A 57,671-nucleotide genomic window follows, 5' to 3' on the forward strand; every position below is an offset into this window, starting at 1 on the left:
GAGGTATGCTATCGTTTCAATCGTAGGTTTTGGAATAAGGAAGTGTTCCATCGCTTATTATTTGCTTGCGCTACAACGACCACTATAACGAGGGATGAGCTGATGTCAAAAAAGCGGGTCAGCTAAGTCAATAGGCAAATAACTTTATTTAAAATGAATATCAGTAAAGACTGAATAAACAACCGATTTTATTTCTTTTCTGATTTTATGAATATAAATTATATCAATATAAAAATGATTAAATGGACAAAGATACTATTGCTGCCATATCCACTCCAGTAGGAAGTGGTGGAATTGGGATTATTAAAATATCAGGAGATAAAGCTAAACATATCACTTCGTTGATCTTCCGGAAATCGAAAAAGAATGAAGTTAATTATTTTAAAGAATCCCATAAACTATACCATGGGCATATAATTGATCCTGATAGCAACCAAATCCTTGATGAAGTTCTTGTATCAGTTATGCTTGCTCCTCATTCGTATACTGGCGAGGATGTCATAGAAATAAATGTACACTCAGGAACATTTATTCTTAAAACAATTCTGAATATAATCATTAGAAAAGACGCCAGACTTGCTGAGCCAGGAGAGTTCACAAAAAGGGCTTTCTTAAACGGAAGAATAGATCTTACACAAGCAGAAGCTATCATTGATATAATTAATTCTAACAGCTTAAAAGCTCTTGAAATTGCGAATGCTCAAGTGGATGGTGTTCTGAGGAATGAAATTGAATCAATGTTAACTGTTTTAAATGACATTATAGTTAAAATAGAGGCAGTTATTGATTTCCCGGATGAAACGGAAAACATAAACATAGATGAGTATATATCTGTTTTAGAAAATAGTATAATTATTAAATTAAATAAATTAATATCAGATTATAATGAAGGGCATGTTATAAGAGAAGGTTTGAAAGTTGTTATTGCCGGAAGACCAAATGTAGGTAAATCAAGTCTTATGAACGTTCTTTTAAAAAAAGAACGTTCTATTGTCACATCAATACCCGGAACAACTAGGGATATAATTGATGAAACAATCATTATTTCAGGTATCCCTGCTGTTATTTTCGATACAGCCGGCTTTCATAATACTGTTGATCCTGTAGAAGAAATTGGAATACAAAAAGCACTCGAAATAATAAATAATTCAGATATCATATTGTTTATGTTGGATGTAATTAATCCTTTTACTGAAGATGATAGGACCTTATTAGAAATTGTTAAGGATAAAGAGCTAATTGTTGTTTTAAATAAAATTGATTTGTTAAATGAAAACAGCTTGATTGAAATTAATAAGGAACTAAAATGCTTTCCAATAGTTAGGGTTTCATCATTATGCAATACGGGGATAGATGTTCTTAAAGAAACTATTAAAGAAATTACTACCAAAAGCGTACATTCTGATTGTTCTTGTATTGTGCCGAATTTAAGACAAAAAACTGCTATTGAGAATTGTTTGAAAAACATGAAATCATTTTTGAATGGTATAAAAGCAGGCCTGCCTTATGAATTTATATCTTTAGATATTCATGAAGCCATTACCGAATTAAGTCAGATTGTTGGAATTAAAATCAAGCTTAACATTCTCGATCAGATATTCAATAAGTTTTGTATAGGCAAATAATGTTTCACATGAAACAAATCTGCATGGTATGAATATTATTCATGCTTGAGTTTTTAATTTTATTAAGATCAAAAACAAATTGATGCTTTAACTATGAATCTTTAAATTTAATAAAATTAATTACAGACTAATAAAGTATAAATTACCATTTTGCGAAAAATAAAATAATAATAATTTGGGGTGAAGCGTGGTTTTAGATTTTACAGAGTTTTTTAAAAGTTATGAATCAATAGTTGCAACTGCAGACGATCTGTTCGATAAAGTCAAAAACAATTACCCTGATTGCGTAAAGTGTAAAATGCTATGTTCAGATTGCTGTTATGCTCTATTTGATTTAACATTAATTGAGGCATTATATATTAATCATAAAATCAAAATCGGTTTTGATATCAATGAAAGAATGAGGCTTGCAGAAAAAGCAAACTCTGCAGATAGAGAAGTGTTTAAATTAAAGAAAAAAGCCTATGATAATTTTAAATCAGGAATGAAGGAAGATGAAATTCTATACGATCTTGCAACAAAAAAAATAAGATGTCCACTTTTGAATGAAAAAGGCTGTTGTGATATCTACGAATTCAGGCCAATAACATGCAGATTATACGGAATTCCTTTTTCGATAGGTGGGATTGCTCATACTTGCGGAAAAACAGGTTTTAAAGAAGGGGATAAATATCCGACTGTCAATATGGAAGCAATCTATAATAAATTATATGTGATATCTGACAATCTTGCTAAACATATCAATTCAAAATATATAAAATTATCAGAATTGCTCATGCCTGTGTCTATGTCAATTCTTACAGATTTTAATGATGATTTTCTCGGTATTGCAGACACAGGTAAATACTCCAAAGAAGAATAGGTGATAAAATGTCTGAATTAGATGAAAACGAAGAATTCAGAAAAAAAGCAATATTTGAAAGCATGTCTAAAAAAAGACAAAATCATATTATTAAAAAAGGATATAAAAAATGGGACCCTTTTGAATTGCCAAAGGATCCTATTGATATTCGAAAAGATAAAACAAAAAGAACAACTCAAACACTAGTGAGAGAATTTTTGCAAAACAATTGTTCTGATCAATACAGTAATGAATACGGTAGAGGTGTTCTCGATATTTGTCTTGGCATAATTAATAATAACGAACGGTATATTGGAATGTATGATTTTGCTGTCTGGTATAATAAGCTTTTAGATAATGAAGGGCATGAGCTATAGAATAATAAAATCCATGCCTTTTCGTATTTAATTTGAAATCCTGTGTTTAAGTAACCAGCAGTGCGATGAATCATAAGTATGAAGCATGGAAGATTCTTATAAACCGTATGCTATGCGTTTGAGGAGCTTCATCTTTTGATTTATCCCCTCAGATATAGTGGGCGTATTTATACAAATAAAATAGTATAAAAATAAAGCAACGCTTTCTGTAGAATTTGAAGCCAAGTCCAATAGATAGATGAGTTTTAGATCCAATCACTGGCTGATCCACGAACTCTATCTTTTCCGGCTGAGACTTTGCTACGCTCAGTTTATATAGTATCAAATTGGTCTTTGAGCAGCAGTGCCATATAGATGGGTTAGTTAGGTTCAGTAAGTTTATAGATGAAATTCTCCCTGTTTTTGGTTTTCATATTCTTCATGAGAATAAAACGTTTTTTGTAGTGCAGCATGCTGTCCGGTTCTGCACCCTCCCAGGTATGGATAAAAATTATATGGCACCATCGCAGTCCAGAGCAACAATCCTGGCACAGTTCTATGACTCAAGGCTTTTGTATAAGACATTTAGAACAATATTATCAAAGTAATTATAGTTCCAGATGCCTATTAATATGCTTTGCGCATTCACCCCCTCTTTTTTGAGAAAATTTAAGATCTGACATTTTTATAAGGACGAAATCTATGTGTTTTGAAATTGGCTCGAGTACTTTAAGAATCTGTATTAATTTATCTTAAGTGAGAATCATGAATTTCAAAGAATCTTTATCTGAGAACACAAAAAGACAGACACACATAAAAAAAAATCTTCAATTGCGTTCAGAGATAATCCAACTGATCCGTCTTTTCTTTAGCGAACAAAATTATCTTGAAGTGGAAACTCCATGCAGGATTTCGGCACCCGCCCCCGAAGCTTATATAGAAGCAATTGAATCGGAAAACTATTTTCTTCAGACTTCGCCCGAATTATATATGAAAAGGCTTATTTCTTCAGGTTATCCCAAAATCTTTCAGATATGCAGATGTTTCAGGCAAAATGAAAGAGGGGCTAAGCATATCCCTGAGTTTACAATGCTGGAGTGGTATTGTATAAACTCGGATTATTTTTATATGATGAATGAATGCGAAGCTCTTATTAAGTATGTTGCCTGTAAACTGGGATTCGAAAATTCTATAATTTATCAAGGGGAAAGTATCAGCATTGACAAACCGTGGAATAGAATAACCGTATCCGAAGCTTTTGATAAATATGCTTGTGTATCCATGGAAAAAGTAGTTGCTGCCGGTCTGTTTGATGAAACAATAGCTGAAATAGAGCCCAAATTAGGAACAGATGTTCCGACATTTATTTATGACTACCCTGCTTCCTGCGGTGCACTTGCCAAATTAAAATCTTCAGACAACCTGCTTGCCGAAAGATTCGAACTTTATATTAGCGGTATTGAACTGTGCAATGCCTTTACAGAGCTTACAGATCCCGAAGAACAAAGAAAACGATTTGAGAAAGAACTCGAACACCGTAAAAAGGCAGGTCTTAAGAAATACCCTATGCCTGAAAAATTTCTTGAATCCCTTTCATATATGCCCAAAACATCGGGAAATGCTTTGGGTCTGGACAGACTTGTAATGCTCTTTGCGGATACCGAAATCATTGATGACGTAGTTGCTTTTACACCTGAAGAACTTTAGAGTTTAAACAGCATTATAGTATCCATACTTGAGGCTTCTTTGCTAAATTAATTTAAGAGCATATATAATAAATAAACACAATTTTTGCAATAATTATATACTGTTGTCTTTCAGTATATCATGCCGTTTCTCAGAACATATAGAAGAAGGATTTTTTGCCGGTATGAACAATATCTATAAAATAAAAGGAGTTGCTTCCGTTTATTCACAATTATTGAAAAAAGAAGCAGACAAACAGCTACCATAATCAGGATGATAATTCTGACAAATCATCAAAACGCAGAAAGATAGGGAATATTTTTCCTCTTTTTCCATTTCCATATGGAACATAATTGCCTTTTATATTCAGGCTGTTTTGTAAAATGTTTGTTCTGAATTTATAACATACTGAATTTATATTATATAAAAATATTTTTAAAAGTTGGTACGCCGTTTGCTCTGTGTATTGCCAAATTACTAAATAAAGGTTTTTCAAAATGATGCAAAATGTAATGTTAGCCGGATCAATACTAAAATTTCTCAACGGTATATGCACAGGTTCAACAGATCAGCCGGTGGTGAATGGATCAAGTGATTTTAAAACAATAATAAATAAATCCATGAAAAATTCCCTTAAAACTGATTTGTCCGGAAATGCGGCTCAGACAAAAATATTTAATCATATTAAAAATGACAAGCAGGTTTATCTGGAAGCGCTGAGAAAGGGACTTTTGGCAAAGGGAAAGTCTTTGGATAAAATATATTTAAAAGATTCGGATATTCATACCATAAGCCTTTTTCTGAACCAGTGTGGTTATAATAAAATAGAAGCAAACCAATGCATTGATAAACTTCTGGGAAATAATCCGGATGGAAAGATAAAACTTTCCGATTTTTTTGCTGAGATCGAGACACATCTGTCTTCCTCCGCCTCTGTAACTTCCGGAAAAAAATCCTACCGTTCCGTTGATCTGGAACCTTCGGTGATTCCACAAATTGATTCAGCCTTAAAAGATTTAGGATTAAATCTTAAGGATGCCGATAATATTTTAAATGCCTCACGGTCACCTTCGGGTGGTCTGGATTTAAATAAGCTTATTGTACATTTAAAAACAATGGAAAACAGAATCAATAAAGGAAGTGATAATACAGAGGAAAAAGTTTCAGCCGAAAAGTTTATTGAAAAACATCAGGAACTGGGACTTCAAATTACTCCTGATAAGGAAACGGGCCAAATTTCAATAAATGGATTTATTGCCGCGCTTGAACAGTTCAGAGACGGTGTATCGGGAAAAACTCAGGGAAAAGACAGTCAGGATCAAAAAGATCATAACAGGCATAATAGAGTTGATGCTGACACCGCAGACAGCAAAGACAATAGCCGTTTTAAGGGGAATATTGCTAAAGTTGATAACAGTGCTGATAAATTGCCGTCGGATGTACAAGCGTCCATAGACGGGATCATAGAAAGGGCGGTAGCGCCCGATGAAAAATTCAAGCTTAATCTTAACGATCCTTCTCTTTCACAGATTCAAGCGGAAGCTTTGAAAACCAGGGAAAAAACAAACGACACCACCCATATTTTTCAAGGGAACAATGTGGCGGAATCAGTAAAAAAGGCGGGAAATCGGACAACAAATTACAACAATGAAAATGCCCGGAATAATGATTCAGCAAAACAGGAAAATTTGAACAGGATTTCCGATCAACTGTCTTCATATAACAAGGATTCCAATCCCGAAAAGGAGAGTACAGATTTAAAGCTGAAATCTACTGATATTCTTCAGGAGCAAAACCCTTCGGTTAAGTTTGAAACTCTGTCATCGATTCTGCAAAGCCGCTCGGACAACAGCTTTATGCCGGCATACACCGTAGAGCAACTGGGAAAACAGATTTCAAGGTCTGTTGCAAGGGGAGACAGAATTATCAATCTGCACTTAACTCCGCCTGAGCTTGGTTCAGTTAAATTGTCAATGGAGATTAAAGACAGCATCTTACACCTTAAAATTGTAGCGGAAAGTTCTTCCGCAAAAGAAGTTTTGCTTAACAATTCACACGATCTGAAAACTGTGCTTGCGGATCAGGGCATAAAGCTTGAAAGGCTGGATATTCGGGTAGAATCAAATTCAGGTAATGCTTTAACAGATTTAAACAAGGGGTTCAATCAGGAGCACAGACAGTATCAGGAAACCGGCGGCGGCCTGTTTTCAGATGGCGATATGAAAGAAGATATTTCTTCCGGTGTTTTAAGCAGAGCTGCCAAAGACTATTTAGTGGATTTAACGGCATAAAGCAGAAAAGCATATAAAGGATAATGAGTAACACACAATGAAATTTTAATTTAACATCGCTATTCGATATTCTATCAAACATAATAAACTCTAAATACATGAAAAAGAGGTATGCATGATAATAGACTCAACAGGAACATATTATAATCAATTAAGTGGCGCTGGAAGTGATTCGTCGGCATCTGTGAAAGCGAAAAAGGACATGGGCAAAGATGAGTTTTTAAATTTACTGGTCACCCAGCTAAAGTATCAGGATCCTTTAAACCCTATGGAAGGCCAGGAGTTTTCAGCTCAGCTTGCACAATTCAGCAGTCTTGAACAGTTAACCAATATGAACACAACGCTTACGGGAATCAAGGACTCTGTTGGTGAAAAAAAGCAAGATAACTTACTTGATTATATTGGTAAAAACATTAAAACAAGCGATGACGAAACCGGAGAAGTTACCGGTGTTACCTATCAGAACGGTATTGGATATCTTATGGTAGGGGAAAACAAAATATTACCCGATAATGTAGTGGAAATCACTCTGCAAAACAAATAATATTTATATAAAGGGGGAAAACACATATGTCAATATCAAGCGGACTTTTTTCCGGTATAAGCGGGCTTAACGCCCTTGGAAACGCAATGACGGTAATCGGTGATAATATCGCCAACGTGAACACAGTAGGTTTTAAAGAAAGCAGGGTAACTTTCCAGGATGTTTTAAGCCAGACAGTTGCAACAACAGCCGGTTCTGCCCAGGTTGGTCGTGGAACCTCTCTTGCGGATATTTCAAGCAGTTTTTCCCAGGGGTCTTTTGAATCAACCGATTCAAGCACTGATCTTGCCATAGGTGGTGCAGGATTTTTTATGGTCAGAGATCCGGGCACTTCCAACAATGATTATTATACGAGAGCAGGTGAATTCCGGTTCGATAAAGACGGCAATTTTGTAAATCCTTCCGATTATATTGTACAGGGCTGGAAGCTGGATGAGGCAACCGGGCAGGATCAGGGAACAATAACCGATATTACTTTATCTTCATTCACATCATCTCCATCGGAAACCAGCAGTTTGTCAATGATTATGAATCTTGATTCAAGCTCAACCAATAACTCTATAGGGGCTAATACGGCTCTTTCAGCGCTATGGAACGGATCGGATGCTTCCGGCGAATACATTGCGGATACCGACTATTCATACCAGACAACCCTAAAGGTGTATGATTCTCTTGGCAGCACTCATGATGTGTCAATCTATTTTGATAAAGGTGAAACAGCCGCCGATCCGGTATGGGAATATATTGTTACGGTAAATCCGAGTGAAGATTTAAGAACTATTACTGATGCGACCCAGCAAGGACTTCTTGCCCGGGGAACCATAGAATTCAATGGAACATCCGGAGATATTTCAGGAGGTGTTAACAGTATTACCTGTTCGTTAAGCGATGGAGCCGGAGGCTGGACAGCGCTGGCTAATACCGATGCAACTGCAAACGGAGGATATTTTACATTCGCACCCGAATTCATAGCCGGTTCTCCAATGAATGTTAAGCTTGACTTCGGAACCCGTTTCAATGGAAGTGAATGGGCAAACGATGCATTATCCACAACACAGTATGCATCTGCATCAACCACAGTCTTTCAGTCTGCAGACGGTTATGGAGCAGGTGATCTTCAGGCGATAAGCGTCGCCACAGACGGAGTAATCACCGGTCAGTATTCAAATGGTCAGGTGCTTCCTCTTTATCGGGTTGCGCTGGCAAAATTTCAGAATGAGCAGGGATTGTATAAGGTCGGAGGTAATCTTTTCAGCCAGACTCGTTTGAGCGGAGAACCTATTACCGGAAAACCCGGCGGTAACGGCCTTGGAAGCCTTTCCCCCAACTCCCTTGAGCAATCCAATGTTGATCTTGCAACTGAATTTGTCAGAATGATCACCACACAGCGAGGGTACCAGGCAAATTCCAAAATCATTACAACTATTGACCAAATGCTGTCCGAACTCATCAATTTAAAACGATAGAACCATTCCAAAACAGGGCGGTTGCCAATATCTTGACGTCCGCCCTGTTCTTTGACGAAAAACCTTCCAAACACAATCCAGCCTGCCGCTAACTCATATGTAACAATCTGTAATATCATGGTTATTATAAGCTGCCAAACGCATCACAAACCTTGTGTGTATTGGCATAAAGGTTGCTATAGATTAAAACCGGGAAGCAAAATCAGAACTTCATCTTTGTTCCTCATTTCAGGTCGAGGCAATCTGCACAGGGCCTGTTGATGGACTTTTTTGTGTCCATCAATTTTATATAACAGTTGTGAGATATTATGGATATAGCTACAGTTTTGGGTATTTTTTCAGCGTTCGGACTTGTCTTTGTTGCCATTTTCATGGGCGGTGGAATTAAACTTTTTATAGATTTGCCGTCATTGATGATTGTTGCCGGAGGCACACTGGGCGCAACAATGATTAACTACCCTCTGAGCGAGATTCTTGGTGTTTTCAGGGTTGTAAAAAACGCATTCTTTACCAGCAATATACAAAACGAATGGCTGATACGGATATTTGTAGGTTTTGCCAACAGAGTCAGACGGGAAGGATTGCTTTCACTGGATGGAGAGCTTTCAGGGATAAAGGACGAATTTTTGAAAAAAGGGATTCAGCTTTCAATAGACGGTCTCGAGCCGCAGGAGATAAAAAATATTCTGGAAACAGAGATCGATTTTATAAGAAGCCGCCACAGTCTTGGTGCTGAAATCTTTGTAACTATGGGAACATATGCACCTGCACTGGGTATGATCGGCACTTTGATCGGATTGATTCAGATGCTTCAGTCTATGGATGATCCGGGCAAAATTGGGCCATCAATGTCGGTTGCTTTGGTTACTACTTTCTACGGTTCTATCATGGCAAATATTATATGCCTTCCCATCGCCGGGAAATTAAGAACAAGAAGCAAAGAGGAAATATTGTCGAAAGAAATGATGATTCAAGGTGTTATTTCACTTTCAAATGGTGATAACCCAAGAATTCTGGAAGAAAGACTAAAAGTGTTTGTGCCCGGCGGCCGCAGGTAGTGTTTAAGCTATGAATAGAAAAAAGAAAAACAACGGACAGGATCTGGTAAGAGACATAGGTGCAACTATAACGGTTTCACTTTTTATGATTATTCTCACATTTTTCATTTTACTTAATTCAATGGCTATAATTGATCAAAACAGAAAACGCACCGCAATAAAGTCTCTGGCTGAGTCGTTTGGAAGTTTAACTGACAAAGCAGCATCTTCTGCGCATCCGGAGGTTGATAAGGGGAAAATCCTTGAAAAGGCTCTGGGCGGGATCAATGAAAATGCAAATGATGACATAGGTATAAAAACCGGAGCCGGAAGAGAAGTGCTTACGATGGGAGAAAAAGCTCTGTTTTATACAAACAGGCACCTGCTCAAACCTGAGTCATTTGCTCTGCTGAAAAAAGTGGGAAATTTTATCAATCAGGGAAACTATAAGGTTTTGATCGTAGGACATACTGATAATCGTGATGCACAGGAAAAAGGATATAATTCCAACTGGGAAATTTCAAGTCTGATGGCCGTTCAATTGCAAAAATACTTTATAGAAGAATGCAAGATAAAACCGGACAGAATAACAGCCTATGGGTATGGAAGCCAGCAGCCAGCAGCTTCAAATGATACCCCTGAATCCAGGCAGAAGAACAGAAGAATTGAAATAATATTTAACAGTGATTCACCTGTAAAAAAAGTTTATTCCGAATCGCCTTCCGGTAACTTTACTTATAGGAGATTTAACTTCAATGCTTATTAATACCAAAAGAAGTAAAATAGAAACAAATGATGAGACGGTCATAAAAACTGATACGTGGATGGTTACACTGTCAGATATTATCATGCTTATGATTACTTTTTTTGTGATGCTCCTGACAATGTCTTCCATAAATCAGAGATCTCTCAAAAATACCTTTAATTATCTTAAACAATCAATCGGAGGGTCAGCGTATCAAGGCCACAGAGGAAGCGAATCGATAGAAAATATTAAAGCAGCACTAAAAAATATCGATGGGTCTGTAGATATTAAAGAAGATGAACGCGGTATTGTATTGTCGCTTCATGAAGACATTCTTTTTGAGCCGGGAAAATCTGTAATCAAAAAGGAAAACTACCGGATTCTGGATTCTATTGCAGCTGTAGCCGATGCCTGTCCGAATAAAATTATGATCATGGGTCACACTGATGACTTACCTGTGCAAGTCGGCGAATATGAGTCTAACTGGGAACTGTCAGCATACAGAGGGCTTTATGTTCTTAATTATTTCATCAATAACAAACATCTGCCTCCTGACCGGTTTAACGTTGGCGGTTATGGGGCGTTTCGTCCGTTGTTTCCCAATAACAGCGCAAAAAACAGGTCTTTAAACAGAAGAGTAGAAATAATTTTTAAATATAAAGAGGTGTAATTTATGGCGGAAGAATCAGTTGCCAACGAAGAAGCAAAGACAGAAAAAGCCCCGAAAAAATCTATGCTCAAGTGGGTGATTATAGCTTGTTCGGTTCTGGTTGTGGGAATAGCCGGGTTTTTTGGCTGGAGTATGTTTATGAAGAAAGGAGCAAGCGGGGATAGTCATAAAGCAGAAGTTTCGGAAACTCACGGAGAAAAAAAGTCTGAAGAAAGCAGAGGCATTTTCCCGCTTGAATCATTTATTGTTAATTTGATGGACACCGGAACCGGCAAAAAATATCTTAAAGTCACGATGGAACTTGAAGTTATGGATGAAATTGGAAAGAAAAAGGTGGAAGCTTATAAAACTCAGCTTAAAGACACCATTTTAATGCTGCTTTCCAGCCGGTCCTATGAAGAAATCAATACTGTTGAGGGGAAACTGGATCTGAAGCAGGCTCTTTTAGCAAGGATCAATCAGACAATGGGTGAAAACGCAGTATCTAAAATATACTTCACAGAATTTGTTGTGCAATAGAGATAGCAATGGCGAATATCTTATCACAAGAAGAAGTTGACTCCCTTTTAGGCGGTATAGACGAAGGAAGTGTTGAAACCGAATCCGATGTTCCCGAAATAGACGGGGCCATTGGTCTATATGATTTCGGCAAAAAAAGCAGTCCCGGCCACCTCAGTCTGCCGGGTTTAGGCATGATAAATGAAAGGTTTATCAATTTTTTAAACGAAAGCCTTCCGGGGACTATAGGTTTAAGTACCGATGTAAGTGTTGACGAGATCGACTCGATTAAGTTCGGCGATTTCTGCCGGTCGCTTCCTGTACCTACAAGTCTTAACATTTTCAAAATGGAGCCGCTTAAGGGTTTTGCCCTTCTGGTTTTTGAAGGTTGGCTGGTGTTTGCTTTTGTGGATGCCATGTTCGGAGGAAAAGGTGTAAGCCATGTTAAACTTGAAGGAAGGGGATTTACTGCCATTGAGCAAAAGATTGTAAGCCGTATCGTAGATATTGTGCTGGTTGATCTTCAAAAGGCCTGGGCTGAAATTAAAGACCTCAAGATGGTTTACACCCGTTCGGAAATGGATCCGCAATTTGCCGGTATTGCTAAACCGACAGATATGATCATTGCTACAAAGTTCGCTTTAAATATAGGAAATTTTACCGGAGGAATGACTATATGTCTGCCCTATGACGTTATCGAACCGATTGGGGAAAAACTTAAAGAAAACTATAGGAGCGAAAAATTTGAAGCGGATCCGGTATGGAAACAGCACATAAAAAAGAAAATTCAGGAATTGGACATCAACCTGAAATGTACGCTGGGAAGGATAAAAATTACCGGCCGAGAATTTTTAGAGATGAAAGTAGACGACGTGCTGCTTACAGGTCAGAAAGTTGATGACCCGATTGTTGTTAGCGTGGGGGATCTAAATAAGTTTAAAGGGCATGTTGGTTCCATGAATAATAAGAAGGCGATAAGAATAGCAGATAAAATATAACCGGAGTGAAAAATGGATGATTTAAATGATAGCAACGGAACAGCAAATAATAGCTCACAGAATATGGAAGATACGGGATTAAACCAAAGGTATGATATCGATATTATCCTGGACATCCCGCTTGAATTGAGGGTGGAGTTGGGACAAACCAGGATGCTTATAAATGATCTTCTTCAGCTGGGCCAGGGTTCGATTATAGAGTTGAATAAGCAGATAGGAGATCCTATCGATATCTTTATATGCGACAAGCTGATTGCAAAGGGTGAAGTTGTAGTAGTGGACGATAAATTCGGCATACGATTGACAAATATTATAAGCCCGACAGAACGTATCAAATCTTTGGGTTAAAGGATTTAGCCATGAACGGGGCATTGGATATCAACTTGTTAAGTACCGGTTTAAAAACAGCCGCTATGCTTTTAATCGTACTGGCCGTTTTAATATGCGTACTTTATATAATGAAAAGGTTTTTATTTTCTCAGAAAGAATCGGGGAAAGAGCAAATCATCAAGGTTATTTCATCTATGCATTTGTCTCCTAAAGAAAAAATTCAGGTTATTGAAATATCGGGTGAAAGAATTGCGGTTGGAATTACTCCCGGCTCCATAAATTTTTTAGTCAGGCTAAGGGATGGCAATGAACAGAATGAATAAAAATATATCCATAACAGCTCTTTTAAAACCAAAGGGAAAGAGTATAAAAATTATTTTATTTTTCCTGGCCGTTTCTGCCATCCTGCTCATCTTGGCAGCAAACAGTGCAACAGCAGCAAATATAGCTTTTCCTTCATTACGCATTGGTGTTGAGCCCGGAGAAAATCCGGAACAGGTATCGGTGTTGATACAAATACTTTTTTTATTAACCGTTCTTAGCCTTGCACCGGCCATTCTGATAATGATGACGCCTTTTACCAGACTGGCTATCGTTTTTTCCTTTTTAAGACAGGCGCTCGGAACCCAGCAGACTCCATCCAATCAGATTATAGCAGGTCTGTCGCTGTTTATAACCTTTTTTATTATGATGCCTCAATGGCAGGAGATCAACAACAATGCGCTGCAGCCTTATCTTGAAAAAAAGATTTCGCAGGAGACAGCTCTTAAAGAGGCTATGATTCCGATTCGTAAATTTATGTTCAGACAAACCCGTGAAAAGGATTTGGCTATATTTGTAAAAATGTCTAAATCCGAAAAGCCGAATTCACCTGAAGACATTTCGATGACTACTCTTATACCTGCTTTTGTAATAAGCGAGCTTAAGACAGCTTTTATTATCGGCTTTGTTCTGTTTGTTCCTTTTTTGATAATTGATATGGTTGTAGCGAGCGTTTTGCTTAGTATGGGAATGATGATGCTTCCGCCGATTCTTATCTCATTGCCGTTTAAATTAATGCTGTTCGTTCTGGTTGATGGCTGGAACCTGATAGTTGGTTCAATGGTAAAAAGTTTTGTATAAGGAGATGAAAGTATAATGTCACCGGAATTTGTAATTAATCTTGCGCAGGAAGCAATTAAAACAACAATATTGGTTTCCATGCCGGTTTTGCTTATCGCGCTGGTAGTCGGTCTTGTAATCAGTATTTTTCAGGCTGTAACTCAGATTAATGAGATGACACTTACCTTTGTACCCAAAATACTTGCGATATTTCTGGGGCTGATTCTTTTCGGGAGCTGGATGCTGGAGCATATCGCAACTTTTACAATAAACACGATCCAACAGATACCTAATTATATAAGGTAATAATCTATATGGATCTGCTTAATATACAATATAATGAGATCAAGATATTTCTTTTTATACTGATAAGAGTTGGGGTTATTTTATTTCTTATGCCCTTCTTTAATTCCAGGATTATCCCGGTTCCGGTTAAAGCCGGGCTTACGATTATATTGGCGATGATCCTTTTTCCTGTTAGCGGTCCTTACACAGGAGTATATCCGGACACCACATGGGGAATGTTTGGCCTGATAATCGGAGAATTGATTACAGGTATGATTTTAGGATTAATGACCCAGTTCTTTTTTGAAGGTATCCGCATGATGGGGCAGATAGCCGGAATGGAAATAGGGTTTTCCATAGCAAATGTCTTAGATCCGCAAAGTGGGTTTCAGACTTCAATTCTTTCCAATATAGCTTACTTACTTGCTATAGTACTTTTTCTTATTTTAAACGGGCACTATATAATATTGAACGCAATCAGAGAAAGCTTTGCAATCATACAACCGGGTTCGGTACACCTGACTCAGCAGGTATTCAAGGAGATGTTACACAGATCAGGAGAAATGTTTGTTATAGCTATTCAGATAGGCGCGCCTGTCATTTCCGCCATTTTATTTATTCAGCTCGCATTCGGTCTTATTACAAGACTTCTGCCCCAGATGAATGTCATGGTTGTCGCATTCCCTTTGCAGATAGTAACCGGGTTGATTTTTTTTGGCATATCATTATGGGTAATGCTGCACTTCATAGAAAAGTATGTGCAAACTTTGGATAGACAGTTAATTAATATGATGTATTTTCTTAGAGGATAGACAATGGCCGAGGAAGCAAGCGGGGAAAAAACCGAGAAACCTACCCCAAAAAAGCGAGAAGACATACGGAAAAAAGGAGAGGTAGCAAAAAGCAAAGAGCTTTCTTCTGTTGTCGTTCTTTTCTCCGGACTGTTTGCCATGGGAATCTACGGTTCTTTTATGCTTTCAAAGGTTCAGGAAATAACGAAAAGTTTATTATCCAACCCAACTATAACTGATCTGACTATTCATGGTGTTATGGAATTTTCCCGGCATCTTATTATTTCTTTTGTTGTGATTTTGGCCCCTCTTCTTGCTGCTGTTTTTGCCGGGGCTGTTTTGTCCAATATAGCGCAGGTTGGTTTTATGGTATCCGGAGAACTGATTAAACCAAAATTTTCAAAACTAAATCCGTTCAAAGGGCTAAAAAGATTAGTTTCCATGCAATCAGTAATGGAGCTGTTTAAATCAATGGTGAAGCTTATCATTGTGGGTGCAACAGCTTATTTAACCATAACTCACGAGATGGATAATGTTTCCATGCTTGGTGAGCTCGAACTTGTGTCTATTTTTCATTATATCTTCGCTACTTTTTATAATATCTTTCTGAAATGCTCTATTGCAATGCTGGTTCTCGTTGTAATTGACTACGCCTATCAGAGATGGGAATTCGAAAAAAGAATTAAAATGAGCAAGCAGGAAATTAAAGATGAATATAAAAAAACAGAAGGTGACCCGCAGGTCAAATCAAGAATCAGAGCCATTCAGATGGAAATGGCCAGAAAAAGGATGATGCAGGACGTTCCCAAGGCGGATGTGATTATTACAAACCCGACTCATTTTGCAGTTGCCATTAAGTACAACGGCCTTGAAATGAATGCTCCTAAGGTTATAGCCAAGGGCGCGGGGGAAATTGCTGCAAGGATAAAAAGCCTTGCAGCAGATCATAATATTCCGGTGGTGGAAAACAAAGAACTTGCCCGGAATCTGTACAAGCTTGTGGAAATCGGCAGGGAAATCCCGGCTGATCTTTATCAGGCGGTAGCCGGGGTTCTGGCATATATCTATAAATTAAAAGGCAATTATAATCGTTAACGTGTCATTAACAGCAGAGCTGGTGGGTGAATAAGAAATGGAAGAAACCATAGGGATAAAAACAGGCATGGCGTCAAACAGCGAAATATTATCGGCTGTAGGCGTAATAGCGGTTCTCCTGGTAATGATTATTCCGGTACCACCGGTGCTTCTTGATTTTCTCCTGGCTATAAATATTACACTTGCTGTCACTATACTGCTTATTTCCATGTTCACTCTCACTCCTCTGGATTTTTCAATTTTTCCGACTTTACTTCTTCTGACAACTCTGTTCAGGCTCTCTTTGAATGTGGCTTCAACCCGTTTAATACTTCTGCATGGAAATGAAGGTGCAACAGCCGCCGGAAAAGTTATTATGTCGTTTGGAAACTTTGTTGTAGGCGGTAATTACGTGGTAGGCATGATTGTTTTTATTATACTGGTTATAGTTAACTTTGTTGTAATTACCAAGGGCGCTTCAAGAATCGCTGAAGTAGCAGCAAGATTTACGCTGGATGCGATGCCCGGCAAGCAGATGAGTATAGACGCTGATCTGAATGCCGGAATGATAGATGAAAAAGAGGCTAGAAAGCGTAGAACTGTGGTAGCAAGAGAAGCGGAATTTAACGGAGCAATGGATGGCGCCGCTAAGTTTGTCAGAGGTGACGCTATAGCCGGTATCATTATAACTCTGATCAATATAATAGCCGGGTTTATTATAGGTGTATTTCAAAAACAACTACCGATAATCGATGCCGCTCAATATTACACCTTGTTGACGGTCGGCGATGGTCTGGTATCGCAAATTCCGGCGCTGCTTATATCTACTGCAGCCGGCATAGTACTCAGCAGATCCGGATCCAATGAAACAATGGGCAAGGAGTTCGGAAAGCAGTTTTTTGGGTATCATAAGGCAATTTATCTGTCTTCTGTTACGATATTTCTGTTCGGCCTTATACCCGGATTGCCGCATTTTTCTTTTATCATACTTTCTCTTATTATCGGGGGTTCCGTATATTTTCTGAGACAAAAAGTAATAGCATCCGAGAGTGAAAAGGCAATGGAGAGCAAAAAGGAAGCGGTTGAAGCTTCTCCTGAAGTAGTTGAGCACCTGCTGCTTGTTGATATCCTGGAGCTTGAAGTAGGATATGGTCTTATTTCACTGGTGGATAAAGAGCAGGGTGGCGAATTTCTCGATAAGGTTCGCTCTATTCGCCGCCAGTTTGCCGTTGAACTGGGAATTATAATGCAGCCGATCCACATCAGAGATAATCTTCAGTTAAAATCTTCAGAATACCGGATTCTTCTGAAAGGAGTAAAAATTGCAGGCTCGGATCTAATGGTAAACCACTATCTTGCTATGGATCCTGGCGATGCTACCAGAAAAATCGAAGGAATCGATACTTTTGAACCTTCCTTTAACCTGCCTGCTGTCTGGATTCCGAAAACGAAAAAAGAAGAAGCAAGCATAGCCGGCTATACGGTTGTTGATAATGTAACCATAATGGCTACTCATTTAACTGAGGTGCTCAGAAAGCATGCATGGGAACTTTTGGGCAGGCAGGAAGTACAAAATCTTTTGAACAATCTTAGCAAATCATATCCTAAAGTAGTTGAAGAGCTTGTGCCGAATCTTCTTTCGCTGGGTGGTGTGCAGAAGGTTTTACAAAATCTTTTAAAAGAACAAGTAGCCATAAAAGATATGTTGACCATTGTTGAAACACTTGCAGATTATGCAACTATCACAAAAGATCCGGAACTGCTGACTGAATATGTCCGGCATAAACTGGCCCGTTCCATCATCGGCCCTTATCTGGATGAGAATGGAGGTTTAAATCTTATTACGATGTCTCCCGATGTTGAAAACCTCCTTCTTAAAAATATTCAGAAAACGGAACACGGCTCATATCTTGCTGTTGATCCTGGTTTGGCTGGCCAGCTTCTGGATTCGATCAAAGAAGAATCCGAAAAAGCGATGATACATTTTATGCAGCCGATTATTCTGACAAGTCCGGCTTTGCGAAGACATTTAAAAAAGATGGTGGAATATTTCGTTCCTTCATTGAAAGTATTGTCACATAGCGAACTGTTAAGCGATATAAAATTCACTTCAATCGGAGAGGTAAGGTTAAACAGTGCAAATTCGTAAGTATAAAGCGAAGACAATCGGCGATGCTGTCTCAATGGTTAAGAATGAACTGGGCCAGGATGCTGTTATTTTATCTTCCAAACAACTTAAGGAAAATGTGAGCGGCAATATATTTGAAATATCTGCAATAGCCTCTAGTGCAGATATTATTAATACCTCTTCCGGTAGTTACGAAGACGTTAAATCCGAGCTTCTGAACATCAAGGAAATGATTTATATCCTGAATCATTCCGAAGGTGCTGCTGATAAATTAATGATGAAACCTGAAACGCTGTCTATTTACGCAAAGCTGATCAGAAACGGCGTCAATGAACATTATGCAAGAAAATTCCTCGAAAAAGGGGGAGCATTCAACAATGAAGGCCCGGATAATATAAAAGCAGTCAAAACAGATACGGTCAAGGCTATGATCGAACAAATCGAAATCTGCAAACCTTTCGAAAACACAAACGGCAAACAGATTATTACTGCTATGATCGGAACTACCGGAGTGGGTAAAACAACAACTATTGCAAAGCTTGCCGCGCAACTTACGCTAAAAAACAAAATAAAAGTAGGGTTAATTTCTATAGATAATTATCGTATAGGAGCAATAGAGCAACTTAAGACATATGCTAATATTTTGGGTATTCCCTGTATGCCTGCATTCAACAGGAAAGATCTGGTAGCAGCAATAGGAAGGTTAAGTAATGTGGATGCAATCATAATTGATACCGCCGGCCAGAGTCAATACGATGGAAAAAGAATTGAAGAGTTAAGGAATATAATTACTGACGATTTGAAAATAGAATCCCATTTACTTCTCAATGTCGCAACGGCGGAAGAGGAAATGAATAAGATAGCAATTAATTTCAGTCTGCTTGAATACAAGAGCTATATTTTTACAAAGCTGGATGAATCTGAAAAGTATGGATCTGTTATAAATCAATTAATGAAGAAGCAGCTTCCTGTATCATATCTGACAACAGGACAAAATGTTCCTGATGATATTGAACATGCTTCGAAAAACAGGGTAGCAAAGCTGTTGTTTAATAAGAATTGATGGCCTTTTAAAAAGTCCGTCAGCAGGCTGAGAGCCGGAATATAATTATCTCAGAAGTAAGGAAGATAATGAAATATATAAATTGACTGGAGCATACTTTAATGGATCAGGCAACAAATTTGAGACAAATGGTTGAAATCGAATCTCAAAATATTATCAAACAAAAAAGAACCGGGGCTGTTGAACCGAATATCAAAGCCAAAGGACCCAGAGTAATTGCTTTCGCCAGCGGAAAAGGTGGTGTCGGTAAAACCAATATAGTTGTTAATCTTGCGATTGCGTTCAGGAGACTTGGCAACCGTGTTTTGATTTTTGATGCAGATCTTGGTTTGGCGAATATAGATATTATTTTTGGTCTCAATCCGAAATACAATATCGAAAACATTATAAACGGAGAGAAGGAACTCTCTCAGGTTATTTTTAAAGGCCCTGAAGGTGTGGATATTATACCGGCAAGTTCTGGCGTTCAGGAATTGACTCAGCTGACCGAAGGCCAGAAGATGAATCTTTTGAATGAGTTTGATATGCTAAACCGCGTGTATGATTTGCTGCTTGTTGATACTGGTGCAGGAGTATCATCAAATGTTATATATTTCAATCTTGCTGCTGAAGAAAGAATAATTGTTGTAACTCCTGAACCAACATCCGTAACCGATGCATATGCGCTCATAAAAATATTATATTTCAAATACGGAATTAAAAGTTTTTATCTTTTACTTAATATGGTGAATGACGAAAAGGAAGCAAAATCCGTTTATGGCAAGTTCACAAAAGTTGTGGATAAATTTATGGGGGGGATTTCTATTGAATATGCAGGTTTTATTCCCAGGGACAATCTTCTGAGGGAAGCTGTAGCACGCAGAAAACCGGTTATGCTCGCTTATCCGGACTCCTCATCTTGCAAATGTTTTAAGTTGGTGGCCGACTATCTGTCAAAAAGGGAAAACAACGCCCAGATTGACGGTAATATTAAATTTTTCTGGAAACGACTAATAGCCGGGGTAACAGATGCTGACAATAAGTGCTGAAATAAATAGATATGTAGAAACTTCCCAGCTTAGCTTTGAAGAAGAAAAGGAAAACTACAGAGAAGAACTCATACTGAAATATGCACCGCTGGTAAAATATATTTCCGACAGGCTGGCGAATAGGATGCCATCGCATATTTCAAGGGATGACTTGAACAGTGCCGGAATAATAGGCTTGTTTGATGCTATAGAAAATTTTGATTCAAGCAGGGGTATCAAGTTTGAAACCTATGCATCATACAGGATAAGAGGTGCTATTTTAGATGAAATGAGAAAGCTGGACTGGATACCAAGATCTGTAAGAAAAGATATTCAGAAAGTTGAGACGGCTGTGACAGCTGCTCAGACAAAACTGGGCCGGACTCCTGAGGATCATGAGATTGCAGAAGAACTTGGAGTCAATCTTGAAGATTTTTACAAAATAATAGACAGAACCCATAATGTTAACCTTTTGAGCCTTGATGAACCGGCTCTTGGCACCTCGGTTACAACTGTTAACAGATTGGAATCGGATAATCCCTCTCCTCTGGACAAAGTCAAAAAAAGTGAAATCGAAAAAGTAATTGCAAGCGCTTTAGCTAATCTGCCCGAAAAAGTGCAAATGGTTATCTCTTTGTATTATTATGACGAGATGACTTTAAAGGAAATTGCAGAAATAATGGGATTGACTGAATCACGTATATCCCAGATACATTCCAAAGCAATCATTATACTAAGGTCGAAGCTTAAGGCATATTTTGAAGGTTAAGAATGGATCCGAATAAAACTGATATTGACGATGAACAATTCGCAGGAAACGAGCTTGACGAACCTGAAAGTAATTTGCAATTTAACGGAGATGAGCTTGATGACCAGTTCAGCGGAAATGAGCTTGATAACCCGGGAAGTGATGTCCGGTTCAAAGGTAACGAACTTGACGAATCTGACAGCGATAAGCGGCTGGCAAGCAAAGAATCTGACAGGCCGGATAGTATAATTGAAGGAGAAACAGTACATGTCGATTCACCCGAAAGCAGGAAAAATACGGTCATAGTTGATAAAAAAGAATGCTATGCCGGCAAAAAAAAATTTACGGTTGTTCATAAGATATCAGGCATAGTTATCCTTTTGTGTCTTCTGTTATCAGTTGTATATTTTTTTATCTTAAGACAACCTGAAGCCGGTAGTCCGCTGATAAAGGCAACAAAAATTACTGCTAAAATCGAAAAACAGGCATTAGTATTCGAGCCGTTTATAGTTCCCTGTGAAGGCAGCAAGTATTACACATACATGCTGATTGATATTTCTTTTGATGCTTCAGGGAAAAATATACAAACGGAAATAACAGAGAAACAAAATGAGATCAGAAAAATAATATACGATATATTATTAAAAAAGATTGAAGGTGCGGATTCGATTCCAGCAGCGGTTGATTTGAAAAATGACATAAAATCCGGGATTAATGCAGTTCTTGAAAATGGTAAAATTCATGAAGTATTTATTACTAAATATCACGCTGTTTGATAATTGAAACCATTCATGGAGTCAGTCATATATTTTAACACTTAATGGGTAAATAATAAAATGAGCAGCTCTTCAAATATCAATATAGTCTTAAGCCAGAGCACTGCTATTAAGGAAATACACAATGTCACTAAGCAGAGTCTGGAATTAAATCAGCAGTATGTTACCCAACACGCGGAAATCAGGAAAAAAGAAGACAAGGAAAAGGTTGTTGAATCTAATGCCGGCAGTCATGTGGAAATCGGAAATGAAAATGAAAGAAGTAAAATGGCAAGGCAAAACAGGGAACAAACAGATTCTTCAGAAGATACCGATGAAAACGAATCCATGCCTTCCGGTGATCATATTATAGATATTACGGTGTAAATATGTCAATTTTTGATATTAAGCATTTAATTATACTCCTGATAAGCATTGATATCTTCATGATATTCACATGCATATACCTGATCAGAAAAATAAGAATGATGCCGAAAGCGGATAGATTTGAAGAAGGTATAAAGATTTTTGAATCTTTGCTGACTGATGCGGACCAGATAAGCGGATATTTCAGTAAAGAAGTCAAGGCAAAATACGACATGATCAAAAAGATAAACGAACAACTGGACGGACGTATAGACAGCATTAATATGCTTTTAAACAGAGCTGATATAATTCTTTCCTGTAATGATAAGAAAGACTCTCAGGGCGGTCAGTCCGCAAAGTCGATTACTGTCAAGCAAAAAGAGATTATCGAACTGAATATTAAAGGCTGTAATGTGGAAGAAATTGCAAACAGGCTTTCGATTCCAAAAGGCGAAGTTAAATTGATTCTTGACCTATATAAAAACCAACCGGATATAACATAGCCGAAATCTATTATGATCGAACTTAATAATCTGATTAATTCCAAAGCCATGATCCATGACTCGGATTCAGGACGTTTGGCAAGTCCAGCCAACTTTGCTGAAAATGAAATCATTAAAGGAAGAGTTTTTAAAATTCTTGATCCGGAAACTGCGATTATCAGTATTAAAGGACAAAATTTTAGCGCAAAGACTCTGCTTCCATTGAAAATTGGGGCGGATTTGATTTTTACAGTTGTGAAATCATCGCCGGTACCGGTTTTAAGATCGCTTGGCCTTCAATTAATAAAACCTGAACCTGCAAATATTTCAACCATACTATCTGCTATAAAAGATAATTTATGGAAGACTGTATTTGAAAAAATTGCAGCCGTCAAAGATATGGCGCCATTAAAGATGTCATATAGCCAAATTATAGAAAATCTGCCGAAAAAACTATTTGAATCCGGTAATGTCGAGTATTTAAAGGAAATTATTGATCGTTCCGGTTTGTTTTTTGAGGCAAAACTAAAAATGGCTATAGAGAAAAATCCACCGGAAGCCAAACAAATAAGCCAGATCTTAAAAAATGATATAAAAGGATTGCTTGCAGATTTTATTTCAAAAACAGATGATGGTGAGACCAAACAATTACTTTCTGTTATAAAGAATCTGCAGATGCTTGATGTATCCGGTCTTGACCAGGAAAAAAAGATATTTATTCCCTTGCCTCTCCTATTTCCTGATGGGCATTTTTGTATTGCTCAATTACTGATCCAATTACCAGTGATATCAAAGGATGCTCCTGAAGAATCTGCGGAAGATAAAGCCCCCCTGAAGGTATCCTTATTACTTGATTTGTCGGGCATTGGTCCGATCCGGGCGGATTTTACTTTAAAAGACAAAATGGTGTACGGGGTTTTTATAGCTGTTACCGCCGATACTGTCGAATTATTAGAAGACGGCATAAAATATTTTGCAAAGAATCTTGAGAAGATAGGATTTTCAGTACGGCATATTGAATGCCGGCTTAAAGAACCCGAAGTTGTCACAGAGCCACTTATACTGGATATAATTCAAACCACAGAAAACAATATCAACCTTGTAGGATAGATGTTATATAAAAAGCTCCTTTCTGCTTTGTTGCCCAAAAGGATAACAATAGATGACTTTAAAAAATGAATTAAATAAGGCAGTCGCATTAAGATATGTTCCGGAGCGCGAGCAAGCACCACGAGTTATAGCAACAGGTAAGGGAAAGCTTGCGGAAAAGATTATTCAGGTTGCCAAAGAACATAATATTCATATTCACAGTGATCCTGATTTGGTTGAAATGTTATCGCAGCTTAAACCCGATCAGGAGATTCCGTCTGATCTATATAAGGTTGTCGCAGAAATACTTGTTTTCGTCTATTCCTTAAACGGAAAAAAAATGTCCCGGTAGGAAAAATATTCCCCCCTTATCAGTGTTGCCTGTTAATTCAGATCATATTTCATTAACTTTTTCTGCCCGTGCTTTTTGATTTTAATTTATTTAAAAAAGCAGATTTAAGACCAAAAAATATGCCTTTTTATTATATTGTAAAACTATCTTATATAATTCATGATTTCGGTTCCATGAATTATACGCCCATCTTGACCCAACCTGGCTTAAACATCTTTAAAACGGCTTTTTATACATTAAGATTAATCATTATCTGGCACCGATATTGCTTTTAGTATTTATCAAATTCTGTTCGGAAGCAGGGTTAAATCATAAAAAGCCGTTAATAGGCTTTTTATCAGTGGAACAAATAGAAACGAGGTGAAAAATGATATCAAGTAATTATAGTTTGGTTGAGGGTTCATTGATACAGCAGCTCAGGTTTGATACCCTTTCAAACAATCTTGCTAATGTAAATACTAATGCTTTTAAGCAGGATATAGTATCTTTTGATCAAAATCTTTCTTTGAACAGATCTTCTATCGATTTATCTTCCGGCCCAATCGTTTTTACGGGCAATGCATTTGATGTTGCACTTGAAGGTCCGGGCTTTTTCAAGATCCAGACAGCTTCCGGCATTAAATATTCAAGAGATGGGGCATTCAGCCTCAACAGAGACGGTATGCTGGTTAATCGTAACGGAGATAAAGTGCTGGGAAAAAATGGTCCGATTACTTTAACCGGAAATAATATCGTCATCGGAAGTGACGGCCAGATAACAGAAGACGGCAACCCCGGTGATAAAATATTTGTTGCAGATATCAAGGATTCCAAGCTTCTGAAAAAAGAGGGCATGAATTACTATGTATATGATGGAGAAGCTAAAAACATAACAAGCGCAGAGAAAGTCAGCATTAAGCAAAGTTATATAGAAAAATCTAACGTAAATGTAACTGAAGAAATGATCAGGATGGTTGAAACGCTCAGAACTTTTGAATCAATTCAAAAAGCGCTTCAGAATACTGATGAGACAACAGGCAAAATGGTCAATGATTCTGAATTACTGTAATAACACAGGAGATACTTATGCTTAGAGGAATGTGGTCGGCTGCATCCGGAATGGATGCACAGAAAATGATGATTGATGTTATTTCCAATAACCTTGCTAACGTGAATACTGTTGGATTCAAGAAGAGCAGGCCTGATTTTCAGGATCTTATGTACCAGACTATGAGTCAGGGCGGATCAACTACTACTTCGGGAGATCAGATACCGGGCGGTATCCAGGTCGGCATGGGAACAATGCCGGTCAGTGTTCAAAAAATGTTTATGCAGGGTGATTTCAAGGAAACGAAAAATGAACTGGACCTCTCAATAGAAGGAAAGGGGTTTTTCAAGGTTATAAGTAATGATGAAGAGGTTTATACCCGGGCAGGTAATTTTAAGATGGATAAGGATGGAAATATATGCACTCCTAACGGTGAAAAATTACAGCCTGCAATGACAATCCCTTCGGATACAATGACAATTAGTATTGATAAATCCGGAACAGTAACTGCTTTTGGCCCTTCCGGACAAGGTACTGTGGTTGGTGTGATAGAGTTACACTCTTTTACGAATCCGGCAGGGCTCTTCAGCATGGGACATAATCTTTACAGAAAAACCGATGCTTCAGGTGATGCCATTGCAGCTGCGCCAGGCTCAGATGGAATGGGTACAATTGCACAGGGCTTTATCGAGATGTCAAATGTGGATGTTGTTGAAGAGATGGTAGCTATGATTATGGCTCAAAGGGCTTATGAGGTTTCCAGCAAATCAATTCAAACTGCGGATAATATGCTGCAGATGGCAAATAACATCAAGAGGTAATAATAATGAGTAAATCCGTCAGCACAATCATTATTCTTATATGCCTTTTGCTTTTTGGCTCAGCTTTCGAAGCCAGTTCAAATGAAAATGCTCAAAAGATGAGGTCACCGGATGATTCAACTCAGATAATACCGGAATCCATATTCAGAGAAGCCTGCAGCCAGTTTATCTGTTCGCGCCTGGAAAAGAAAAAAGATGATATTATTTTGTCCAGATTTACTATCAGCGGCGATAAACCGCTTCCAGCAGGCAAAGTGTCTTTGGAATTGTTCGATAAAGGTCGTGAAGAACTTACAGGATATGTGCGGCTGATTGCCATTGTCAGCATAGATGATATCCCAAAAACGGAAGTTAAGCTTTCGGGCTGGGTTGATGTCTTCGATTCTGTTGTTTGCGCATCTCATAATTTAAACAGAGGAGATGTTATTACTGCCGGTGATATACATCTTGAAAGAAAAAATATCTCCCGTCTTAATTCAGACACCCTTAAGGATGTAGACCAGGCGATCGGTTTCATGGCCAAACATGATATAAAAGATAACGATTGTCTTAAAGAGTGGATGCTGAAGAAAACTCCGCTTGTTAACAAAGGAGATATGGTCACGATACTTGCGGAGCATGGAAGCATAAGGATTACAGCGCCAGGAAGAATTCTTGAGAAAGGATATATGGGTGATTATATCAAGGTTCAGAATACGATGAGTAAAAAAAGCGTTTATGCAAAGATTGTTAATGATTCAACCGTAGTGGTGGATTTTTGAGGATAAGATGATTCCAAAAAATATTGCAGCATTATGCATTATAATAGTTCTGATTTCAGGTTGTTCAGCCGGGTCTCAATATATTAAACAGGCTGCCAAAACCGAAGTAAAAAGTACTGCCGGAGATCAGGCTCCTTATGCCTACCAGCCTCCTGAAAAATCGGAAGGCTCTTTATGGTCGGAATCTGAAGGCTCTTTTCTTTTTCCTGACAGAAGAGCGCGGCGTGTTGGAGATTTAGTGATCGTAAGAATTGTTGAAGATCCTGAAGCAGAACTTAATGCAAACACAAGTACGAACAGGTCATCCAGTGCAAACGCAAAACTGGAATTTTTAGGTTATATGAAGGCGCTTGCGCAAAAAAATCCCAATCTTGCCCAAAATCCGGGAACTGATGATCTGATAACTGCATCCTTGGGTACAAAATTTGACGGACAAGGCTCCAGCGACAGAGACGGGCATGTGAAAGCATATGTGTCTGCCGTAGTTTTACAGGTATTCCCAAACGGGAACATGCTTATAAGCGGCAGACGGGAAGTAAAAGTTAACAGCGAAACAGAATATATTACATTATCCGGAATAGTAAGAGCTGAGGATATCAGTACGGCAAACGAGGTATCTTCCGCCTATGTTGCTGAGGCTAAAATTTCTTATTCCGGAAAGGGTCCTGTAGCAGATAAACAAAGACCCGGATGGCTTATGGGGGTTATTGATTATGTATGGCCGTTTTAAGATATTATTTTTACTGATAGTGGTACTGTGCCTGCTTATTCCTTCCGAGGGATTTTCGGCACGGATTAAAGACTTGTCTTCTATCAAAGGTATCCGGTCAAACCAGCTTTTCGGTTATGGTTTAATCATCGGGCTCAACGGCAGCGGAGACAAGAACGGCACTACCTTTACAATTCAAGCCCTTGCTAATATGATGGAAAATATGGGAATACATGTGAGCCCGAGTGATATAAAGGTAAACAATATTGCTGCGGTTATGGTAAACGCAGAATTGCCGCCGTTTGCACGGACCGGGAAAAAGATAGATGTAACGGTTTCTTCCATTGGTGATGCCAAAAGCCTTCTGGGAGGAACACTTCTGCTTACCCCGTTAAAAGGTGTTGACGGGAAGATATATGCGCTGGCTCAAGGACCTATTGTAGTAGGCGGCTTCAGCTCCGGTGGAGATGCGGGCGGCGGAGTAACAAAGAACCATCCAACGGTTGGAAGAATAGTAAATGGTGCAACAGTTGAAAAAGAAGTTCTTTTATCACTTGAAAACAGAAATGATCTGACTCTTATGCTGGATAATCCTGATTTTGTGACTGCAACAAGAGTTGCCGAAGCAATCAAGACCCAATTCGGAGAGGATCTTGCCAAACCGGTCGATTCCGGCACTCTTAAAATTACAGTTCCTCAGGCATACCAAAATGATGTAGTCGGTCTGCTTGCAAAACTTGGTGATCTGGAGGTTAAACCGGATATTGTGGCCAAAGTTATAGTCAATGAAAAAACAGGCACCGTTGTAATCGGAGAAAACGTCACAATTTCGATTGTTGCCGTTGCACACGGCAATCTGAACATCCAGATAAAAGAGACAAAGGATGTTTCACAGCCATCACCGCTCGGAGTTTCCCGTTCTATAAACACGGCTCCTACTCAGATGAAAAACGGTACTGTAGTTGCGCCCGGAGGAGCTACCGTTGTCACTCCGAATACGGAGATAAATACCAATGAAGAAAAAGCAAGCCTGCTTTTGATAAATAGTGGAAAGACTGTTGGCGAACTGGTGCGGGCGCTAAATGCGATAGGCGTGACGCCAAGAGATCTTATCACTATTCTGCAAACAATTAAAGCGGCAGGGGCGCTCCAGGCCGAACTGGAAATAATTTAAAAGGATTGAATATGATTAAAAATATTGGACAGGCTCCTGTTCCGGTTGATATTCAAAAGGCCTCACAGGAAAAACTGAAAAAGACATGTCAGGATTTTGAAGCAATTTTTCTTACCTATATGCTAAAAACCATGCGGGCAAGTGTATCTGATTCGGGCATGGCCGATAAAAGCCATGAGAGCGATATGCTGTATTCGATGCATGATGAAAAATTAAGTGAAGAGATGGCAGGAAACGGGGGAATGGGGCTGGCAAACATGCTTTTCGAGCAGCTTATGGATAGAAAATAAATAATTTTTTTAGAAAAGGGCTGAATCTGCCGATAACCAATCTGGAGAGTTTGCTTTATGGAAGATACAATATTTGAGTTTCTTGAAAATGGCCTGCATGAAGAGATATTTCTTTATACTGAACTTCTCAATTGTTTCAAAAAGGAAAGAGAAGTATTAATGAATATGGATTTGGACAATCTATGGAATATATCAAAAGAAAAAAACGACCTGTGCTCAAGGATAAATTCCATAGAGCAAAATATCTTTTCCATCATTCGTCCCAAATTGGATAAAAAACATTTTGACCGATTGGAAAAAGCCGCCGATTTTAAAATATATTCACAGCTTCCGGTTCTGATAACAGAAATTGCAGATGAAAAGGATAAACCCAAATTCCACAGATTATATTATTTTCTGCAAAAGCTTAAAAGCGAGATTGACGCGATGCGCAAAATCAATACGGAGACAGTTGAACATTCACTTCAATTTCTTGATGAAATTATATCAATAATAACCGGCCAGGTTAACCAGGAAGTAATATATAATAACAAGCGAAGGTTTAGCCATTCAGGAAATAAAATGTTTATGAGCAGGGAGGTCTGATCATGTCGAGTTTGGGACTGGTAGGGGATATTGCAAACAGCGCTTTGTCTGCCCAGCGCTACGGTATTGAAATAACATCTCATAATATAGCAAATGTTAATACCAACGGTTATACCAGGCAAAACCCAATTTATGAAGCGAAACTTCCCGGCTCATATAGCAATTTGCTTCTTGGACGAGGTGTGGATATAAGCACGGTAAGGAGGATTTCCGATCAGTTTATTGAAAACCAGCTTATGCAGCAGAAATCGGATTTGTCTTCCTATGAAGAAATGGAAAACTATATGAAGGTTCTTGAAGGAATCTTTAATGAAGATTCAGAAACAAGCATGAGTAACATGATGTCTGATTTCTGGAATTTATGGCAGGATATTTCAAATAACCCGGCTGGATATCCTGAACGCAGCGCTCTTTATGAGTATAGTGTCCAGCTTGCAGATCAGCTTAATACTCTTGATTTGAGCATGCGCCAGGTTGAAATAAATTTAACTAACTCAATAAGTTCGGGAATCGGCAATATAAATCAGCTTACCAGTGAAATTGCAAAGACCAACAAGCAAATTGTCGGAATGGAAAGCGCTAGCATAGCCAACGATTTGAGGGATAAGCGCAATGAGCTGATATCGCAACTCTCGGGATACATTGACGTAAAATCTTTTGAACAGGATAATGGAACTCTTACTGTAGTCACAGCAAGAGGCTGCGTATTGGTTAACGGAAATGACAGTTCCGAGCTTGCCCTTGGAGGAGTGAATGGAAACAAGGTTGAGTGGCAGGGTTCAGGGGGCTCAACTACCGATATTACGGGCTATATTACAAACGGGAAACTAGGCGGATGGCTTGATATGCGCGACCAGATCCTCTCCAAGTATCAACTGGATATGGACTCATTAACTAAAGAATTAGCATGGTCGGTAAATCAACAGCATAGTCAAGGTGTTGGCTTAAGTACTTTATCGACTGTAACCGGAACGTATGGGGCTACAGCTACGAATCAAGCTATGAGCACTGCCAGTTCAGGGCTTGACTATTATTCCAAAGTTCAGGCAGGCAGTTTTAATTTGTGGGTTTATGACGCTGACGGGAATGTGGTAGGTACAGGGGCAACCCCTATAAATATAACCGCCGGTACAACTCTTGAGGATTTAGAAAGCGCGATCGATTTGGTTGACGTCAATATTGATGCTACTATAACTACCGATAACACTTTAAAAATCACGGCTGACAACGGTTATACTTTCGCATTTTCCGAAGACACGAGCAATGTATTAGCCGCTCTTGGTATAAATACTTTTTTTTCAGGTTCAAGCGCGGGGGACATATCGGTAAACGATACGATCAGTTCAAATATGAATTCTATTGCTGCAGCCAGAGTAGGGAGCGATGGCTCTATTGCTTCAGGGGATAATTCCAATGCAATTTCCATATCTGATTTACAGAATACGTCCATACCAATATCAATCTGGACATGTGACAGGATAAATGGAAACACGGAAGGAAGTGTAACAACCAGCCTTGAAGACTATTATCATTCACTGGCTGGTTCAATCGGAACAGCTTCTGCGGGTGTATCAAACAGTAAAGACTTTAATAAAGTGATGTTTGACAAGATAAGCGGCCTAAGAGACAGCATATCCGCTGTGTCATTAGATGAAGAGATGGCCAATCTGATAAAATTTCAGCAAGCTTATACGGCAGCGGCAAAACTGATCAGCATTGCGGATGAAATGCTGGACACTCTGCTTAATGTAAAGTAGAGTAGGGGGAATGAAATTATGCGGGTTACAAATAAAACCGTTTATGATTCTGTCAGATACAATCTGGGTAAGATCAGCGAAGAGATGAGCAAAGCTAACCAAATCGCTTCTTCAGGCAAACTTATTTCGGATTTGTCGGATGATCCGGTCGGCCTAACCCAATCATTGAAGATCAAGTCCGTTATCTCCGGTCTTGACCAGTTGGGAAGAAATGTGTCTTTGGGGAAATCCTGGTTATCCGCATCAGAATCTGCATTGACCGGTGTGCAGGATCTGATTTCCGATACAAAAGCGTTATGTGTTCAAATGGCTTCCTCTACGACAGGAGCTTCACAAAGAGCTTCAGCAGCGGCAACCGTTCAAAACACACTGGATGAGATTTTATCGCTTGCAAACACAGAAGTAAGCGGAAGATATATTTTTTCAGGAACAAAAACGGATTCCGCCGCTTTTGATCAGGACGGAAACTATTTAGGAAACGATGAGCCGTTTGCCATAAAAATAGGAATAAATACTACTGCTTCAGTTGGAAGTAACGGCCAGGGAGTCTTTGGAACTATATTTACTACTCTAAATGATTTAAAAAACAACCTAACAGGTAATAATATAGATGGGATTCAGGCAAGTCTCGATAGTTTGACTCGTCATTTTAATGATATAACTAACAAGATATCCGATATCGGCTCCAAAATGAACCGAATGGAAATTAAAGAACAGATATTTCAGGATTCTAAGCTTGTCAATACAGACCGGGTTTCTGCTATTGAAGATGCCGATATAGCAGACGCAATTATTAATGTTAAAGAAAAAGAACTCGCCTATCAAGCTGCTTTAAACTCTTCCAGCAAGGTAATGCAATTGAGTCTGGTAGACTATTTGAAATAATTACTTGGAAAAGAGCCATGGGGAATTCATGCTGATAATTACGCGAAAAACAGGTGAACGAATTACTATCGGCGACAATATTGTTGTTACAATAATTGAAGTCAGGGGATCTATGGTAAAGTTAGGCATTGAAGCGCCAAGATCCGTAAGTGTTCATCGCCAGGAAATATACGACAGAATCCGGGAACAGAATATTAAAGCAGCAGAGATTGAAGAATCCGATCTCACAATGGCTGTTTCCATTTTAAACAGAAACATATCAGATGGTGATTCAAAGTGAAAATAAAGACAACACGATTCGGGACAATCAGAGTAACTAAAGACAAAATAATTCATATGCCTTTCGGTATGCTTGGCTTTTCGGAAAATAAACAATTTATTATGTTTCGCCATAAAGAAAACTCTCCTTTCTTCTGGTATCAATCAGTGGATGATCCGGCGCTTGCTTTTGTGATAACCAGCCCATTTATGTTTATGCCTGATTATAAAATTGATGATGATGAAGTGATAAAAGCTATGTCATGGGATAATATCGGTGATGATGATCTTGAGTTGTATGTGGTTGCCAACATACCCAAAGGTAAGCCGGAAGAAATGACAGCCAATTTAATTGGCCCTGTATTGATAAATATAAAAAACCGTCAGGCGGTACAAATGGTGATTTCAAATACTGATTATTCTCACAGATTCCCTATTGTCGTATAAAATCTGCCATTCCCGCAACATTTCCGGGCGGGAATCCGGTTTATGGCTGCCTGAAATTATGAATGCCCGGCAAGAACATTCGGGCATAAAAAAATGTTTTGCAATTGCCTCCGTTGGCATAGAAAATTAACTTAGCGCTTATGGGGTTTCGCCCCTCGGCCTGCTGCTGGTGGTCATGCTGCATTGTGTGTGCCCCTGCAACAATATAATTGCAGTCCTTTAAAGCAATAAAGGTAAATGTATCATTTGCCATATAGACAGCCTGTTCTTTGGAAAATTTGGTTTCAACTCCGTCTTTTTCAATAAGCGCTTCACCGGATAACAGATATATTATTTCGTCATGACCCTTGGGAGCTCCCATTTTTCTTCTTTCATTACGGGGCACTTCTCCGTAAACAAAATATACGCTGTGTTTCCCAATTTCCCTGGAACCAATTATGTATTCTTCCCAATCATTTTGAAAACAATCTTTGATATTAAATATTTTCATTTTATTACTTCCTTTCATTATTTAGATATTCCATAAACAGCACACATAACAGGATCGGGAGCAAGAGAACCTGAAGCGCGAAAACGCCATAAATAAAACAGGGGCAGCCAATATATGCTGCCCCTGAAATATTATTCTTTATATCAAAGCTTTATTCTTTCTTTTCTTCTTTTTCTTCTGTAGCAGTTTGGGCCATATGTTTATAAATGTTATACCGCTCGTTATATTCCTTTTCTATCTTCAAACGAAGTTTTTTTGATTCTTCAGGAAATTGTTTTTCGAGTATTGCATACCTGTTTTCGCCGGAAAGAAATTGCTGCAAAGTGCCGTCGGGTGTTTTTGATTCGAGCATAAAAGGATTTTGACCTTGTTCTGCAAGAAGAGGATTAAATCTGTATAGCGGCCAGTAGCCTGCTGCAACAGCCAGGTTTTCTTCTTCCTGCGTTTTACCCATGCCTTTTTTAATTCCCTGATTTATGCACGGAGCATAACAAATTATAACGGAGGGCCCCGGATATTTGTCTGCTTCAATGAAAGCCTTAAGTGTCTGCTGTTTGTTTGCTCCCATTGCAACCGAAGCCACATAAACATAGCCGTATGTCATTGCAATTCTGCCCAGATCTTTTTTCCCTATTTTTTTGCCTGATGCGGCAAATTTTGCGACTGAACCTGCAGGTGTTGCTTTTGAGGACTGACCGCCAGTGTTTGAATAAACTTCTGTATCCAGGACAAGGATATTTATATCTTCCCCGGAAGCAATAACATGGTCAAGCCCGCCGAAACCGATATCGTATGCCCAACCGTCTCCTCCGAAAGCCCAGATCGATTTTTTTACAAAAAGATCCGACATCGAAAATATTTCATTTAAAAGTGGCGTTCTTTTTGCATCGGCAAGCAGTTTTTTAAGCTGATCACCATGCGTTCTTGTGGCTGCCGGATCATTCATACCTTCAAGCCATCCTGTCATGGCGGCTTTAAGTCCTTCCGGCAGTTTATCGTCTGAAACTGCTTCTTTTATCAGATCTGCAAGCTTTTGACGGCGCTGAATTACTCCCATAGATATTCCGTATCCGAATTCCGCAGCATCCTCAAAAAGAGAATTTCCCCAGGCAGGACCGTGTCCGTTTTTATCCGTGCAATAGGGAACCGAAGGAGCTGAAGCGCCCCATATGGAAGAGCAGCCGGTAGCATTTGCTATAATCATTCTTTCCCCAAAAAGCTGAGTCAGCACTTTAACATAGGAAGTTTCACCACATCCGGCGCAAGCGCCTGAAAATTCCATAAGTGGTTTTTGGAACTGGCTTCCTTTTACGGATTCTCTTGAAACGATGTCGTCTTTAAATGGAACGGTCAATGAAAATTTATGGTTGGGAACCTGAGTCGGGACTTGTGTTTCAATGTGTTTCATTTCAAGAGCTTTTTTCTTGGACGGGCATATATCGGCGCAGTTTCCGCAGCCCTGGCAGTCTAAAGTATTGACCTGAATCCTGAACTGATAGCCTTTAAGCTCCTTTCCAACAGCCGGTTTTGTTTCAAAGGATGCAGGTGCATTTTTGAGTTCATCATCTGTTGCAAGAACAGGCAGGATAGAGGCATGCGGGCAAACAAACGAACACTGATTGCACTGGATACAGTTTTCGGCTATCCATTCCGGAACATTGATGGCGACACCGCGCTTTTCATATTGCGATGTTGCAACGGGAAAAATTCCGTCAGGCTCAAAAACGCTAACCGGCAGTTTATCGCCCTGCTGGGCAAGCATAGGACGCATAACTTTTTCAAGAAATTCATGTTTATCAGCGTCTGCTCCGGTTTCCAAACCGGCGTTTTTCCACGATTCCGGGTAGTTGATTTCAACAAGATTTGCCAGAGTCTGATCAACCGCATCGGTGTTCATTTTTACTACCTTTTCGCCTTTTTTCCCATAGACTTTATTAATTTCGTCTTTTAAAAGGGAAATGGCTTTTTCAAAGGGTATTACATTCGCCAGTTTAAAAAATGCCGTCTGCATGATCATGTTTATCATTACACCAAGCCCGACTGCACCTGCGATTTTAACAGCATCAACATTGTAAAATTTTAATTTCTTTGAAGCGATTGTCCTTTTCATTTCGGCAGGAATATGTTCTTCCATTTCCTGTAAAGACCAGGGTGAATTTAATAGGAAGGTACCGCCTTGTTTTATGCCTTCAAGAATATCATACAGCGAAACGTAATTAGCCTTGTGACATGCAATGAAATCCGCAGAACTGACAAGGTTGGTGGATTGTATGGGTTTTTTCCCGAACCGAAGATGCGATACTGTTATGCCTCCTGATTTTTTTGAATCATAGGCAAAATAACCCTGAGCGAACAAGTCGGTATTATCACCTATAATTTTAATGGCGGATTTATTTGCTCCAACCGTTCCGTCGGAACCAAGACCCCAGAATTTGCACTGCACGGTTCCTTCAGGCGTGGTTTCCACGTCATTTTCCACTTCAAGTGAAGTATGAGTCACATCATCTGTTATGCCAACCGTAAAATGATTTTTCGGTCCGGCTGACTTCATGTTATCAAATACAGCTTTGGCCATTGCAGGAGTAAATTCTTTTGAACCTAGTCCGTAACGCCCGCCTACTATAACCGGCATCTCATGTCTTTCAAAAAAAGCAGTACAGACATCAACATAAAGAGGATCGCCGATAGCTCCGGGCTCTTTTGTTCTGTCAAGCACGGTTATACGGTCTGCCGAGGCAGGCAGAGCAGCAAGAAAGGCATCTATTACAAAAGGCCTGTAAAGACGAACCTTGACAAGCCCGACTCTTTCGCCATTTTCATTAAGCCTGTTAACAACTTCTTCTATGGTTTCGCAGGAAGATCCCATTGCAACAACCACTCTATCTGCTTCCGGATCTCCGGTATAATCAAAAAGCCTGTAATTACGCCCTGTGAGCTCTCCGACTTTTTTCATGTAATACTTTACTGTTTCGGGTATCTCAAGATAATATGAATTGGCGGCTTCCCTGCCCTGAAAATATATGTCAGGATTCTGTGCCGTACCACGGACAGTCGGATGTTCAGGATTCATTGCTCTTTTACGGAAAGCTGATACGGCGTCATAGTCAACAAGAGTTGCCATGGATTCATAATCGATCAATTCGATTTTCTGTATTTCATGCGAAGTCCTGAATCCGTCAAAAAAATGAAGAAACGGAACTCTTCCTTTGATCGAGGATAAATGTGAAACAAGTGCAAGATCCATTACCTCCTGAACGGAACCGGAGCATAAAAGAGCAAAACCTGTCTGGCGTACAGCCATTACATCGGCATGATCACCGAAAATTGAAAGCGCATGGGCGGCAATCGCCCTGGCACTTACATGAAATACTGCCGGAAGAAGCTCTCCTGAAATTTTATACATATTCGGAATCATGAGAAGCAAACCCTGGGATGCAGTAAAGGTAGTAGTAAAAGCGCCTGCCGCAAGTGCGCCATGAACTGCGCCCGCTGCTCCTGCTTCGGATTGCATCTGTTTGACATTCAGCAACTGTCCGAAAATATTTTTGCGCCCTGTCGCCGCCCATTCATCCGCTATTTCACCCATTGGAGTTGAAGGGGTAATCGGATATATTGCGGCGACATCGCTCATAGCATAAGCTACATGTGCTGCTGCCGTATTTCCATCAATGGTTTTCATTTTTTTCGCCATAACATCCACTCCTTATATATAAAATTATCATAATTCGCCATAATGTCTTGTATTGCATATTATTTATAAAGCATATGCAAATCTGCCGGATTATTCTTTTCAATTATTTATGAACCTGTTTACGATTTTATTTATGATTCATTGCCATGGAATAAACTATTATTTCTGTATAATTATGTCATAAGGACTTATTTGTAAAGAAAAGATTTATACTCTGCCGGTTGCGGAAATAAACTTTGGATTGCAGATATATGTAGTTGCATTTTACTTGATAATACTGTTTATTTAATGATGATAAATCTAAAATTAATCCCGGCCTGAAGGCCGTGACATATCTTTTCAAGGAGGAATAATAATATGCCCAGGAAGGAACTATCCAGTGACAAAAGCACTGATCCGGCAGTTTTGCAGATGCTTGCGAAAGCCGGAAAAAACAATATTACAACCGTCTGGGACAGATATGAGGCAATGAAGCCCCAGTGCGGTTTTGGAGATACCGGCCTTTGCTGCAGGCATTGCCTTCAGGGGCCGTGCCGGATTGATCCTTTCGGTGAAGGCCCCAAAGAAGGTATTTGCGGAGCCTCAGCTGATGTGATGGTTGCAAGAGGACTGGACAGAGCAATTGCAGCCGGTACTGCTGCTCATTCCGGACATGCAAGACATCTGGCTCACACTCTGTTAAAGACAGCAAACGGACAAGCAAAAGACTATTCTATCAAGGAAGCGGAAAAACTTAAAAGTGTAGCTGCACGCCTTGGTATTGCCGTGAATGACCGCTCAGACAATGATATAGCCAAAGATGTTGCAAAAGCAGCTCTTGCTGATTTTCATGAAAAGGATACTCCGGTACTGTGGGCTGCAACCGTAGTAACTCCGGCCCGCGCAAAATTGCTTGGCGATCTCGGGCTGGTGCCTAAAGGTATTGATCATGAAATTTCTGAAATCATGCACAGGACTTTGTATGGAGTGGATGCCGATCCTGTAAACCTTCTTCTTGCCGGACTGCGCTGCGCTGTTGCCGATCTGGCCAGCTGCTATATGGGCACTGATCTGGCGGATATTCTCTTTGGCATACCGCAGCCTAAAACAAGCACCGCCAATATGGGTGTATTAAAAGCTGATGCCGTTAATATTGCGATGCATGGACATAATCCCGTACTTTCAGATGTTATAGTATCATTGGCCGAAAAGGCAAATGCTAAAGCTGTTGAGGCCGGAGCATCAGGTATCAATATTGTAGGCATTTGTTGTACCGGAAGTGAAATCATGATGCGCCACGGCATTCCGTCCTGCACCCATTCCGTAAGCCAGGAAATGGCCATCGTTACCGGCGCGCTTGATGCAATGGTTGTGGATTACCAGTGCATTATGCCGTCTGTGGTGTCTGTTGCCGAGTGTTTTGCAACACCTGTAATTACAACTATGGATCTTTGCAAAATCACAAACGCCGTGCACATTGAATTTAATGAGGAGATGGCCGCCGAAAAGGCTGATGAAATATTTGATATCGCTATAAAAAGCTTTAAACGCCGCAAAAATAGGACTGTGGATATTCCGGATATTAAATCCAATGTGATAGCTGGATTTTCTGTTGAAGCGATTGTGGGAGCACTTTCTAAGCTGAATGAAACTGATCCTCTTAAACCTCTTGTTGATAACATTAAATCAGGTAATATCCGCGGAGTTTGTCTTTTTGCCGGATGCAATAATGTCAAAGTAGCTCAGGATAAAAATTTTACTATTATTGCCCGCATACTTCTCAAAAATAATGTGCTTGTTATCGCAACAGGATGTGGAGCCGGAGCTTTAATGCGCCATGGATTTACGGATCCTTCAAACGTTGATGATCTTTGCGGCGATGGTCTTAAAGCAGTCCTGACGGCTATCGGAGAGGCGAACGGTCTCGGCGGTCCGCTTCCGCCTGTGCTGCATCTCGGCTCATGCGTGGATAATTCAAGAGCTGTTGCTCTTGCAGTTGCCGTTGCAAATTACCTGGGTGTTGATACCGACCGGCTGCCGGTAGTGGCGTCGGCGGCGGAAGCCGTATCCGAAAAAGCCGTATCTATCGGTGCATACGCAGTTGCTGCAGGCCTTCCGACTCATGTCGGAGTTATGCTTCCTGTAACCGGAAGCGCGCTTGTAACCCAGATTCTTACGGAAAAGATTAAAGATGTAACAGGCGGTTATTTTATAGTAGATCTTGATCCTGAATCAGCTGCGCAAAAACTTCTGGCTGCCATAGACGAACGTCGTGCCGGTCTGGGATTATAATAATTGACTGACAGGAGTTTAACATGACTACACCAAAAGAAATTTTTGTAAAAATAGATAAATGTATGGGATGCCATAGTTGTGAGCTTGCCTGTGCACTTGAACATTCCAAAAGTAAATTATTATACAATGCCATATCGGAACATCCTGAACCTAAAAAACGCATATATGTTGAGTGGATGTCACAAAACAGACGGATGCCTGTATTGTGCCGCCACTGTGAAGATGCGCCCTGCATGCATGCCTGCATAAGCGGGGCCATAATCCGGACGCAAGACGGGGTGGTTCTAACCGATAAAGACAAATGCATAGGATGCTGGACCTGTGTAATGGTTTGTCCTTATGGCGTGATAGGACGTCATATGGAAGAACACAAAGCATACCGCTGCGACCGTTGCCCGGACAGAGATGTTCCTGCCTGTGTGTCAGCATGTCCGACACACGCACTGGTTTATGAAACAGTAGAAAATTTTTCATCAAATACCCGAAAAGCTGTGTCGGAAGAACTTGCAGCAGGTCATGGAGGATGACGTGACTGTCAAACAAACCCGTTATGTGATTATAGGTGCCAGCGCTGCCGGCATGTCTGCTGCCACAGCTATCCGCGAGTCTGGCAGCTGTGGAGATATCACGGTTTTATCAATGGAGCAGGAAATGCCGTATTTTCGGCCTATGATCCCCTTTCTGATAAGCGGCAAAAAGTCGGAAACGGAAATGTCGCTTACAGGAAACGGTCCATTTAAAGAAGCAAAAATCCAAATCCGCACCGGCACAAGAGTAACATCTGTTGATACGGATAATAAAACGGTAACGATTGGTAATTCAAACAGCATTCCATATGACAGACTGCTTATAGCAAGCGGAAGTAATCCCTTCATTCCTGCCGAAATAAAAAAAATGAGCGCAGAAGGCGTTTATTCCTTAAGAACTCTTGGCGATGCCAAAAAAATAGCTGTCCGCTCATCAAAAACCCGCAGAGCTATCATGCTGGGCGGGGGACTGCTGAATTTAAAAGCCGCCTTTGCCTTGCTTGAACACGGGCTTAAGGTAAGTCTTATTGTTTATTCCGGCCAGGTGCTTTCACAATTGATGGAACCGGATGATGCAAAACTTATCCGTAATGCATTAAACAGAGCCGGGCTTGAGATTATAACCGGGTGTGATATTGAAAATATCCTGGTGGATAATGATGGAGTAAAAGGCATACTACTTTCAAACGGAAAGGAACTAGAAGGGGAAATGCTTTTAATCGGCAAAGGCGTTTCGCCTAATGTGGATTTTCTCGATAAAAGTAATATTAGTATTGATCGGGGGATTGTAACGGATGAATATACTGCTGCTAATATCAAAGATGTTTACGCGGCAGGAGATGTTGCTTTAAGTCTCGATTCGCTTACCGGCAAAAAAACTGTAAGCGGTCTCTGGACAAATGCCGTTGAAATGGGGCGTTGTGCCGGATTTAACATGGCTGGAAAACAAACCCGGTACTGTGGCGTTGCCGGCATTCTGAACGCAACCCGGATGGCAGATGTTTCTTTTGTTTCAATGGGAATAGTTCATTCAAAAGGCTCCGGCTATGAGACCCACATTACCGAAACGGAAAAAGCATTCCGAAAGCTTGTATTTTCCTCAGACGGCAAGCAGCTTGTAGGAGCTGTTTTTATAGGAGACATTGAACGTGCAGGTCTTTACCGTTATTTGATACTGGAAAAGAGAAATATTGAAAAAATTAAGAAGCAAATAATTAATCATCAGCTGCATTATGGCCATTTTCTACAGTAAAAGAAAAAACTTTGCATAACATCCGATTCAAAGCAACGCTAAAGTGAGACCGGAAAACATACTTATTTTACAGGCACTTTCTTTAGTTGAAGGAACAATTATTAAGGCAGTCGATAATTTCCTGATAATTCTGGAAACGTTCTTCACACCTTTTGGCCATCATTTTTTCTATGGTGTCACACAAAATATCCGGAAGTTCCGGAGCTTTTTTCTTTAATGAAGGAACCGGTTCGTTAAGTTGTTTGAAAAGAATATTACTACACGAATCATCATAAAAGGGGGGATTTCCTGCAAGCAGATGATAAAAACTTGCGCCTAAAGAATAAATGTCGCTTCGATTATCCACTCCCTTATTGCGAATGGCTTCGGGGCTGAGATATAAAGGGGAACCAACTATTTTACTTTCCTTCTGCATGTCATGCTTTTTGTCAAGCTTTGCTACGCCGAAATCCACAAGTTTTAATTCATCAGAGCTTGTCACCATAATATTGGCGGGTTTGATATCTCTGTGCACAATACCGTTTTTCCAGACAAAATCGAGTGCGCTGCACAAGGTTTTTAAATAATTTATAATCTGTGGCGTCTTAAAATTAAAATTGTTTTTGAGCAAATCAGCCAGTGTCTGACCATGTATAAATTCCATTGCATAATACATTATCCCGTTTGCGTTGCCGATATAATAAATCTGTGCAATATTGGGATGGTTAAGCCTGGAAACAAAGCGCGCCTCTTTTAAAAACATCTTTACAAACTCTTCCTGAGATGAAAGCTCCCATGATATGACCTTTAACGCAACATCTCTTTCTAACGCTGTATCCCATCCTTTGAATACTCCTCCCATTCCTCCGGCGCTTATAAATGAAACCACTTCATAATTATCCATTTTTCTTCCAATTAAGCTTTGGTAGAAGCGCTTGTTCTGAGATTCGGGTTTCCTGGGGGCACCCTTTTGAATCGAAACAGAATTATCATTATTTATTTTATTTAAGTTTTCATCCGAGTCCGGCTTAATCGCTTTGGGTTGCGGTTTTTGCAGAATATTGTTTTTCTTTTCATTGCCGGATAATTCGGGCCCGGCTATAACGGCGAAATGAGCGTACAACTTTGACCAGCTTTTATCTTCTGCAAAATCAAGCTCTATTATGGCTAATAACTCGCTTTGTTCAAGTTCAACCTTTTTTATACTGCCTTCAACAATGTTTTTGATGCCGTGGCGTTCAAACTTTAAAATCATTTTGTCTTTTGGTTTAGCCAATATAGATGTTTTGAGACAGGCGCTCATTACATCGCAACCGGTAATCTGTGCATCAATCCAGAAAACACCGTCCCGGGATACTTGTGCTTCTATAGGGAAGAAATCACGCCTTATGGGCGCTATGGCCTGTTGCCTGCTTTTGCTTACTATCCGATCTGAAAAATTATGCCAATGGATACCGTTGTTTTTACGGAAAACAACGCCGAAGCCAATCTGTTTACTTTCATCTCCCAGCAAAACATGAACTACCGAACCTGACACTATATCGCCGGTTTCATCTTCAGGTTCTCTTATAAAAATATCGTCGCCGTAATTTCTTCCAAGAGATGTTTCAATCATTGCGCTGGATCTGGCACGATTTAACATAAAGCTGCGAATCCATGTTTTACCGTCACGGGATATTTCTAACGGAATCGGAACATCAAATCGTTCCCTCTTTTCCGCTCGTCTATCAATATTTTGTTTTTTTTCTGATTCGGTTAAGTCAGGCCTGATTGTATTGACTTGTGATTCTTTGCTGTCTTTGCTAATCGGGGAAGAATCGGCAGGCGTAGTTTTTGGTACCGGTTTCAAATAGTTTTTGATACATGAAACCAATGCGGGTCCTCCTGCCGGATAGATGATGATATTGTCGGCGCCAAGCTCAATTATACGCTTGGGAGTCATTTCTTTTTGGTTTTCTGCAGAAAGAAGAAAAATAAACGGAATGGATTCTCTTTTAGGGTCTTTTTTTAAATAGGATATAAACTGTTGCCCTGAACTATCCTCAAGTTCTATGCCACTTAGAATCAAACCAACCGGATGCAAATCCATGGTTGATAAAGCATCTCTCACAGATGAAACTGTGTGGACACAATATCCCTGGTTATCCAGAACACCAATCACAAAATCGACAAGTTCCCTGGATATGCTGATAAGTAAAATATCAGTTTGTGTGTTTTGCATATGTCAATGGTACTTCCCAGGCTGTTTTGAGAAAAAAAGAAATTTAAAAAGACTAAACGGTAAACCGTCTAGTACTATTTATGTGTCAGAGAGACATGCAATACAAAAGCCTGGTCTCCAACATCAAACGTCAGTACCGCAATAGTAGCATTTTCAGGATGTCCCACTTCATGGCCCCATCCAACAATTATAGTCGGTATTGAAAGCTGAAAATCATATGATACCTCTAAAAGTGATTTCTTGGCGGAACCGCTTATCATGTTGATTATTTCACCAACACCATCATGTATCATTTCTGCGTTGATTTCATTTTCTTTTACGTCCATGATATTTGCTATCACACGTTTAGCCAGATTCCAGAGAAAGGTAATGATAACAGTTCCCTCAGTTTTACCGGAAATGCCGATTACACCGGAAACATCACCAAGAACTCTTAAACTGTTTTTAAAATACACACCTTTGAATTCAGCATCCATGGAGGCCATTTTGCTTAAAACATTTTTTGTGCTTTCAATTAAGGGTGTCAGGTATATCATTTCACGGTCAAGGGGTTGCCGTCCCGGATTTAAATAGCCCTGAAGGATTTGATTGAAAACCGGTTGAGGTTCATCTAACGCCATAAACTCGGAAACTCCGAAATTGAAATAAGGCTGGTCGGAAAAATAATCAGTTTTTTCTTTGAGCAAAATAATCGGGATATTTCTGAATTTTGTCCTGAAATGCAAATTTTTTATTTTACGCAAAATATGCTGATCATCTTCGTTGTCCGAATAAAGTATGACAAGATTGAAACCGGATATTTCCCGCTGTTCATTGAACGGCTCAACAATAACCTGTACACTGTCTTTCAACATATTGGATAGTGTCTGAGAAGCATCGGGGCTGCAATCATTCAACAATACCTTTGCCATGTTTTTACCCCCTATTATATTAAAAGCTTTGGAAATTATTATGATTCATTTATAACTTGTTGAATATTATCAAGTAACTCATCCTGCGTAAATGGTTTCCTGATATAACCTGCCGCACCGGCATCATGGGCCATCTTAACTTTATTATCATCTGATTCCGAGGTTAACATTATTACTGGAATTGAAGAGAATTTTGGATTTTTTTTAATATTAACAAGTGCATTAAAACCATCCATAACGGGCATATTCCAGTCCATAAGAATCAAATCAATTTCGCCACCCATTTTTTCCAATATCTCGATGGCTTCTCCTCCGTGAATTGCCTGAAAAGAGCTATAGCCAATCGTTTTGATAGCCTTTTCAACTATGGAACGAACAACCTTTGAGTCATCGGCTATGATCACATTCATGTTACCTTCTCCTTGATAAAAGGCGTTTTCAGCAGCAGTTTATCAGATTAATCCGGACAGACCTGATTAATATTTACTATATCGTCAAAACGGACAAGATGTTGAATAAAATTTTATACTTTGTTTATAATGATCTCATAAAATAACAGGCAAATTCTATATATTTGTTTATAATAACGAATAATTAGAATAATATACTTCTATCCACATCGGGTAAACATAGTAAGAATCTTATAAGAAGGATCATCTGCGCCCGGAAGACCTGAAGGTGAACCGGCCACGAATTCTTTGTACCAGGCTGTATCGACCGGGCGAATTTCACAGCGGTCTGTAGTACTTGTGCGATATTTAAACTTCCAGACCCTATCGCGCTTTTCGTAATGGTCCAGATAACGTCCGTAAGCAATTATATCCTTCTGATCCGGCGGATTTGTCCGATGGTAAGCTTCTGCATAGACTTCGCCCTGGGCTTTATTCCCGTCGATCTCAAAAATCGTGTTTGAGATTCGGTGAATGGTCAACTCATATTTTTCCGCGGCAGCACCTGACCATTTTATGAACTCATCTATCGTACCCTTAAACATTTCGCCGCGATCTTCTATTGCATCATCATGATACAAAGATCGAAGCGCTTTTCTGTCGCGCCTGTCCGTATAACGGGCATATTTCATCACCAGATCGTAAAGTTCGCTTTTATCGAGAAGATACTGTAAAGCCCTGATATCGGATGCAGTCATATTCATATCATCCTTATGCATCGGTTTGTATTGAGAATATAATGTTTTTTGAAGACAGGCTGCTCATTTAAATAAAATGGAATTAATATGCAGCTTAACTTTTAGAAAAAGCTTGTCAAGAATATTATAAAAATAATAAAACCGGATATGATAAATTTTATCGACAAAAGTTATTTTACAGAACTGGCAGCACAAGATCCGAAGGATATCTGTAAAAAAGCATTATGCGAATATGATGATGTGAGCAAAAGCTATGTTATATCCGTTTGGGACGATAAATACATCGTATATCCACATGAGCATAAAATTGATTGTATCAGTAAGGCAATCAATAAACCTCATGAATATTTCTATCTATTCATAATATATTATCTTTTAAAAGCTAAAGAAATCAAAGTTTGCAATGAATGGATATCGGAAAAAGATATTTCCGGCGGTGCAACCTTTTTTCGCGGCCCTCATGAAATACCCACTCATTTAATTTCCGAATTATTCGGCAATAATATAGAAGGATTCAGAAAAAGATGTATCCGGCTTTGCGGTGCTGCTATTGATATGGCGGATGCTGCATTTAGCTTTAATATAGCACCTCGTATTCCGGTTGCTGTTTTATACTGGATAGGAGATGACGATTTTTCTCCTGAAGCAAATATCTTGTATGACAAAACCATTACCAAACAATTAACCTCTGATATAATATTTGCTTTAGCGGTGGAAATCTGCACAAGAATAGGAAGACTTTAAAGCAAAGCAGGTTAACACAATAGATTCGTTTTTATTGATATATGCACACAATTGTTTACAAAATATAAATAATTTTCTATGGTCATATCTCCCAACCGATTGGGAGATGGGTATTAAAATTTAACTTACAGGGAGTTTTTATGAGTTTATCTGAAAAATTAGGAAAAAGTTTTGTCATTACAACAGAGCTTGGACCCGTACCCGGTGTTATGACGGATGATTCTTTGACTAAAGCGCAAAATTATCTTGCCCTTGATGGAATAAATATTCACGATTGCCCTATGGGAAACCTTCGTATTAATTCTATTGCCATGGGCAGCTTAATCCAGAATAAACTTGGTGTGGAAGCCATACCCCATTTTACATGCAGAGACCGCAGCCTTTTAGGGACACAGGCAGATCTTTTAGGCGCACATGCCATAGGCATCAGAAATATTCTGGTTACAACCGGTGATCCGCCAAAGCACGGGCCATATCCTTCCAAAGCCGTTTATGATTATAATACTTTTGAACTATTACAGCTTATAAAAAAGATGAACAGCGGCCTTGATTATAATGACAAGGAATTTGGAGGCCATACAGATTTTAGGATTGTATGCACTGCTATGCCCACATCAAGAGATTTGGATCATGAAATAGAAAGGATGTCGAAAAAAATTTCTGCCGGCGCTGATTTCTTTCAGACTCAGGCAGTATATGATGCAAAGCGGGCTATAAGTTTTCTGGAAAAAGCGAAAAAACTGAATAAACCGATATTAATCGGAGTGATGCCTTTAAAAAGTGTAAAAATGGCAAGATTTATGAACAAAAATGTGGAAGGCATTGATGTGCCGGAAGAAGTTATTGCCCGCATGGAAAATGACGGTAAAACCGGCATTGAGATTACTTGTGATTTTATCAAACAGATAGTCGATTATGCTGACGGCATCCATATAATGGCAATGGGTGACATTAAAGGGACAAACAGTATAATAGAATTTATTTCCACACTGCTTAAAAAATAATACTGCTTGGAAAGGAAGTGTGATAAGCAACAGGTATTTTATTTATTATGGAAGTTCAGACACAGATTATACTAGACAGCATTGCAGACGGGGTTTTCACAGTTGATTCGGACTGGAGAATAACTTCTTTTAATCATGCTGCCGAGAGTATAACCGGGATAAAAAAGGAAGAGGCGTTGGGGCGTCACTGCTGGGATGTATTCAGAGCAAGCATTTGCGAAAAAGCATGCGCCCTGCGCCAAACAATGGAAAACGGAAAACAGATTATCAATCAGACGATTTTTATTGTAAATTCGGAGGGTGAACGTATTCCCATAAGCATATCTACTGCTGTACTGAAAGATGAAAAAGGCGACATGATAGGTGGTGCTGAGACATTCCGCGACCTTAGCCTGCTTGAAGCTTTGAGAAAAGAACTTTCCGGCAGACATTCATTTCATGATATTATAAGCAAAGACAAGGAAATTTTAAGGCTTTTCGGAGTGCTTGAGCAGGTATCCGAAAGCAACGCAACCGTACTGCTGGAGGGAGAAAGCGGTACCGGAAAGGAGCTTTTTGCAAAAGCCATTCACTCTTTAAGCAACAGAAGCAAAGGGCCGATGATAACCGTAAATTGCGGGGCATTGCCGGATACTCTTTTAGAATCTGAACTTTTCGGATATAAAGCCGGAGCTTTTACAGATGCAAAAAAAGATAAGCCGGGGCGTCTGTCCCTTGCTAAAGGAGGCACGCTTTTTCTCGACGAAATCGGTGATATAACACCTGCAATGCAGGTAAGATTGCTTCGTGTTCTGCAGGATAAAACCTATGAGCCTCTCGGCGGAACAAAATCCGAAACAGCCGATATCAGAATTGTTGCGGCTACCAACAAAGATCTTGCAAGCCTTGTAAAGACGGGAAGTTTTCGTGAAGATTTGTACTACCGTATAAACGTGGTTAATCTGAAGCTTCCTCCTTTAAGAGAACGCAAAGGGGATATTCCTCTTTTGATCGAGCATTTTATCAAAAAATATAGCCATCTCAACGGCAAAGAGATACGGGGGGTGAGTTCTGAAGTGCTTCATATATTAATGTCTCATAAATTCGGGGGAAATATCCGCGAGCTTGAAAATATAATTGAATATGCAACTGTTGTTTGCAGGGAAAACCTCATCAGCACAGAGCACCTTCCCGATTATATTTGTCAAAAACCGGTTGCAGAAGGGAAGCTTTTGCTTGATGGTAAAACGGAAAATCGTGAATCACTTGAAGAAGTTGAGAAAAATTTTATTTTAGATGTTCTGGTTAAATATAAATATAACAGGAAGATAACTGCAACCCAACTTGGCATGCATCCAGCCACACTCTGGAGAAAAATGAAACGGTTTAATCTTGAAGTTCCAAAAAAAGATGGCCGCACAAAAGCAATATAAATTTTTCATATAATAGCATAAACGCAATACTGTCTGATATACATCATTGTATTTATGCAAATATGCAATAGATCCATTCTTTTTACCGCAAACCAATTCTAACAATAATATCATTATATATTAAATAGATATCAAATATTTTCACGCTTCGTATATTATGGCGTGTAAAATGCTTATACAATTATCAAGGACAAATGCCAGGCAAAGACTCCGCAATGTATTTTTTATTAATGTATATAGCTCCATAATGATTTCTGATCAGGGGCAAAATTAAGACAAATTAAGACAAGGAGGAATGAACCATGCCCGGATTAAATGGTAGTGGGCCCATGGGAATGGGACCAATGACAGGGGGTGCACGCGGATTGTGCAATACCGGCCAGCGATTCTTTGGACGGGGAGGAAACCGTAGCGGATTGGGAAATGGATTTGGAATGGGTCGGGGCCGCGGCTATCGTAACAGAAATACAGGGTTCTTCGGAAGGGAAGGATTCGCACCGGTTGAAACAGGCTCTTATCCGCTTTCTTATTCAAAGGAACAAGAAGTGAATTTTCTTAAAAATCAGGCGGCAGACATAAAGTCAGAATTAGACGCAATTAACATAAGGATTAGTTCATTACAATCAGAGGGGACAGCGTCGGCTTGAAGAAGTTTAATAGTATTCTGGCGTTTCAATACTAAGGTTAAGAACAGATTAGGCAAGGATACTTCACATGAGAATAGCTATTCCTGTTTGGTACGACAAAGTATCGCCTGTATTGGATACCGCATCCAGGCTTTTAATTGTCGAAGTTGAAGACAGGGAAGAGTTATCAAGGTTTGAAATATATCTTGATGAGCCGGAATTATCCCGGAGATGCGTTCGTATCCGGGCTATGGACGTGGATATATTAATATGTGGTGCTGTATCACGCCCCTTCTGGAAGTTGCTTGCGGCATCAGGCATTAATGTTATTCAAAACATATCAGGTAATCCTGAGGATGTTCTGGAAGCATACCTTAAAGGAACCCTTTTTCGTTCCGGGTTCCTTATGCCGGGCTGCAAGCGAACTAGAGAAAAATATGGCAGAAATGATATTCAGGAATGCCACGCGCAGAGAAAAACACGAAAAACAGGCTGCACCAGAAATCCCAAAGAGGCTTCTTCGGAATATAAAGCGTAAGATAATATAATTCAATTTCTATCGGGTTTAAAGCACTAAAAAAAGGAGAAAAAGTATTATGTCGAGCCAAAGCCGTGGAGCAGACAGCCAAGATGAACAACACGCAAAACAGGATATCGAAATTACAGAACGGCTTTCCCATATTAAAAATAAAATTCTGGTAATGAGCGGAAAAGGGGGCGTCGGGAAAAGTAGTGTGGCCGCCTATCTTTCCGTGCTTCTGGCAAAAAAAGGTTACAAGGTTGGTCTTTTGGATGTGGATCTTCACGGACCGAGTATACCAAGAATGTTGGGACTAAAGGGCAAACCCGCGCTATCCGAAACTTCGGGCAGAGTGATTCCCGTTCAACATATACCAAATTTACACGTTATATCTATGGAAACATTTATGGAGGAAAATAAAGATGCTGCAACGATATGGCGTGGGCCTATAAAGATTGGTGTTATTAGACAATTTATCTCAGACATTGAATGGTCGGAACTTGATTATCTGGTTATAGACTCACCGCCGGGAACCGGAGATGAACCATTGACTGTCGCCCAAACAATTCCGGATGCAAAAGCTCTGATAGTAACAACTCCACAGGAAATATCTTTGGCGGATGTTAGAAAATCCATTAATTTCTGCCGCCAGGTAAATATGCCTATCCTTGGTATAGTAGAAAATATGAGTGGTTTTGTATGCAGCCATTGCGGAGAAAAAACAAATTTGTTTAAGGCTCACGGGGGAGAAGCTATGGCAGCCAAAGAAAACCTGAGGTTTCTGGCAAGTCTTCCTATTGAGCCTGAAGTGGTAAGACGTGCTGATGAGGGGCTTCTGGCAAGCCTGGATAATGAAAAAATAGCATTTACAGAAGAATTTGAAAAGATGGTTGAACTGATAATTAAGTTGAACCGGTCTTAACCCGGCTTTTTCACCGGGTTGCTGCATAAAAGTAAAACCCTCCTATGCTGATATTGCAAATCAAACATGGAGCAGCTGCCCGGTGGAAATTATTATAAAGGAGAAGAATTATGTCACCTAAAGGACAAGGAAGAAATAGCGGAGGAAAAAGTCAGGCTACCCCAGCAAGACCAGAAGGTATTAGTAGTGGCCGCGGCATGGGTGGTGGGCAAGGAGTCGGGCAGGGAGGAGAATGTATATGTCCAGGCTGTGGACAAAGACAAGCTCATGAGCGCGGTAAGCCATGTTATGGCATAAAGTGTCCAAAATGCGGTAAGTTAATGACGAGGGCATAGGGATCAAAAATAATGATTATAAGTGTTGCAAGCGGAAAGGGTGGAACGGGAAAAACGACTATAGCCACAAATCTTGCTGTTTCTGTTGGAGATGATGTGCAGCTTTTAGATTGTGATGTGGAAGAACCCAATGTGCATCTTTTTCTTAACCCTACAATTAAAGAAACAGAAAAAGTGTCGGCTCCGGTTCCGGCAGTGGATGAGGCTAAGTGCACCTTCTGCGGTAAGTGCGCTGAGATATGCCAGTTTAAGGCAATCATGGTGCTGGGTGAAGTCATACTGACATTTCCAGAAATGTGCCATAGTTGCGGCGGGTGTATGAAGGTTTGTCCTGCAGGCGCTATTAAGGAAACAGGCAGGGAATTGGGTGTTATTGAAAGAGGGAGCAGAAACGGAGTGGATTTTGTTCATGGAAGATTAAGGGTCGGAGAGGCTATGTCGCCTCCGCTTATCCGTAAGGTCCGTTCTTTTACACGGCCCGAATTATTAACCATCATCGATGCCCCTCCGGGAACTTCCTGTCCGGTTATTGCTTCTATGAAAGGTTCAGATTTTGTACTGCTGGTAACCGAGCCGACTCCTTTCGGCCTGCATGATTTAAAACTTGCAGTTGAAGCTGTAAGGATACTTGGAATACTTCATGGGATAGTCATTAATCGTTCGGATATTGGAAACGTGCAGGTGAAAGACTATGCTGCAAATATGAAAATACCGGTACTTATGGAAATACCATTCAGCAGAAAAATTGCAGAGGCCTATTCACGGGGGCAACTTATTGTGGATGCAATGCCCGAATGGCGGGAGAAGTTTTTGTTTTTAAACAGCCGCGTAAAAAAACTTGTAAACCAGAGTTAACCGGGGAGATTTAATGAAAGAGTTGGTTATAATAAGCGGCAAAGGCGGCACCGGAAAAACCAGCATTGTTTCAGCCTTTGCCTCACTTGCTGAAAATAAAATTCTATGCGATGCGGATGTGGATGCAGCCGATCTCCATCTTATAACTGCCCCGGATATTCAACAACGAAATGATTTTAAGGGCGGCAGCAAAGCCATCATTGACAAGAGATTTTGTACCGAATGTGGCTTGTGCCGTGATCTTTGCAGATGGAATGCCATAAATGATGATTTTATTGTAGATGATCTTGAATGCGAAGGCTGCGGTGTTTGTGTTTACTTTTGTCCTGAAAAGGCTATTGAGTTTCCGGTGCAAACCTGCGGCGAATGGTATATTTCCGAAACTCGGTTTGGGCCTATGGTTCATGCCAGATTGGGTATTGCACAGGAGAATTCCGGAAAGCTTGTAACTATTGTAAGACAGGAAGCCAAAAAACTTGCGGAAAAAAACAACTTGGATTTAATTATTACGGATGGGCCACCGGGAGTAGGGTGTCCGGTAATCGCTTCCATCGGTGGTGCTTCGGCAATTCTGATTGTTACCGAACCCACAGTATCAGGCAGACATGACATGGAGCGTGTTGCGCAGTTAGCCGCATATTTTAAGGTGCCGGCTATGGTATGTGTAAATAAGTTCGATCTTAATCAAAAGGAGGCTCAGGCAATAGAGAAGTATTCAAAAAACATGGGAATAGCTGTTCTGGGCAAAATTCCCTTTGATAATGCAGTTACTAAATCAATGGTACAGGGAAAGACGGTTTTTGAATATGATAAAGATTCGGTGTCTGCCGGGGCGATCATGACTATTTGGAAACAAATAAGTGAATATTTAAATGATAATTAGTAAATCAGATTGCAATGGGTAAATTAATTCAAATTATGGAGGATTTTTAGCAAATGGAAAAAGGAAGAATAGCAATTCCGTCAATGGAAGCAGGCGGTCTTGATGGCCTGCGTTCAGGTCATTTTGGTCAGTGTGATGTGTTTACATTGATCGATGTAGAAGATGGAAAAATAAAAAGCGTAAGCACTGTTCCCAATCAGGAGCATGTCCAGGGTGGGTGTATGGTGCCTGTGAATTTTCTGGCGGGACATAAGGTGAATGCTCTTGTTGTCGGCGGAATAGGTATGCGCCCTTTGATGGGTTTTAGGCAGGTGGGCATTGATGTTTATCATGATGATGCCAGGGCTGACATAAGACCGGTTGTGGAAGATTTAATTGCAGGCAAACTACCTATCATCAGTGATAATCAGGTCTGTGGTGGTGGCGGGAGGTAAGGAAAAAAAGATTCGGTGTCATATCGATCGAAGAGAGATATCTTTTACAGACTTTTATATCAATTAAGATTTCTCACTTTCTTCGAAATGACAATACAAAACCGAATTTATAAACCTCTGTACTAAGTAAGTATATGTGCAAGGAGAAAAGATAATGAAAATAGCTGTAACATCTGCCGGCGCGGATCTGGATTCACAGGTTGATCCCCGCTTTGGAAGGGCTGCAAATATAATAATAGTGGACTCGGAGACATTCGAATTTGAGGTGATAGGTAACAATGAAAATATTAATGCTCTTAAAGGCGCCGGTATTCAGGCGGCAAGTACTATAAGCCAAAAAGGTGCAAATGTTCTACTTACCGGATTTTGCGGTCCTAATGCTTTCAAAACGCTGAAGGCTGCCAAAATTGGCGTGGCAAATGATGCCTCCGGATCGGTAAAAGATGCTGTTAAGGCATATCTTGATGGGAAATTGCCCTTAGCAGATAATCCGAATACTGAAGGTCACTGGTAGGAATAAGAGGTTATTATGTTGAAATTGTTGATGGTTGTTGCAAACAAAGAAAACTTTTCCAATTTTGCCCAAGAGCTCATAAAGCAAAAAGATGTTGATCTTTCATGGGCTGATTCGGGCCAAAAGGCGCTGGATATGGTTTTTGCCAGTCCTGTTGACCTTGTGATAACCGATGAAAATCTAAAAGATATGACTGGGTTGGAGCTTGCTTTACGATTGCTTTCAGTTAATCCAATGGTTAATTGTTCAGCCGTAAGTTCTCTTGATGCTAAACAATTTCATGAAGTAAGCGAAGGGCTTGGTGTGGTGTCACAACTACCTCCAAAACCTGGTGTAAAAAATGCGTTAGAACTGCTTATGCGGATAAGAGAATTAAAAAATCTTACGACATCGGGTTCGTTTCATAATACATAGTTATTGGTTATCGATAGTCAGTGAAAAATGCATAGTTCGTTGAAAGCAGTTTTATGCCGCAAACGGCAATCTATTAGAAACGAAGTCAAAAACCGGGGTTGTTTAACATTATTAAATAATTATATCTGATCCTAAAATTTTGACTTCGTTGGAAGCCATAAAAAGGAGGTATTTTCTGTATGAATATTGCTGTATTAAGTTGTAAAAATATTAAGGATGAAACTTGTCTGGGTTGCCAACGCTGTTTGATGGCTTTTGATAAAAAAGAAGGGGAATTTGAAAGATATAAGGGCACTGATGCCAAGTTGAGGGCTCTTTTGCATTGCGGAGGATGTCCGGGCACATCGCCGATAATACGCCTTGTTAATCTTAAGGCATGGATGGGACTTACAAAAGAAACAATTGATGTCATACATATAGGAACCTGTCTTCTGGACAACTGTCCTTATAAAGACACAATTATATCAAAAGTAAAGGCAAAAGCAGGTGTTGAAGTTATCGAAGGAAGTCATCCCTATAGACCGGCTGATATTTTCGGGGCATGAGCAGGAAACACCATCTAATAATTCATATTTTACAAGTCTTTTCTTGTGTGATTAATGCTGATATAATATCATTATACGGTCTCTTGATCAAACAGGATAAGGTGAGTGGAAATGCCTAAAATAAAACTTCGTGTATTGGTTGTTGGCGGTGTTGCCTGTGGCCCAAAGGCAGCATCAAGACTAAAAAGACTTCTCCCTGATGCGGATATAACGATCATTGAGAAGGGAGGAATTGTTTCTTATGGAGCCTGCGGATTGCCTTATTATGTTGAAGGCCTTTTCCCAAGGGTTGAAATGCTTACGGAAACACCGGTCGGTGTGGCAAGAACTCCTGCTTTTTTTGAAAAAGCAAAAGGAGTAAAGGTTCTTACAGGAACGGAAGCACTTTCTATTGACCGTAAAGCTAAAACAGTACTGGTTAAAGATCTTGCTTCCGGAAAAACAGATAAAATGGAATATGATAAGTTGGTGCTGGCAATCGGTGGTTATCCTTTCAGTCCTCTGATTCCCGGTGTTAACCTGAAAAATGTCTGGTTTATCCGGCAACCCGTTGATGCGGATACTATTGTTAAAGAAATTGAAGCACAGAAATTAAAGCGCGCGGTTCTTATCGGTGCAGGATTTATCAGCATTGAGATGTCTGAGGCCCTTGTCAAAAAAGGTCTTGATGTTACTATGGTTGAAATGGAAGACCAGATAATGCCTGCAATATTGGATAAGGATGTAGCAATGTTTGCCGCAAAACATCTTCGCCAAAAAGGCGTAAAGCTTATACTTTCAGAGAGCGTTAAGGCTATAGGCGGTGAAGGAATTGTTTCATCGGTCGATACGGACAAGCAAAGCATTCCTGCTGATCTTGTTATTATTGCAGCTGGGACAAAGCCAAATGATGGGCTTGCAAAAGATGCCGGTTTACATTGCATGGATAGAGGCGGTATAGTAGTTAATGAATACTGCAAAACCAGCGATGAACATATCTATGCAGGCGGTGATTGTGTAGTTACCCATTATGTAAACAAAACCGCAGGAAGTCCGCTTTATGTTCCTCTGGGGTCAACCGCAAACAAGCATGGCAGGGTTATTGCCAATCATATTGCCGGCAATCCTACGCCATTTAATGGCATTGCATGTTCCAGCATTGTAAAAGCATTTGATTATACAATAGGGCGAACAGGGCTTTCGGAAAAACAGGCGCACGCATTGAATCTTGATATTGAAACTACTACATGGGCCGGGCCTGATAAACCGCATTTTATGCCCGATTCGAAACCGTTTATTATTAAGATGATAGCCGCAAAACGTGACAGAAAACTTATCGGGATACAGGTAGCAGGAATGGGTGATGGCGCCAAACGCCTTGATGTGGCTGCCGGTGCTATACTTTTTGGGGCAACTCTTGATCAGCTTGCAGATGTTGATTTTGCCTATGCTCCGCCGTATGGTCCTGCACTTGACCCGCTTGCAACCTGCGCCCATTTATTGATTAATAAAATGGATGGTATAGCTGCCGGTATTTCGGCTTTTGAGGCTAAAAAACGTATTGAAAGCAAAGATGTTATATTACTTGATGTCCGCATGCCGGAAGAAGTAGCAGCAATGCCGTTTCCCTACGATGTTGTCAACATCCCGCTTGGAGCGTTAAGACAAAAAGCGGAAAGCTTGCCAAAAGATAAGGATATTATTACTTTCTGTAAAATCAGCTTAAGAGGTTATGAGGCGCAAAGAATTCTGAATGCAGCCGGGTTTAACCGGGTTTCTTATATCGAAGGCGGTATTTTAGGCTGGCCCTTTTAAGTTTATACAAAAAAGAATTTTTCAGAGTATAGCCGTTTAATCAACAACAAGCCGGGGCATTTGTCCCGGCGTAAAAAAGCCATATATTTGAGCCAGTTTCAAAACATCCCATTCAGGCCGATCTTTTGCGTTGGGCTCAAATTTTGCGTGCAGTGAAGCATAGCGCTATCCCCGAAATACCAAATGTATTCCTGTGGTTAAAATTTTCGCCCGCCTTGACCTTGAGATCAAACTGAAACATTTTGAAAGTGGCTCATTTAAATTATATAGAGATTACTTTATCAACAGAAAAATCTTTTTCACCTTTTTTAACCGAAGCTGCAGCAACCACAGGATCATGTTCGAAAAAAAGTACCCAGTTTTCTAAAATAGCCCTGGAAAGAATTTCCTGCTTTTCTTTAAGAATTGATAATGGTTCGTTATCATACGCCATATGCCATGGAATCGGGATATGAGCCGAGGTTGGAATGAGATCGGCGCAATAAAAAAGTGAAACCCCGTCTCCTTTTACAAGCGGATGCTGCTGGCCGGGAGTGTGTCCGTTTGATATAAGAATTTCTATTCCGTCGAATAACACAAGAGGCCCGTCAAGAATTATTAAAACACCTGATTTTTCAAGAGGCACAAAATTTTCTTTAAAATAGCTCCCGGCTTCTTTTATACCCGGATTTAAGGCTTCTTCGTATTGATTTTTTTGTACATAGTATTTTGCCGCCCGAAATGTCGGAACAGTATTATTATCTTTTATTATTGTTGAGCCTCCTGCATGATCAAAATGAAGATGCGTTATAATTACATCGGTTATATCATCACAGATGAGTTGATGTTTTGAAAGGATGGTTTCAATATCAGTGGTTTGGTCATCAATTCTGTAAATATTTTTCATTTTACCGGATAATTTGCTACCCGGACCATTATCAACAAGAATGTTTTTACCGTTTCCCTGTATCAAAAGTGACCTTGCCTTCATGGGGATGAAATTGTTTTTGTCTGCGGGTATTTTCTTTTCCCACAATATTTTCGGAACAACGCCGAACATGGCGCCCCCGTCTAAAACAAAGTCTCCAAGCTCTATTGCAAAACATTCATAATTACCAAATTTCATGCTGCTTCTCCGATAACAATCTGATCAGAT

The 57,671-nt window shown here is 39.7% G+C and carries 63 protein-coding genes and 1 pseudogene (1 of these 64 running past the window's edge); 56 read left to right on the plus strand and 8 right to left on the minus strand.

What is annotated here, in order from left to right; genetic code table 11:
• The 39 genes and pseudogenes from VXK47_RS02575 to fliW form a co-directional block, all read left to right on the plus strand.
• Positions 1 to 126 (plus strand): annotated as a pseudogene (locus tag VXK47_RS02575) (IS1595-like element ISDssp6 family transposase); the annotation flags it as partial.
• A gap of 116 nt (positions 127 to 242) precedes the next feature.
• Positions 243 to 1,625 carry a tRNA modification GTPase gene (gene mnmE, locus VXK47_RS02580; protein WP_435547206.1) on the plus strand — a complete coding sequence of 461 codons (1,383 nt, stop codon included), beginning with the start codon at positions 243 to 245 and terminating at the stop codon, positions 1,623 to 1,625.
• A gap of 187 nt (positions 1,626 to 1,812) precedes the next feature.
• Complete coding sequence (locus VXK47_RS02585; RefSeq protein ID WP_435547207.1) at positions 1,813 to 2,487, plus strand: YkgJ family cysteine cluster protein; 675 nt, start codon at positions 1,813 to 1,815, stop codon at positions 2,485 to 2,487.
• Between the two features lie 8 nt (positions 2,488 to 2,495).
• The gene (locus VXK47_RS02590; protein ID WP_435547208.1) at positions 2,496 to 2,843 is read left to right on the plus strand and encodes a hypothetical protein; all 348 of its coding nucleotides are present in this window, start codon (positions 2,496 to 2,498) and stop codon (positions 2,841 to 2,843) included.
• A gap of 744 nt (positions 2,844 to 3,587) precedes the next feature.
• Positions 3,588 to 4,529, plus strand: a complete 942-nt coding sequence (gene epmA / locus VXK47_RS02595) for an EF-P lysine aminoacylase EpmA (RefSeq protein WP_435547209.1) — start codon at positions 3,588 to 3,590, stop codon at positions 4,527 to 4,529.
• A gap of 476 nt (positions 4,530 to 5,005) precedes the next feature.
• Complete coding sequence (locus tag VXK47_RS02600; RefSeq protein ID WP_435547210.1) at positions 5,006 to 6,799, plus strand: flagellar hook-length control protein FliK; 1,794 nt, start codon at positions 5,006 to 5,008, stop codon at positions 6,797 to 6,799.
• A 115-nt stretch (positions 6,800 to 6,914) separates the two neighbouring features.
• Entirely contained in the window at positions 6,915 to 7,343 is a 429-nt protein-coding gene (locus VXK47_RS02605; protein ID WP_435547211.1) for a flagellar hook capping FlgD N-terminal domain-containing protein, read from the plus strand.
• Between the two features lie 26 nt (positions 7,344 to 7,369).
• Complete coding sequence (locus tag VXK47_RS02610; protein ID WP_435547212.1) at positions 7,370 to 8,809, plus strand: flagellar hook protein FlgE; 1,440 nt, start codon at positions 7,370 to 7,372, stop codon at positions 8,807 to 8,809.
• A 308-nt stretch (positions 8,810 to 9,117) separates the two neighbouring features.
• Complete coding sequence (locus tag VXK47_RS02615; RefSeq protein ID WP_435547213.1) at positions 9,118 to 9,867, plus strand: motility protein A; 750 nt, start codon at positions 9,118 to 9,120, stop codon at positions 9,865 to 9,867.
• A gap of 10 nt (positions 9,868 to 9,877) precedes the next feature.
• Positions 9,878 to 10,612, plus strand: a complete 735-nt coding sequence (locus VXK47_RS02620; protein ID WP_435547214.1) for an OmpA/MotB family protein — start codon at positions 9,878 to 9,880, stop codon at positions 10,610 to 10,612.
• Positions 10,602 to 11,261 (plus strand): OmpA/MotB family protein, encoded by a 660-nt coding sequence (locus tag VXK47_RS02625; RefSeq protein WP_435547215.1) that lies wholly within the window; start codon positions 10,602 to 10,604, stop codon positions 11,259 to 11,261. The genes VXK47_RS02620 and VXK47_RS02625 overlap by 11 nt, the downstream gene beginning before the upstream one ends.
• 3 nt (positions 11,262 to 11,264) lie before the next feature.
• A complete protein-coding gene (locus tag VXK47_RS02630; protein WP_435547216.1) occupies positions 11,265 to 11,780 on the plus strand; it encodes a flagellar basal body-associated FliL family protein in 516 nt (171 codons plus the stop codon).
• An 8-nt stretch (positions 11,781 to 11,788) separates the two neighbouring features.
• The gene (gene fliM, locus VXK47_RS02635; protein WP_435547217.1) at positions 11,789 to 12,757 is read left to right on the plus strand and encodes a flagellar motor switch protein FliM; all 969 of its coding nucleotides are present in this window, start codon (positions 11,789 to 11,791) and stop codon (positions 12,755 to 12,757) included.
• Between the two features lie 12 nt (positions 12,758 to 12,769).
• Positions 12,770 to 13,105: a flagellar motor switch protein FliN gene (gene fliN / locus VXK47_RS02640; RefSeq protein ID WP_435547218.1), complete on the plus strand. Its 336-nt coding sequence runs from the start codon at positions 12,770 to 12,772 to the stop codon at positions 13,103 to 13,105.
• An 11-nt stretch (positions 13,106 to 13,116) separates the two neighbouring features.
• Positions 13,117 to 13,410, plus strand: a complete 294-nt coding sequence (gene fliO, locus VXK47_RS02645; RefSeq protein ID WP_435547219.1) for a FliO/MopB family protein — start codon at positions 13,117 to 13,119, stop codon at positions 13,408 to 13,410.
• Positions 13,403 to 14,209 carry a flagellar type III secretion system pore protein FliP gene (fliP, locus tag VXK47_RS02650; RefSeq protein WP_435547220.1) on the plus strand — a complete coding sequence of 269 codons (807 nt, stop codon included), beginning with the start codon at positions 13,403 to 13,405 and terminating at the stop codon, positions 14,207 to 14,209. Before fliO ends, fliP begins: the two co-directional genes overlap by 8 nt.
• Positions 14,210 to 14,224: 15 nt before the next feature.
• On the plus strand, positions 14,225 to 14,494 hold the full coding sequence (gene fliQ / locus VXK47_RS02655) for a flagellar biosynthetic protein FliQ (protein ID WP_435547221.1): 270 nt from the start codon (positions 14,225 to 14,227) through the stop codon (positions 14,492 to 14,494).
• Between the two features lie 8 nt (positions 14,495 to 14,502).
• Positions 14,503 to 15,285, plus strand: a complete 783-nt coding sequence (gene fliR, locus VXK47_RS02660; RefSeq protein WP_435547222.1) for a flagellar biosynthetic protein FliR — start codon at positions 14,503 to 14,505, stop codon at positions 15,283 to 15,285.
• A 3-nt stretch (positions 15,286 to 15,288) separates the two neighbouring features.
• Positions 15,289 to 16,359: an EscU/YscU/HrcU family type III secretion system export apparatus switch protein gene (gene flhB, locus VXK47_RS02665; RefSeq protein ID WP_435547223.1), complete on the plus strand. Its 1,071-nt coding sequence runs from the start codon at positions 15,289 to 15,291 to the stop codon at positions 16,357 to 16,359.
• A 37-nt stretch (positions 16,360 to 16,396) separates the two neighbouring features.
• Positions 16,397 to 18,487, plus strand: a complete 2,091-nt coding sequence (gene flhA / locus VXK47_RS02670; protein ID WP_435547224.1) for a flagellar biosynthesis protein FlhA — start codon at positions 16,397 to 16,399, stop codon at positions 18,485 to 18,487.
• Entirely contained in the window at positions 18,474 to 19,529 is a 1,056-nt protein-coding gene (locus VXK47_RS02675) for a hypothetical protein (RefSeq protein ID WP_435547225.1), read from the plus strand. The genes flhA and VXK47_RS02675 overlap by 14 nt, the downstream gene beginning before the upstream one ends.
• Before the next feature lie 101 nt (positions 19,530 to 19,630).
• Complete coding sequence (locus VXK47_RS02680) at positions 19,631 to 20,557, plus strand: MinD/ParA family protein (protein WP_435547226.1); 927 nt, start codon at positions 19,631 to 19,633, stop codon at positions 20,555 to 20,557.
• Positions 20,538 to 21,305, plus strand: a complete 768-nt coding sequence (locus VXK47_RS02685; RefSeq protein ID WP_435547227.1) for a FliA/WhiG family RNA polymerase sigma factor — start codon at positions 20,538 to 20,540, stop codon at positions 21,303 to 21,305. The genes VXK47_RS02680 and VXK47_RS02685 overlap by 20 nt, the downstream gene beginning before the upstream one ends.
• A gap of 2 nt (positions 21,306 to 21,307) precedes the next feature.
• A complete protein-coding gene (locus VXK47_RS02690) occupies positions 21,308 to 22,060 on the plus strand; it encodes a flagellar basal body-associated FliL family protein (RefSeq protein WP_435547228.1) in 753 nt (250 codons plus the stop codon).
• A 60-nt stretch (positions 22,061 to 22,120) separates the two neighbouring features.
• Positions 22,121 to 22,426, plus strand: a complete 306-nt coding sequence (locus tag VXK47_RS02695) for a hypothetical protein (protein ID WP_435547229.1) — start codon at positions 22,121 to 22,123, stop codon at positions 22,424 to 22,426.
• 2 nt (positions 22,427 to 22,428) lie between these two features.
• A complete protein-coding gene (locus tag VXK47_RS02700) occupies positions 22,429 to 22,908 on the plus strand; it encodes a DUF6115 domain-containing protein (protein ID WP_435547230.1) in 480 nt (159 codons plus the stop codon).
• A gap of 12 nt (positions 22,909 to 22,920) precedes the next feature.
• Positions 22,921 to 23,997 carry a hypothetical protein gene (locus tag VXK47_RS02705; RefSeq protein WP_435547231.1) on the plus strand — a complete coding sequence of 359 codons (1,077 nt, stop codon included), beginning with the start codon at positions 22,921 to 22,923 and terminating at the stop codon, positions 23,995 to 23,997.
• A gap of 52 nt (positions 23,998 to 24,049) precedes the next feature.
• Entirely contained in the window at positions 24,050 to 24,328 is a 279-nt protein-coding gene (locus tag VXK47_RS02710; protein WP_435547232.1) for an EscU/YscU/HrcU family type III secretion system export apparatus switch protein, read from the plus strand.
• A 367-nt stretch (positions 24,329 to 24,695) separates the two neighbouring features.
• Positions 24,696 to 25,376 (plus strand): flagellar hook-basal body protein, encoded by a 681-nt coding sequence (locus tag VXK47_RS02715; RefSeq protein WP_435547233.1) that lies wholly within the window; start codon positions 24,696 to 24,698, stop codon positions 25,374 to 25,376.
• Between the two features lie 17 nt (positions 25,377 to 25,393).
• Complete coding sequence (gene flgG, locus VXK47_RS02720; protein WP_435547234.1) at positions 25,394 to 26,176, plus strand: flagellar basal-body rod protein FlgG; 783 nt, start codon at positions 25,394 to 25,396, stop codon at positions 26,174 to 26,176.
• A 5-nt stretch (positions 26,177 to 26,181) separates the two neighbouring features.
• Positions 26,182 to 26,937: a flagella basal body P-ring formation protein FlgA gene (gene flgA / locus VXK47_RS02725; RefSeq protein WP_435547235.1), complete on the plus strand. Its 756-nt coding sequence runs from the start codon at positions 26,182 to 26,184 to the stop codon at positions 26,935 to 26,937.
• 7 nt (positions 26,938 to 26,944) lie between these two features.
• Positions 26,945 to 27,667, plus strand: coding sequence for a flagellar basal body L-ring protein FlgH (locus tag VXK47_RS02730; protein ID WP_435547236.1), 723 nt, complete (start codon positions 26,945 to 26,947; stop codon positions 27,665 to 27,667).
• Positions 27,651 to 28,820, plus strand: coding sequence for a flagellar basal body P-ring protein FlgI (locus tag VXK47_RS02735; RefSeq protein ID WP_435547237.1), 1,170 nt, complete (start codon positions 27,651 to 27,653; stop codon positions 28,818 to 28,820). Before VXK47_RS02730 ends, VXK47_RS02735 begins: the two co-directional genes overlap by 17 nt.
• Before the next feature lie 11 nt (positions 28,821 to 28,831).
• On the plus strand, positions 28,832 to 29,110 hold the full coding sequence (locus tag VXK47_RS02740) for a rod-binding protein (protein ID WP_435547238.1): 279 nt from the start codon (positions 28,832 to 28,834) through the stop codon (positions 29,108 to 29,110).
• 57 nt (positions 29,111 to 29,167) lie between these two features.
• Positions 29,168 to 29,695, plus strand: a complete 528-nt coding sequence (locus VXK47_RS02745; protein ID WP_435547239.1) for a flagellar protein FlgN — start codon at positions 29,168 to 29,170, stop codon at positions 29,693 to 29,695.
• Positions 29,696 to 29,697: 2 nt separating this feature from the next.
• The gene (flgK, locus tag VXK47_RS02750) at positions 29,698 to 31,452 is read left to right on the plus strand and encodes a flagellar hook-associated protein FlgK (RefSeq protein WP_435547240.1); all 1,755 of its coding nucleotides are present in this window, start codon (positions 29,698 to 29,700) and stop codon (positions 31,450 to 31,452) included.
• An 18-nt stretch (positions 31,453 to 31,470) separates the two neighbouring features.
• A complete protein-coding gene (gene flgL, locus VXK47_RS02755) occupies positions 31,471 to 32,337 on the plus strand; it encodes a flagellar hook-associated protein FlgL (protein ID WP_435547241.1) in 867 nt (288 codons plus the stop codon).
• 28 nt (positions 32,338 to 32,365) lie between these two features.
• The gene (gene csrA / locus VXK47_RS02760; protein ID WP_435547242.1) at positions 32,366 to 32,617 is read left to right on the plus strand and encodes a carbon storage regulator; all 252 of its coding nucleotides are present in this window, start codon (positions 32,366 to 32,368) and stop codon (positions 32,615 to 32,617) included.
• Positions 32,614 to 33,042, plus strand: a complete 429-nt coding sequence (fliW, locus tag VXK47_RS02765) for a flagellar assembly protein FliW (protein WP_435547243.1) — start codon at positions 32,614 to 32,616, stop codon at positions 33,040 to 33,042. The genes csrA and fliW overlap by 4 nt, the downstream gene beginning before the upstream one ends.
• A 40-nt stretch (positions 33,043 to 33,082) precedes the next feature.
• Here the strand turns inward: fliW and VXK47_RS02770 are convergent, their stop codons facing one another.
• Together VXK47_RS02770 and nifJ are read right to left on the minus strand one after the other, a co-directional pair.
• On the minus strand, positions 33,083 to 33,532 hold the full coding sequence (locus tag VXK47_RS02770; RefSeq protein WP_435547244.1) for a hypothetical protein: 450 nt from the start codon (positions 33,530 to 33,532) through the stop codon (positions 33,083 to 33,085).
• 151 nt (positions 33,533 to 33,683) lie between these two features.
• Entirely contained in the window at positions 33,684 to 37,223 is a 3,540-nt protein-coding gene (gene nifJ, locus VXK47_RS02775; protein WP_435547245.1) for a pyruvate:ferredoxin (flavodoxin) oxidoreductase, read from the minus strand.
• Positions 37,224 to 37,580: 357 nt separating this feature from the next.
• Between nifJ and cooS the strand changes: the two genes are divergently transcribed.
• Genes cooS through VXK47_RS02790 form a run of 3 tightly spaced genes read left to right on the plus strand, consistent with a single transcriptional unit; the run spans position 37,581 to position 41,276 of the window.
• Positions 37,581 to 39,494 (plus strand): anaerobic carbon-monoxide dehydrogenase catalytic subunit, encoded by a 1,914-nt coding sequence (gene cooS, locus VXK47_RS02780; RefSeq protein WP_435547246.1) that lies wholly within the window; start codon positions 37,581 to 37,583, stop codon positions 39,492 to 39,494.
• A 23-nt stretch (positions 39,495 to 39,517) separates the two neighbouring features.
• Positions 39,518 to 40,024 (plus strand): 4Fe-4S dicluster domain-containing protein, encoded by a 507-nt coding sequence (locus VXK47_RS02785; protein ID WP_435547247.1) that lies wholly within the window; start codon positions 39,518 to 39,520, stop codon positions 40,022 to 40,024.
• Position 40,025: 1 nt separating this feature from the next.
• Positions 40,026 to 41,276 (plus strand): NAD(P)/FAD-dependent oxidoreductase, encoded by a 1,251-nt coding sequence (locus VXK47_RS02790; protein WP_435547248.1) that lies wholly within the window; start codon positions 40,026 to 40,028, stop codon positions 41,274 to 41,276.
• 82 nt (positions 41,277 to 41,358) lie between these two features.
• Here VXK47_RS02790 and VXK47_RS02795 read toward each other — a convergent pair whose 3' ends face one another.
• The 4 genes from VXK47_RS02795 to VXK47_RS02810 all read right to left on the minus strand — a co-directional run bounded on the left by VXK47_RS02795 (position 41,359) and on the right by VXK47_RS02810 (position 45,534).
• Positions 41,359 to 43,476 (minus strand): protein kinase domain-containing protein, encoded by a 2,118-nt coding sequence (locus tag VXK47_RS02795; RefSeq protein ID WP_435547249.1) that lies wholly within the window; start codon positions 43,474 to 43,476, stop codon positions 41,359 to 41,361.
• A gap of 74 nt (positions 43,477 to 43,550) precedes the next feature.
• Positions 43,551 to 44,387 (minus strand): chemotaxis protein CheX, encoded by an 837-nt coding sequence (locus VXK47_RS02800; protein ID WP_435547250.1) that lies wholly within the window; start codon positions 44,385 to 44,387, stop codon positions 43,551 to 43,553.
• A 38-nt stretch (positions 44,388 to 44,425) separates the two neighbouring features.
• Positions 44,426 to 44,797 carry a response regulator gene (locus tag VXK47_RS02805; RefSeq protein WP_435547251.1) on the minus strand — a complete coding sequence of 124 codons (372 nt, stop codon included), beginning with the start codon at positions 44,795 to 44,797 and terminating at the stop codon, positions 44,426 to 44,428.
• Between the two features lie 200 nt (positions 44,798 to 44,997).
• Entirely contained in the window at positions 44,998 to 45,534 is a 537-nt protein-coding gene (locus VXK47_RS02810) for a nuclear transport factor 2 family protein (RefSeq protein WP_435547252.1), read from the minus strand.
• A gap of 147 nt (positions 45,535 to 45,681) precedes the next feature.
• Between VXK47_RS02810 and VXK47_RS02815 the strand changes: the two genes are divergently transcribed.
• The 14 genes from VXK47_RS02815 to VXK47_RS02880 all read left to right on the plus strand — a co-directional run bounded on the left by VXK47_RS02815 (position 45,682) and on the right by VXK47_RS02880 (position 56,536).
• Positions 45,682 to 46,278 (plus strand): DUF3786 domain-containing protein, encoded by a 597-nt coding sequence (locus tag VXK47_RS02815; protein ID WP_435547253.1) that lies wholly within the window; start codon positions 45,682 to 45,684, stop codon positions 46,276 to 46,278.
• Between the two features lie 140 nt (positions 46,279 to 46,418).
• Entirely contained in the window at positions 46,419 to 47,282 is an 864-nt protein-coding gene (locus tag VXK47_RS02820; RefSeq protein WP_435547254.1) for a methylenetetrahydrofolate reductase, read from the plus strand.
• A gap of 47 nt (positions 47,283 to 47,329) precedes the next feature.
• On the plus strand, positions 47,330 to 48,694 hold the full coding sequence (locus VXK47_RS02825; protein ID WP_435547255.1) for a sigma-54 interaction domain-containing protein: 1,365 nt from the start codon (positions 47,330 to 47,332) through the stop codon (positions 48,692 to 48,694).
• Positions 48,695 to 48,996: 302 nt separating this feature from the next.
• A complete protein-coding gene (locus tag VXK47_RS02830) occupies positions 48,997 to 49,341 on the plus strand; it encodes a DUF5320 domain-containing protein (RefSeq protein ID WP_435547256.1) in 345 nt (114 codons plus the stop codon).
• Positions 49,342 to 49,408: 67 nt separating this feature from the next.
• Positions 49,409 to 49,858, plus strand: a complete 450-nt coding sequence (locus tag VXK47_RS02835) for a NifB/NifX family molybdenum-iron cluster-binding protein (RefSeq protein WP_435547257.1) — start codon at positions 49,409 to 49,411, stop codon at positions 49,856 to 49,858.
• A gap of 58 nt (positions 49,859 to 49,916) precedes the next feature.
• On the plus strand, positions 49,917 to 50,762 hold the full coding sequence (locus VXK47_RS02840; protein ID WP_435547258.1) for a P-loop NTPase: 846 nt from the start codon (positions 49,917 to 49,919) through the stop codon (positions 50,760 to 50,762).
• A 66-nt stretch (positions 50,763 to 50,828) separates the two neighbouring features.
• The gene (locus tag VXK47_RS02845) at positions 50,829 to 51,059 is read left to right on the plus strand and encodes a hypothetical protein (protein WP_435547259.1); all 231 of its coding nucleotides are present in this window, start codon (positions 50,829 to 50,831) and stop codon (positions 51,057 to 51,059) included.
• A 50-nt stretch (positions 51,060 to 51,109) separates the two neighbouring features.
• Complete coding sequence (locus VXK47_RS02850) at positions 51,110 to 51,952, plus strand: ATP-binding protein (RefSeq protein WP_435547260.1); 843 nt, start codon at positions 51,110 to 51,112, stop codon at positions 51,950 to 51,952.
• Positions 51,953 to 51,965: 13 nt separating this feature from the next.
• The gene (locus VXK47_RS02855) at positions 51,966 to 52,835 is read left to right on the plus strand and encodes a P-loop NTPase (RefSeq protein ID WP_435547261.1); all 870 of its coding nucleotides are present in this window, start codon (positions 51,966 to 51,968) and stop codon (positions 52,833 to 52,835) included.
• Positions 52,836 to 52,888: 53 nt separating this feature from the next.
• On the plus strand, positions 52,889 to 53,269 hold the full coding sequence (locus tag VXK47_RS02860; protein WP_435547262.1) for a NifB/NifX family molybdenum-iron cluster-binding protein: 381 nt from the start codon (positions 52,889 to 52,891) through the stop codon (positions 53,267 to 53,269).
• A 154-nt stretch (positions 53,270 to 53,423) separates the two neighbouring features.
• Positions 53,424 to 53,783 (plus strand): NifB/NifX family molybdenum-iron cluster-binding protein, encoded by a 360-nt coding sequence (locus VXK47_RS02865; protein WP_435547263.1) that lies wholly within the window; start codon positions 53,424 to 53,426, stop codon positions 53,781 to 53,783.
• A 15-nt stretch (positions 53,784 to 53,798) separates the two neighbouring features.
• Positions 53,799 to 54,197: a response regulator gene (locus VXK47_RS02870; protein ID WP_435547264.1), complete on the plus strand. Its 399-nt coding sequence runs from the start codon at positions 53,799 to 53,801 to the stop codon at positions 54,195 to 54,197.
• Positions 54,198 to 54,376: 179 nt separating this feature from the next.
• The gene (locus tag VXK47_RS02875) at positions 54,377 to 54,742 is read left to right on the plus strand and encodes a CGGC domain-containing protein (protein WP_435547265.1); all 366 of its coding nucleotides are present in this window, start codon (positions 54,377 to 54,379) and stop codon (positions 54,740 to 54,742) included.
• Positions 54,743 to 54,853: 111 nt separating this feature from the next.
• Positions 54,854 to 56,536: an FAD-dependent oxidoreductase gene (locus tag VXK47_RS02880; RefSeq protein ID WP_435547266.1), complete on the plus strand. Its 1,683-nt coding sequence runs from the start codon at positions 54,854 to 54,856 to the stop codon at positions 56,534 to 56,536.
• A gap of 262 nt (positions 56,537 to 56,798) precedes the next feature.
• On the opposite strand, the gene VXK47_RS02885 is transcribed toward VXK47_RS02880, so the two are convergent.
• Together VXK47_RS02885 and topA are read right to left on the minus strand one after the other, a co-directional pair.
• The gene (locus VXK47_RS02885) at positions 56,799 to 57,641 is read right to left on the minus strand and encodes an MBL fold metallo-hydrolase (RefSeq protein WP_435547267.1); all 843 of its coding nucleotides are present in this window, start codon (positions 57,639 to 57,641) and stop codon (positions 56,799 to 56,801) included.
• A 24-nt stretch (positions 57,642 to 57,665) separates the two neighbouring features.
• Positions 57,666 to 57,671, minus strand: partial view of a type I DNA topoisomerase gene (gene topA, locus VXK47_RS02890; RefSeq protein ID WP_435547268.1) — the end only. The gene runs 2,262 nt beyond the window's last position; the window shows 6 of its 2,268 coding nt (coding positions 2,263–2,268); its start codon lies beyond the right edge, outside the window; the stop codon is at positions 57,666 to 57,668.

The organism is Desulfobacterium sp. N47, assembly GCF_051233685.1.
Lineage (GTDB): Bacteria > Desulfobacterota > Desulfobacteria > Desulfobacterales > RPRI01 > RPRI01.

Coding starts and splice junctions, on each gene's coding strand:
- mnmE (WP_435547206.1), top strand. CDS start 243: ATGGACAAAGATACTATTGCTGCCATATCCACTCCAGTAGGAAGTGGT.
- VXK47_RS02590 (WP_435547208.1), top strand. CDS start 2,496: ATGTCTGAATTAGATGAAAACGAAGAATTCAGAAAAAAAGCAATATTT.
- epmA (WP_435547209.1), top strand. CDS start 3,588: ATGAATTTCAAAGAATCTTTATCTGAGAACACAAAAAGACAGACACAC.
- VXK47_RS02600 (WP_435547210.1), top strand. CDS start 5,006: ATGATGCAAAATGTAATGTTAGCCGGATCAATACTAAAATTTCTCAAC.
- VXK47_RS02605 (WP_435547211.1), top strand. CDS start 6,915: ATGATAATAGACTCAACAGGAACATATTATAATCAATTAAGTGGCGCT.
- VXK47_RS02610 (WP_435547212.1), top strand. CDS start 7,370: ATGTCAATATCAAGCGGACTTTTTTCCGGTATAAGCGGGCTTAACGCC.
- VXK47_RS02615 (WP_435547213.1), top strand. CDS start 9,118: ATGGATATAGCTACAGTTTTGGGTATTTTTTCAGCGTTCGGACTTGTC.
- VXK47_RS02620 (WP_435547214.1), top strand. CDS start 9,878: ATGAATAGAAAAAAGAAAAACAACGGACAGGATCTGGTAAGAGACATA.
- VXK47_RS02625 (WP_435547215.1), top strand. CDS start 10,602: ATGCTTATTAATACCAAAAGAAGTAAAATAGAAACAAATGATGAGACG.
- VXK47_RS02630 (WP_435547216.1), top strand. CDS start 11,265: ATGGCGGAAGAATCAGTTGCCAACGAAGAAGCAAAGACAGAAAAAGCC.
- fliM (WP_435547217.1), top strand. CDS start 11,789: ATGGCGAATATCTTATCACAAGAAGAAGTTGACTCCCTTTTAGGCGGT.
- fliN (WP_435547218.1), top strand. CDS start 12,770: ATGGATGATTTAAATGATAGCAACGGAACAGCAAATAATAGCTCACAG.
- fliO (WP_435547219.1), top strand. CDS start 13,117: ATGAACGGGGCATTGGATATCAACTTGTTAAGTACCGGTTTAAAAACA.
- fliP (WP_435547220.1), top strand. CDS start 13,403: ATGAATAAAAATATATCCATAACAGCTCTTTTAAAACCAAAGGGAAAG.
- fliQ (WP_435547221.1), top strand. CDS start 14,225: ATGTCACCGGAATTTGTAATTAATCTTGCGCAGGAAGCAATTAAAACA.
- fliR (WP_435547222.1), top strand. CDS start 14,503: ATGGATCTGCTTAATATACAATATAATGAGATCAAGATATTTCTTTTT.
- flhB (WP_435547223.1), top strand. CDS start 15,289: ATGGCCGAGGAAGCAAGCGGGGAAAAAACCGAGAAACCTACCCCAAAA.
- flhA (WP_435547224.1), top strand. CDS start 16,397: ATGGAAGAAACCATAGGGATAAAAACAGGCATGGCGTCAAACAGCGAA.
- VXK47_RS02680 (WP_435547226.1), top strand. CDS start 19,631: ATGGATCAGGCAACAAATTTGAGACAAATGGTTGAAATCGAATCTCAA.
- VXK47_RS02685 (WP_435547227.1), top strand. CDS start 20,538: ATGCTGACAATAAGTGCTGAAATAAATAGATATGTAGAAACTTCCCAG.
- VXK47_RS02690 (WP_435547228.1), top strand. CDS start 21,308: ATGGATCCGAATAAAACTGATATTGACGATGAACAATTCGCAGGAAAC.
- VXK47_RS02695 (WP_435547229.1), top strand. CDS start 22,121: ATGAGCAGCTCTTCAAATATCAATATAGTCTTAAGCCAGAGCACTGCT.
- VXK47_RS02700 (WP_435547230.1), top strand. CDS start 22,429: ATGTCAATTTTTGATATTAAGCATTTAATTATACTCCTGATAAGCATT.
- VXK47_RS02705 (WP_435547231.1), top strand. CDS start 22,921: ATGATCGAACTTAATAATCTGATTAATTCCAAAGCCATGATCCATGAC.
- VXK47_RS02710 (WP_435547232.1), top strand. CDS start 24,050: ATGACTTTAAAAAATGAATTAAATAAGGCAGTCGCATTAAGATATGTT.
- VXK47_RS02715 (WP_435547233.1), top strand. CDS start 24,696: ATGATATCAAGTAATTATAGTTTGGTTGAGGGTTCATTGATACAGCAG.
- flgG (WP_435547234.1), top strand. CDS start 25,394: ATGCTTAGAGGAATGTGGTCGGCTGCATCCGGAATGGATGCACAGAAA.
- flgA (WP_435547235.1), top strand. CDS start 26,182: ATGAGTAAATCCGTCAGCACAATCATTATTCTTATATGCCTTTTGCTT.
- VXK47_RS02730 (WP_435547236.1), top strand. CDS start 26,945: ATGATTCCAAAAAATATTGCAGCATTATGCATTATAATAGTTCTGATT.
- VXK47_RS02735 (WP_435547237.1), top strand. CDS start 27,651: ATGTATGGCCGTTTTAAGATATTATTTTTACTGATAGTGGTACTGTGC.
- VXK47_RS02740 (WP_435547238.1), top strand. CDS start 28,832: ATGATTAAAAATATTGGACAGGCTCCTGTTCCGGTTGATATTCAAAAG.
- VXK47_RS02745 (WP_435547239.1), top strand. CDS start 29,168: ATGGAAGATACAATATTTGAGTTTCTTGAAAATGGCCTGCATGAAGAG.
- flgK (WP_435547240.1), top strand. CDS start 29,698: ATGTCGAGTTTGGGACTGGTAGGGGATATTGCAAACAGCGCTTTGTCT.
- flgL (WP_435547241.1), top strand. CDS start 31,471: ATGCGGGTTACAAATAAAACCGTTTATGATTCTGTCAGATACAATCTG.
- csrA (WP_435547242.1), top strand. CDS start 32,366: ATGCTGATAATTACGCGAAAAACAGGTGAACGAATTACTATCGGCGAC.
- VXK47_RS02770 (WP_435547244.1), bottom strand. CDS start 33,532: ATGAAAATATTTAATATCAAAGATTGTTTTCAAAATGATTGGGAAGAA.
- nifJ (WP_435547245.1), bottom strand. CDS start 37,223: ATGGCGAAAAAAATGAAAACCATTGATGGAAATACGGCAGCAGCACAT.
- cooS (WP_435547246.1), top strand. CDS start 37,581: ATGCCCAGGAAGGAACTATCCAGTGACAAAAGCACTGATCCGGCAGTT.
- VXK47_RS02785 (WP_435547247.1), top strand. CDS start 39,518: ATGACTACACCAAAAGAAATTTTTGTAAAAATAGATAAATGTATGGGA.
- VXK47_RS02795 (WP_435547249.1), bottom strand. CDS start 43,476: ATGCAAAACACACAAACTGATATTTTACTTATCAGCATATCCAGGGAA.
- VXK47_RS02800 (WP_435547250.1), bottom strand. CDS start 44,387: ATGGCAAAGGTATTGTTGAATGATTGCAGCCCCGATGCTTCTCAGACA.
- VXK47_RS02805 (WP_435547251.1), bottom strand. CDS start 44,797: ATGAATGTGATCATAGCCGATGACTCAAAGGTTGTTCGTTCCATAGTT.
- VXK47_RS02810 (WP_435547252.1), bottom strand. CDS start 45,534: ATGACTGCATCCGATATCAGGGCTTTACAGTATCTTCTCGATAAAAGC.
- VXK47_RS02815 (WP_435547253.1), top strand. CDS start 45,682: ATGATAAATTTTATCGACAAAAGTTATTTTACAGAACTGGCAGCACAA.
- VXK47_RS02820 (WP_435547254.1), top strand. CDS start 46,419: ATGAGTTTATCTGAAAAATTAGGAAAAAGTTTTGTCATTACAACAGAG.
- VXK47_RS02825 (WP_435547255.1), top strand. CDS start 47,330: ATGGAAGTTCAGACACAGATTATACTAGACAGCATTGCAGACGGGGTT.
- VXK47_RS02830 (WP_435547256.1), top strand. CDS start 48,997: ATGCCCGGATTAAATGGTAGTGGGCCCATGGGAATGGGACCAATGACA.
- VXK47_RS02835 (WP_435547257.1), top strand. CDS start 49,409: ATGAGAATAGCTATTCCTGTTTGGTACGACAAAGTATCGCCTGTATTG.
- VXK47_RS02840 (WP_435547258.1), top strand. CDS start 49,917: ATGTCGAGCCAAAGCCGTGGAGCAGACAGCCAAGATGAACAACACGCA.
- VXK47_RS02845 (WP_435547259.1), top strand. CDS start 50,829: ATGGAGCAGCTGCCCGGTGGAAATTATTATAAAGGAGAAGAATTATGT.
- VXK47_RS02850 (WP_435547260.1), top strand. CDS start 51,110: ATGATTATAAGTGTTGCAAGCGGAAAGGGTGGAACGGGAAAAACGACT.
- VXK47_RS02855 (WP_435547261.1), top strand. CDS start 51,966: ATGAAAGAGTTGGTTATAATAAGCGGCAAAGGCGGCACCGGAAAAACC.
- VXK47_RS02860 (WP_435547262.1), top strand. CDS start 52,889: ATGGAAAAAGGAAGAATAGCAATTCCGTCAATGGAAGCAGGCGGTCTT.
- VXK47_RS02865 (WP_435547263.1), top strand. CDS start 53,424: ATGAAAATAGCTGTAACATCTGCCGGCGCGGATCTGGATTCACAGGTT.
- VXK47_RS02870 (WP_435547264.1), top strand. CDS start 53,799: ATGTTGAAATTGTTGATGGTTGTTGCAAACAAAGAAAACTTTTCCAAT.
- VXK47_RS02875 (WP_435547265.1), top strand. CDS start 54,377: ATGAATATTGCTGTATTAAGTTGTAAAAATATTAAGGATGAAACTTGT.
- VXK47_RS02880 (WP_435547266.1), top strand. CDS start 54,854: ATGCCTAAAATAAAACTTCGTGTATTGGTTGTTGGCGGTGTTGCCTGT.
- VXK47_RS02885 (WP_435547267.1), bottom strand. CDS start 57,641: ATGAAATTTGGTAATTATGAATGTTTTGCAATAGAGCTTGGAGACTTT.